Genomic DNA, 55,646 nt, shown 5'->3' with positions numbered 1-55,646 from the left:
TCGCATTTGGAGGTTCTGTGAAGGCGCGTATCGCGGCATCCGCTGCTCTGGCCATGGGTCTCGCACTCGGTGCGAGCGGTTGCTCGATGCTCACCTACCAGGCCACGACCGAGCGGTACGACCCCAGCGACGGCGTCTCGGCGAACCTCGGCGACCTCGACCTCCGCAACGTGCTCGTGATCAGCGACGACGGCGACGACGGCAACCTCATCATGACCGCCGTGAACAGCGGCGACGACGACATCGAGCTCTCCGTCGAGTACGGAGGCCGCGAGGCGCAGACCGTCGACATCGAGGCGGGCACGACGGTGGCGTTCGGTGTCGATGACGTCGAGGGCATCGACGTGCTCGAGCCCGTGCTGCTCGAGGGAATCGATGCCGCCCCGGGCAGCCTGCTTCCCGTCTACTTCCAGTACGGCGACGTCGAGGGCGTCGAGGTCCAGGTTCCCGTGCTCGACAGCCGGCTGCCCGAGTACTCCGACCTCGCACCGTAGCGGCCACCGGCCTCCGCCGCCGCTTCTCGGGCGACGCAGACTCAGGCCTCGAAGCGATACCCGAGACCCCGCACGGTCACGAGCTGCACCGGCTCCGATGGCTCCAGTTCGATCTTCGATCTGATGCGCTTGACGTGCACATCGAGCGTCTTGGTATCGCCGACGTAATCCGAACCCCAGACGCGATCGATGAGCTGACCGCGCGTGAGCACCCGCCCCGAGTTGCGCATGAGCAGCTCGAGCAACTCGAATTCCTTCAGCGGCATGGCCACTTCCTCTCCGTCGACCTCGACGGTATGGCGGTCGAGGTCCATGCGGACCCGGCCACCTTCGAGGATCGACTCGTCGAGGTCCTCGACCTCGATGCGGCGACGGAGCACCGCCCGGATCCGGGCCAGGAGCTCGCGCGTGGAATACGGCTTCGTCACGTAGTCGTCGGCGCCGAGTTCGAGGCCGACCACGATGTCGACCTCGGAGTCCTTCGCCGTCAGCATGATGATGGGCACCGTCGACCTGGCGCGGATCTCGCGGCACACCTCGGTGCCGGGCAGCCCCGGAAGCATGAGATCGAGCAGCACGAGGTCGGCGCCACTCCGGTCGAACGCCGCGACCGCCGTCGGGCCGTCGGCCGCCACCTCCACGTCGTAGCCCTCGCGCTGGAGCAGGAAGCTGAGCGGGTCGCTCAGGGCGATCTCGTCCTCGACGAGCAGGATTCTGGTCACGTCGGTTCTCCTCGGTCCGTGATGCCGACGGCGGGGGTCGTCGCCTCGCGGCGTTCCCGTCCGCGGCGCGACCGGCGCTTCGAGGCGGCCGGCGCGGCATCCCCTGCCGTGTCGACGACGGCGTCGGTGGCATCCGTCGTCGGGGCCGCCTCGGCGATCGGCAGCCGGATCGTGAACGTCGAACCGCGGCCGGGTCGAGACCAGACCCGCACGTCGCCACCGTGATTCTGCACGGTGTGCTTCACGATGCTGAGGCCGAGGCCCGAGCCTCCCGTGTTGCGCGAACGCGCCTGGTCGATCCGGTAGAACCGCTCGAAGATGCGCTCCAGCTCGTCGGCCTCGATGCCGACGCCCTGATCGGTGACGGCGATCTCGACGGTGTGCCGGTCGACCTTCGCGCCGACGCCGACGCGCGCGCCCTGGTTGGAGAAGGCGATCGCGTTCGCGATGAGGTTGTGCACCGCCACGATGAGCAGGGACCGTTCGCCGTACACTTCGGCGCCCGTCGCCGCGCGGACCCGGATCTCGACCTGCTTCGCCGACGCGACGACCCGGTTCTGGTCGACCGCCGCAGCGATCACGTCATCGACGTTCACGAGCACGTCGGGCCGCAGCGCATCACGCGCCTGCAACCGTGAGAGCTCGATCACGTCGCTGGTGATGTGCGCCAGCCTCGCCGCCTCGACGCCGAGACGGCCGGCGAAGCGCCGCACCTGCTCGGGCTCGTCGGCGGCCTGGTCGAGCGCTTCGGAGAGGAGGCTGACCGAGGCGATCGGCGTCTTCAACTCGTGGCTGATGTTGGCGACGAAGTCGCGCCGCACCTCGTCGAGTCGCTTCGCCTCGGTGCGGTCCTCGGCTAGCAGCAGGACGAACCGGGTGCCCAGTCGCGCGACTCTGACGCGGAGCAGGAGCGTCTGCTCCCCGTACGGGCCGCGGCTGACCTCGAGCTCGTCCGCGACGGTCTCCCCCGTGCGGCGGACGGATGCCACGAGCTCCGCGAGCTCGGGATGCGCCAGGCTCCCCTGCCGCACGAGGCCCAAGGCGAGTGCTCCGGGCGAGGCCTTCAGCACGTTGTTCGACGGATCGAGCACGACCCCGGCCGACTCGAGCGCCTCGAGCACCTGGTCGATCCCATCGGGAATGGTCGGCGCGACGACACGCGCGGCGCTCGATCCGCGGCGTTCCGCCACGTACAAGACCACCATGAATGCGGCACCGAGGAAGATGCCCAGGGCCAGTGCCGTGAGCACCAGCCACGTGGAGTCCATGGATTCACCCTAACCAGTCCCGGAACCAGGATTCCCCGGGGTGACCGCCCTTGCGGCGGTAGGTTAACGAGTGTTCAGTCTTCGGGCACTTCCCGTTCACCTCCGGCAGTGAGGATGACGCGGGGCCCAGCGGTCCGACCTTCCCGTGATCGCGGGGCAACCAGCAGACAAGGATCTCGTTCATGCGTGAGGTGTTCCAGCAGGAACTTCGTGAGGTGCAGGACCGCCTCGTCGAGGCGGCCGACCTCGTGGTGGAATCCATCGAGAAGGCGGTGCGCTCCTTCAACACGTCCGACGTTGCGCTCGCCGAGGAGGTGATCGCGGCCGACCGGAGGATCGACCAGCTGACGGTCGAACTCGATGAGCTCGCCATCACGATCCTCGCGCGACAGCAGCCGGTCGCTCGCGACCTGCGCATCGTCGTCAGCGCGCTCCGCGTGAGCGCGTCGCTCGAGCGCATGGGCGACCTGGCGACGCACATCTCCCAGCTCGCGCGGTACCGGTTCCCCGACAAGGTGGCGCCGAAGTCCCTTCGCCCGATCTTCGATGAGATGGGCGAACTCGATATCGACATCGCACGCAAGCTCGCCACGCTGCTCCGTACCGAAGACGTGGAGCTGGCCGAGGAGATCCGCAACGACGACGACCGGGTCGACGCGCTGCACCTGCAGGTCTTCGAGAAGGTGCTGGGCGAGACCTGGAAGGGCGGGCCGGTCGACACCGTCGACTCGACACTCGCGAGCCGGTACCACGAACGCTTCGCCGACCACGCCGTGTCGATCGCGAAGAAGGTGCAGTACCTGGTCACCGGCGACTGGGACCAGGAGTAGACCGGGCTCCGAGCCTACTGGCGACCCTGGGCCGCGACGGCCGCGGCGCCGGCGGCAGCTGCCTCGGGGTCGAGGTACTGCCCCGGGCCGAGCGGCATGAAGTCGTCGCCGAGCCGGTACACGAGCGGGATGCCCGTCGGGATGTTGAGCTCGGCGATGTCGTCGTCGGAGATCTGGTCGAGGTGCTTCACGAGCGCGCGCAGCGAGTTGCCGTGCGCCGCCACGAGCACGGTCTTCCCGGCCCGCAGGTCGGGGATGATCTCGGATTCCCAGTACGGCAGCATGCGCGCGATCACGTCTTTCAGGCACTCCGTGCGCGGCATCTCGTCGTCGCTCAGGTCTGCGTACCTGGGGTCGCCCACCTGCGAGAACTCGGCGTCGTCGTCGAGGGGCGGCGGAGGCACGTCGAACGAACGGCGCCACAACTGGAACTGCTCGGGACCGTACTTCTCGAGGGTGTCGGCCTTGTCGAGCCCCTGCAGTGCGCCGTAGTGACGTTCGTTGAGCCGCCACGAGCGACGCACGGGAATCCAGAGACGGTCGGCCGCCTCGAGCGCGATGTCGGCGGTCTGGATCGCCCGCGTGAGCACCGACGTGTGCACCACGTCGGGGAGCAGGTCGTGCTCGACGAGCAGCTCACCACCGCGCTTCGCCTCGGAACGGCCGAGGTCGCTGAGCGGTACGTCGACCCACCCGGTGAACAGGTTCTTCTGGTTCCATTCGCTCTGGCCGTGGCGCAGCAGCACGAGGGTGTGTGGCATGTCGACCAGCCTAACGGGGTCGCCGATCGCTCACTTGCGGATGCCGAGCCGCGGCAACCGGGGCACGTCGACGGCCGCCCCGGCATCGGCCGGCACGATCTCGACCTGCGCCGCCGCGATGTCGATCCCGTGACTGTGGACGACAAGCGGCAGTTCGGCGGGGACCGCGCGCTTGAGCAGGGCGAGCGCGACGGGACCGAGTTCGTGATGCATCGCGGATGTCGTGATGTGGCCGACCACCTTGCGCTCGGGCTGCTCACCGGGAGCCGGCTCGGGTCGCGCCTTCTCGCCGCTCACCTCGTCACCGGGCGCGGGCAGCACGGTGTCGCTGCCGTCGAGGTGCAGCAGCACGAGCCGCCGTGGCGGACGTCCGAGGTTCAGCACCTTCGCGACCGTCTCCTGCCCCTTGTAACAGCCCTTGCCGAGATCGACCGCGCTGCGCAGCCAATCGAGCTCGTGCGGGATCGTGCGCTCGTCGACCTCCGTTGCGAACCGAGGGCGCCAGGCCGCGACGCGAAGCGCCTCGACGGCCATCGAGCCCGCCACGGCGACGCGCCCGGCTCGGATCGCTTCGGCGGCATCCGACAGCGAGGCGCGCGGCACGATCCGCTCGATCCAGCGCCACTCGGATGCCGGGTGAGCGGTGTGGTCGGCGTACTGATGTCCTCCGGGACGCGGCTGTGCCCACGGGTCGACCCAGTCGAGGGCGACGCCCGACGGAGCGTACGCCGCGACCGCGGCATCCAGGGCCGTCGTCGACATCGAGCCGAGCACGCCCACGTCGGCGCTCACGTCGGCGACCTCGACCCGGAGCATGAACCGCATTCGGTCGAGGGCGGCGGCGAGCGACGCGGCCTCGTCGCCCTCGACGACGAGCCAGGTGGTCTCGCCGTCGTCGACCACGTGCGTCGCATGCTCGATGCGGCCGGAAGCGTCGAGGAACAGCGCCTCGGCGCCCTGCCCCGGCGCGAGCTGGTCGAGGGCCTGAGTCGCCATCGAGTGCAGCCACGAGAGCCGGTCTGGTCCGGTGACCGTGACGACTCCGCGGTTGGAGAGATCGGCGATCGCGTCGCCGCGTTCGAGGTGGCGCTGCTCGATGATGGGGTTGCCGTAGTGCCCGGGGACCCCGGCGTCGACCCCCTCCGCGGCGACCGCACCGGGGAGCGTGAGGAACGGAGAACCGGTCATCAGTCGACCTTCGCGAGGCGAGCCGAGGCGTGCGTCCGGAGATCCTGTCCGAGGGCGGCGATGTCCCACGCCCAGAGCAGGTGCCCTTCGACGAGTCCGTACAGGCGGGTGGCGGCCGCGTAGTCCTTCGCGCCGGCGGTGCGCATCACCGCGTCCGTGGCGAGGTCGACGCGCGGGCCCTTCACCTGCCCCAGGTACAGCTCGGCGACGCCGCCTGGATGCACCAGCGAGACCTCGATGTCGAATCCGCCGTCGGCGTTGCGCAGCGTCTCGACCGATTCCGCGTCGGCGAACCGAGACTCGCCCACCGCGGGCAGCAGGGCCGGGCCGGCATCCCCCTCGCCGAGCGCCCGTTCGATGCGCCAATAGCCCGTCTCGGTGGCCAACGGGGTGGGATCGCCGCCCGGCTCGTCGGGGAAGAGCCAGGTGTACGAGGTGTAGTTGAGGTGGGGCAGCCCGTCGTGGCTGAAGCTCACCCGCTGGCCGAACTCGTGTGTCACCGAGTCGTCGCCGATCTTGTAGTCGATGACCCCCGAGCCCTCCCACACCCCGATCAGCCACGAGAGTGGGACGAGTTCGGCCGGAAGGCCGACGGGCAGTTCGATCATGCGCCTAGCGCTGCCCCTTGAACAGCTTGTAGACGACGACACCGCTGATGTAGGCGATGGCGAGGCTCGCGAGCCCGAGCAGGCCGATGAAGAGGAGTTCGAGGGCGAGCAACTGCGACATGCCCCCGAGTCTACCCGCTCGAACCGAGCGCGATCGGCGCGACGAGAGCGGCCGCGACCAGCATGACGAGGGCGGCGCCGGCGACGCTCCAGCTCACCCTCGTGACGAGTCCCTCGGTGCGGCGCACCATGAGCTGCACGACCATCGCTGCGATGACGGATGCCGCGAACACCATGCCGAGCGCGGCGTACGCGCCCAGCGGGGCGCTCTCGCCTGTCCACTCGGCGCCACGCGAATAGGCCAGCGCGACCACCACGACGGCGCCGACGACGGCGAGTGCCCAGACGAGCACGATGCCCGGCCATCCGACACGCGTGTCCGAGCCTGCCTGCATGCGCTCCCCCGCCTGTACCGAACTCGCCGGGAACCCGGCGTCACGTAGTATTGACCGCACCTTACTACTGGACGCCAGTGACCGCGGAGGAGGTACTGCCGTGGCGCAGTTGCTGATCCTCTCGCCGGCGGCCCACGACGATGTGCTTCCGGCGCTGTCACTCCTGTCTCACCGAGTGCGCGTCATCCCCGCCTCGCCCGAGCAGCTGGTGAGAGCGCCCGAATCCGACCTCATCCTCCTCGACGCGCGATCCAATCTCGCGGCGGCGAAGAGCCTCTGCCAGATCCTCCGCACGACGGGCCTGTCCGTACCACTCGTGCTCATCGTCACCGAGGGCGGCCTGACCGCCGTCACGCCCGACTGGGGCGTCGACGACGTCGTCCTCGTCGACGCCGGTCCTGCGGAGGTCGACGCCCGCATCCGGCTCGCGATCGGCCGCACCCAGTCGACGCAACCGGCCGAGCGCATCCAGACCTCCGGCGTGATCATCGACGAAGCGAGCTATTCGGCGAAGGTGCGGGGCCGTGCACTCGACCTCACCTACAAGGAGTTCGAGCTCCTGCGCTTCCTCGCGGCACACCCGTCGCGGGTCTTCACCCGCGAGCAGTTGCTCAGCGAGGTGTGGGGGTACGACTACTTCGGCGGAACTCGTACGGTCGACGTGCACGTGCGGCGGTTGCGAGCCAAGCTCGGCGACCTCGACGGGCTCATCGGCACCGTGCGCAATGTGGGATATCGGTTCAACGTGCACGAGGAGGACGACGAGAGCACGCCGATGAACAGCACCTTGAGTTGAGCCACTCCCCCGCGTCGTCACGCATGCCAGTGGCATGATGTTGGGATGACCGCCGACAGCGTCCTCGCCGAAGACCGCACGTCGAGCGATTTCGACGATGACTTCGAGCCCTTCGACATGGAGAACGCGCCCGAGCTCGTCGCCGAGCGCTACCTCGATCGCGAGCTCAGTTGGCTGGCGTTCAACCAGCGCGTGCTGGAGCTCGCCGAAGACCCTCGCATCCCGGTGCTCGAGCGGGCGAACTTCCTGGCGATCTTCGCGTCGAACCTCGACGAGTTCTTCATGGTGCGCGTAGCCGGCCTGAAGCGGCGCATCCTCACCGGGCTCGCCGTGCCCACCAATGTCGGCCGCGCGCCGCATGACGTGCTGAACGACATCTCCCGCAAGGCGAAGGAGCTGCAGGACCGGCACGCCCGCGCATACCAGGAGCTCGTGCGCCCCGCCATGGCCGAGGCCGGCATCCGCGTCGTCGAGTGGAGCGATCTCGGAGACCGCGAAGTCCAGCACCTGCACGACTACTTCTCCCGACAGATCTTCCCCGTGCTCATGCCGCTGGCGGTCGACCCGGCGCACCCCTTCCCGTACATCTCGGGCCTCTCGCTGAACCTGTCGGTGCGGGTCCGCAACAGTCGCACGGGGCGCCAGGAGTTCGCACGAGTCAAGGTGCCGCAGATGCTCCACCGCTTCGTGCGGGTCGATCCCGACGAGTCGATCGAGGACGCCAGGTACATCGCCCTCGAGGATCTCATCGCCAACCACCTGGGCGACCTGTTCCCCGGCATGGAGATCGTCGAGCACCACGTCTTCCGTGTCACCCGCAACGAGGACGTCGAGATCGAGGAAGACGAGACGGAGAACCTCCTGCAGGCGCTCGAGAAGGAGCTGCTGCGTCGCAGGTTCGGGCCTCCGATCCGGCTCGAGATCACCGACGACATGGACGACGTGACGCTCGGACTCCTCTCACGGGAGCTCGACGTTCCCGAGCAGGGGATCTTCCGCCTTTCGGGGCCGCTCGACCTCAGCGGGCTGTTCGACCTCGCCCGCCTCGACCGACCCGAGTTGCACTACCCCACGCACGTTCCCGCGACCGCGCGGCAGCTGATGCCGAGCGAGCCGAACCTGAAGGCCGACATCTTCGCCGCGGTGTCGAAGAAGGACGTGCTCGTGCACCACCCCTACGAGTCCTTCGCGACGAGCGTGCAGGCCTTCATCGAGCAGGCCGCTGCCGACCCCGACGTGCTCGCCATCAAGCAGACGCTCTACCGCACCTCGGGCGACAGCCCGATCGTCGAGGCCCTGATCGACGCCGCCGAGGCCGGCAAGCAGGTGCTGGCCCTGGTCGAGATCAAGGCGCGGTTCGACGAGCAGGCGAACATCACCTGGGCACGCAAGCTGGAGAAGGCCGGTGTGCACGTCGTATACGGCCTCGTCGGGCTGAAGACTCACTGCAAGCTCGCGCTCGTCATCCGCCAGGAGAAGAGCGGCCTGCGCCACTACAGTCACATCGGCACGGGCAACTACAACCCGAAGACGAGCCGCACCTACGAAGATCTCGGCCTGCTCACCGCCGACGACCAGGTCGGCAAGGACCTGACCCGGCTGTTCAACGAGCTTTCGGGTTACGCCATCGAGAAGAAGTTCAAGCGGTTGCTCGTCGCCCCCCTCCACCTCCGGAAAGGGCTGCTGAAGCTCATCGCGGGCGAGGTGCGCAATGCCGAAGAGGGTCGGCCCGCCGGCATCCGGATCAAAGTCAACTCGATGGTCGACGAGGCGATCATCGATGCGCTGTACCGCGCGTCGAACGCGGGCGTCCCGGTCGACATCTGGGTGCGCGGCATCTGCAGCCTGCGTCCCGGGATCCCGGGCCTCAGCGAGAACATCCGAGTCCGGTCGATCCTCGGCCGATATCTCGAGCACTCGAGGATCTTCTCCTTCCTGAACGACGGCGACCCGCAGGTCTACATCGGCTCCGCCGACATGATGCACCGCAACCTCGACCGACGTGTCGAGGCGCTCGTTCGCCTCGTCGATCCCGACCACCTCGCCGAGATCGACGGGCTGTTCGACCTGGCGATGGACGACACGACCAGTTCGTGGTGGCTCGACGGCGACGGCGTGTGGACTCGCCATTCGGTCGACGAGGCGGGCAACCCACTCGTCGACATGCAGGCCCAGCTCATGAAGCAGGTCGGGCAGCGCTCTCGTTCGACCCGGTCCGGGCAGCGACGGTGACCACGGCCGTCTACGCAGCCGGCGCGGTGTGCTGGCGCCTCATCGACGGCAGGGTGCACGTGCTGGTGGTCCACCGCACCGTGCACGGCGACGTCACCATTCCGAAGGGCAAGGTCGACCCGGGCGAGTCGCTCCCCCGCACGGCCGTCCGCGAGATCGCCGAGGAGACCGGCCTGTCGGTCGCGCTCGGAGTCCCGCTCGGCATCTCCCGGTACGAGATGCCGAACCGACGCGAGAAGATCGTGCACTACTGGGCCGCGGAAGTCAGCGAGAAGGCGGTGCAGCGCTCCACGTTCAAGCCGAACGCCGAGATCGCCGCGCTCGAGTGGGTCACGGTCAAGCGCGCACGCGCCTACCTGAGCTACGAGGCCGACGTCGAGATCCTCGACGAATTCGCGAAGCTGCTCGACCAGGGCGTCACCGGCACCTTCGCCCTGCTCCTGGTGCGGCACGGCAAGGCGGTGTCGCGGAACGGCTGGGACCGACCGGATGCCGCGCGGCCGCTCACCGAACGCGGCGTGCAGCAGGCCGCGGCCCTCGTCGACACGGTCACCGCCTGGGCGCCGAAGCGGATCGTCACGAGCCCGGCGGTGCGCTGCACGACGACCGTCGCACCCCTCTCCGCGGCGACCGGCATCCCGATCAAGCGCGAGGCGGGCATCAGCCAGGATGCGTGGGAATCGGGCCACCACGAGGTGCGCCGCGTCATGGGCAAGCGGGTCCGCTCGGGCAAGACGGCGGTCATCTGTGGACACGGTCCCCTGCTGCCCGACATGATCCGCGAGATCGCGCTGGCCACGGGTACACCGCTCGGTTCGTACGTGACGGATGCCGCGGGGCTCGAGCCCGGGGCCTTCAGCGTCGTGCACCTCTCGGCCACGAATCCGGGCTCGGGCATCGTGGCCATCGAGACGCACGCACCGAGGGCCTGAAGCAACGCTTCAGGGCCCTCGGTGAAAGGCGGCAGCCCGGCGATCACCGATCGCCGCAGCCGCGGCAGCCTCGAGCCGTGACCCGCAGGTGCGCCGGAAGCTCGCACGTCCAGCCCATCGTCAGGGGTCGTTCACCTCGCGTTAACCGCCCCGGCGGAAGCTCGTAAGGCGCGCTGCCTATGGTCGCTTGCGGGTCGGCACCGACCCGACACTGCAATCGAAACCCCGGAAGGGAATCACGTGAATCTCAAGCGTTTCGGCGTGCCCGCCGTCGTCGCCGTCACGGCAGCGCTCGCGCTCAGCTCCTGCGCCTCGAACGAGGCCGGCGGATCCGAGCCCGGAGATGCGGCCTCGTCGCTCTCGGGCAACCTCGTCGGCGCAGGCGCGTCCTCGCAGGACGCCGCCCAGCAGGCGTGGATCGCCGGCTTCCAGACCGCGAATCCCGATGTCACCATCGACTACGACCCGTCGGGCTCCGGCGCCGGCCGCGAGACATTCCTCGAGGGCGCCAGCGACTTCGCCGGCTCCGACCGCGCGTTCAAGGACGAGGAACTCGCCGCCGGTGGCTTCGCCAAGTGCGCCCCCGACAGCGACCTCGTCGAGCTGCCGCTCTACATCTCGCCGATCGCCGTGATCTTCAACGTCGAGGGCATCGACTCGCTCAACCTCGACGCCGCGACCATCGCGAACATCTTCGCAGGCACCATCACCAACTGGAACGACCCGGCCATCGCCGCGACGAACGAGGGCGTCACGCTCCCCGACCTCCCGATCACCGCCGTGCACCGCTCCGACGACTCGGGCACCACCGAGAACTTCACCGAGTACCTCGGTGCGGCCGCCCCTGAGGTGTGGACGTACGAGGCCGACGGCGTGTGGCCGATCGAGAGCGGCGAGGCCGCCCAGGGCACCTCGGGTGTCGTCGACGCCGTCAGCAACGGCACCGGCACCATCGGCTACGCCGACGCCTCGCGCGCCGGCGACCTCGGCACCGTCGCGGTGAAGGTCGGTGACGAGTTCGTCGAGTACTCGCCCGAGGCCGCTGCGGCCATCGTGGACGCGTCGCCGCTCGCCGAGGGCCGCGCCGCCGGCGACCTCGCGATCGAGCTGGACCGCAGCTCGAGCGAGGCCGGCGTCTACCCGATCGTGCTCGTGAGCTACCTCATCGCGTGCCAGGAGTACGCCGAGCCCGACAACGTCGAGCTCGTGAAGGGGTACCTCTCGTACATCGCCAGCTCCGAGGGCCAGGACGTCGCCGCTGAGAACGCCGGCTCCGCCCCGATCTCGGACACCCTGCGCGAGCAGGTCACCGCTGCGATCGACTCGATCAAGTAGTAGGTTCGTGCCCGACCCCCGAAGTTCCTCGGAACGCCACGGGGTCGGGCACGGCCACGTATCCCCTTGCCCCCGACCCGAGGATTGCGCCACATGAGCACCGCCACCAACGTGATCAAGGCGAAGCAGCGACCGGGCGATCGGGTCTTCTCGGGCTCGGCGGTGTTCGCCGGTTCGATGATCCTCGTCACGCTCGCCGCCGTGGCGATCTTCCTCATCGTCCAGAGCCTGCCGGCATTCGTCGCCACCAGCGACGACGCCTCGATCCTGCCCGACGACTTCTGGTCGTACGTCGGCCCACTCGTCTTCGGCACCGTCTGGGCATCGCTGCTCGCGCTCCTCATGGCCATCCCGGTCTCGGTCGGCATCGCGCTCTTCATCTCGCACTACGCCCCCCGTCGACTCGCCTCGGTGCTCGGCTACATCGTCGATCTCCTCGCCGCCGTGCCGTCGGTCGTCTTCGGCCTCTGGGGAATCGGCGTGCTGGCGCCGGCGGTGCAACCGATCTACAGCTGGCTCGTCGACAACTTCGGCTGGTTCCCGCTCTTCGCGGGGCCGGTCTCGGGCACCGGACGCACCATCCTCACCGCGGCGATCGTGCTCGCCGTGATGGTGCTGCCGATCATGACGGCGATCTGCCGCGAGGTCTTCCTGCAGACGCCGGTGCTGCACGAGGAGGCCGCCCTCGCCCTCGGTGCGACGCGATGGGAGATGATCCGCACGGCGGTGCTGCCGTTCGGCCGCTCGGGCATCGTCTCGGCGGCCGTGCTCGGACTCGGGCGTGCACTCGGCGAGACGATGGCCGTGGCGATGGTGCTCTCGGCGTCGGGAGCCGTCACCTTCCAGCTGCTCACCTCGGTCAACCCGTCGACCATCGCCGCGAACATCGCGCTCAGCTTTCCCGAGGCATACGGCATCAACGTCAACGTGCTCATCGCGACCGGCCTCATCCTCTTCATCGTGACCTTCGCGGTCAACGCCGTCGCACGCTGGATCGTCAGTCGCCGCAAGGACTTCTCGGGAGCCAACTGATGATGACGATGACCAAGCCCGAGACGCCCGCGACCGGCACGCCGATCGCGAACTCGCTCACTGCGGGTCGCCTCCCGGGCTCCGCCCCCTGGATGATCCTCGGGAGCGCGCTCGCGGTGTCCGCCGCGATCTTCGGTGTGGTCGCGATCGGGGGCGGCACCGGCTTCAACTGGGGTGCCGCAATACTCGTCGGCGCGCTGCTGTACGTGCCGACGGTCTGGCTGTTCTCGACCCTCGTCGAAGGCCGGCGGCGCGCGATGGATCGCCTGGTGACGGCGCTCGTGACCGGCGCATTCGTACTCGCGATGATCCCGCTCGTCTCGCTCACGATCACCGTCGTGACCTACGGGCTCTCGCGCTTCGATGTCGAGTTCTTCACCTTCTCGATGCGCAACGTCACGGGCGAGGGCGGCGGCATCGTCCACGCCATCGTCGGCACGCTGCTGATCACCGGGGCCGCGGCGGTCATCTCGATCCCGATCGGGATCATGACCTCGATCTATCTCGTCGAGTACGGTCGCGGTCGGCTCGCTCGAGGCATCACCTTCCTCGTCGACGTCATGACGGGCATCCCGTCGATCGTCGCCGGCCTCTTCGCCTACGCATTGTTCGCGCTGTTCCTCGGCCCCGGCACCCGCACCGGCATAGCGGGCGCCGTCTCCCTCGCGGTGCTGATGATCCCCGTGGTCGTGCGCTCGAGCGAAGAGATGCTGCGACTCGTTCCGAACGAGCTGCGAGAGGCCGCATACGCCCTCGGCGTGCCGAAGTGGCTCACGATCATGAAGGTCGTGCTCCCCACGTCGATCGCCGGCATCACGACGGGCGTCACGCTCGCGATCGCCCGCGTCATCGGCGAGACCGCCCCGCTGCTCATCGCCGCCGGATTCACGGCGAGCGTCAACTACAACCTGTTCGACGGGCGCATGCAGTCACTGCCCGTCTTCGTGTACACCCAGTACACGAACCAGGGGAACCCGCCCGAGGCCTACCTGGACCGAGCATGGGCCGCGGCGCTCACCCTCATCCTCATCGTCATGGCGCTGAACCTCATCGCCCGACTCGTCGCCCGCTTCTTCGCACCGAAGTTCGGCCGGTGACCTGCACCTTCAGTTAGGAAACCCGTGTCCAAGCGCATCGAAGTCCGAGACCTCAACGTCTACTACAGCAAGTTCCTGGCCGTCGAAGGCGTCAGCCTCGAGATCGAGCCCCGCAGCGTCACCGCCTTCATCGGCCCCTCCGGCTGCGGCAAGTCGACCTTCCTCCGCACCCTGAACCGCATGCACGAGGTCATCCCGGGCGCGCGCGTCGAGGGCGAGGTGCTCATCGACGGGAACAACCTCTACGACCCCGACGTCGACCCCGTTCTCGTGCGGCGCCAGGTGGGCATGGTGTTCCAGCGCCCGAATCCGTTCCCGACGATGTCGATCAGGGAGAACGTGCTCGCGGGGGTGAAGCTCAACAACCGGCGGATCCAGAAGTCGGATGCGGATGACCTGGTCGAGAAGTCACTGCGGGGGGCGAACCTCTGGAACGAGGTGAAGGACCGGCTCGACCGACCAGGTTCCGGGCTGTCGGGCGGCCAGCAGCAGCGGCTCTGCATCGCACGCGCGATCGCGGTGGCTCCCGAGGTCATCCTCATGGACGAGCCGTGCTCGGCGCTCGACCCGATCTCCACGCTCGCGATCGAGGACCTCATCGAGGAGCTGAAGCGCGACTACACGATCGTCATCGTGACGCACAACATGCAGCAGGCATCGCGCGTCTCCGACAAGACCGCCTTCTTCAACATCGCCGGCACCGGAAAGCCCGGCAACCTCATCGAGTACGACGACACGACGACGATCTTCTCGAACCCGTCGGTGAAGGGGACGGAGGACTACGTCTCGGGTCGCTTCGGCTGACGGATGCCGCGGCGCGCCGGGCGGGGACCGGCGCGCGAAAAGAACTCAGTCCCTGGGGCTCAGCAGGTACTCGTTGAGTGCACGGGTCTCGGCAGGATCCGACGGCATGCCGCGCCCATCGAGTTCGGTGATGCTCACGGCGAGCCGAACGCTCGACACCAGCCACGCGGCATCCGCTCGCTCGAGGTCGGCGACCGGGATGTCGCGGTACTCGGTGCTCCGCCCGGTGGAGGCGAGGTGCTCGAAGAGGCTCAGCTGGGTCGTGCCGTGCAGGATCGCGCCACTCGGCGCCGGCGTCGACCAGGTGTCGCCGTGGCGGAGGATCACGCTCGACGTGGGCCCCTCCATCACGTAGCCGTCGCTGGTGACGAAGACGGCGTCGTCGGCACCGCGCCGCTTCGCCTCGCGGAGGGCCGCCATGTTCACGGCGTAGCTGAGCGTCTTGGCGCCCAGCAGGAGCCAGGGTGCCCGTTCGGCCGTGCCGCGGGCGTAGCCGCGGTCGAGCGTCGCGACCCGCACGCCGCGCTCGCGGACCCGCGTGAAGTCGGCGGCGGGAGCGACGTGGAGCCACGCCGTCGGGGCCGGTCCGTGTTCGACGCCACGGCTGAGGACGAGTTTCAGCGCGAACTCGCCCGTCGAGGGGATGCCGTCGACGGCCCGGGCGATCGCGGCCTCCCACTGACGCAGGTTCGGCTCGGGCAGCTCGCAGATGCGCGCGGAATTGCGCAGGCGCTCGAGGTGCGGCCGGGCCTCCTGGGCATGGCCGTCGACGACGCCGATGGTCTCGAAGATGCCGTCTCCGCGCTGCGTCGAGAGCTCACCCACTCGAAGGGCCGGCGCTGAGGCGTCGACCTCGCGGAACGTGCCGTCGACCGGCGTGTCGTAGTCATCGGCGGGCAGCGGCTCGATCAGGAGCGTGACGGTATCGGGCATCCTTCGATGCTACGCGGCACGGTGCAGGCGACCGCACATGGCAGCAGGACATGAATGTACCGGGCCGCAGAACGCCTCTCGGCGCGAGGCCGCTCGAAGCGGCAAATGTTGGAGCCCGGGGTTACTGCGGCCCGGCACACCAAGTCTAAACGAGGCGGACAAGCAGAACATTCCCGCCGGCTCCGGCGGGATTCAATCGAGGCTGTCTCGGCGCCACAGCCTCGCGCAGGAGGCGAACTCGTCGGCAAGCTGCGTCAGGCGCAGTGCGCGCTGCGTCAACTCGGTGGAGCGCCCTGGATGCGCGGCATCCGCGGCATCGGCGTCGTCGGCGAGGCTGGCGGAGCCGGCTGCGACGACCCTCGCGAACGCGGCGGCACGCTCGAGGGCGACCGCGAAGTCACCCGCGAACAGGCCCTGGAGGATGCGGTCCGCGAGATCCTGCACCTCGGCGGGTCCGGCAGGGATCGGCGCACCCGCGACGATCTGGTCGATGGTGTGCGACACCTCCGTGCCCCGCTGGAATCCAAGGCTCACGCCGAACGGATCCTGGCGGATCAGGGCGCGCAGCAGGTACACGCGCCACAGCGCGCCCGGCAGGCTCTTGGCGGACGCCTGCGACCAGAGCTCGGCGATCGCATCGATGCCGTGCTCGTCGGTGTACCGGACGAGTCTTGCGACGACCTCGGGGTCGGGATCGGAACGGACACGGGAGAGGATCGCCGACGCGGTGTCGTGGGCGACACGACTGAGGTGCGCCGGGTCCTCAGCGCCGACGAACCCCTCGAACATGCCGGGAGGGAATCGGGTCGGGCGGTGGTATTCGGAAGCCATCGCGGCAAGGGTACTCCTCGGCGCTGGGCGGCATCTGATCGGCGATGCGCCAGCCCCCGTCGACACCGGATGGGGGCTCCGAACTGGTCCGCGATCAGTCCGCGTCATCCGATCGCTTCATGAGCGCCGACCGCCAGTTCGTCCCCATGCGCTCGTACGTGACTTTCGCGTGACAATTGCGACATCGAACGTCGCACATCGCGATCTCCCTCATGACACGCTCGAGCGAGTAGCCATCTTGGACGAGCTTCATGACCTCGGCGGATTTCTCGACCTCGGGTCGGTGATCGAAGTCGAGCACTCGGAGGTCACCCTCCCCGCAGTCGACGCAGGGATTCACGCTCAAGTACTGTCCGATGGCCTCCAGTGTGGCACGACGAATGACCGCCTTGCGCGCCATGATCACGCGGATGTGAGCCTCGCGGTTCTTCGCGTAGTATCGGCGTGCCTTTGCTCGGTTGCACGCCTTGCAGATGTTCTGGAGTCCATCCCACGAGGCGCGCCGGACGTTGAACTCGACCGTTGGCTTAGACTGCTGGCAGGCGGAGCAATGCTTCGTCGTCATGTTGACGCCCCCGTAGCTCAGAGGCAGAGCAGCTGACTTTTAATCAGCGGGTCGGGATTTCGAAACTCCCCGGGGGCACTGCGTTTCGTCGCCAGGGGGCGTTCTCGCCGGTCGGGTGCCGCCACTTCACGCAACTCCGATTTCTCCTCGTCGTGGGAACGCCGTACGACCAACCTATTTCCGGCCACCGACATTCATGCCATTGGTCGGCGGCGGTCGTCTGCACATTTCGCGCGCGAAGTCAAGGCCCTGTCTGGGCGTCATGGCCACGCGTACAACAGGATGACCGGGTTGAAAGAGACCCGATCGGTGGGCCGGCCTCTCGGAGCAGCGCAATCGACCACGCGCATCCCAGGACGCGACGAGCGGGCCGGCCCCATCTCAGTCCCGGGGTGCCTCCCCCTGTACCCCGGGTACTGCTCTGCCTGGCACCGCCGACGGGGTTCGAGCCGTGACGCCACGCGTCGAGCTCGAACGATCCCGTGTCGGCGGCTCCTCCCCAGGTTCCCCTTCCTGCACACCCTCATGCAGGTGATCTCACGCTAGACCGGGCGGGTCGACCGCACCAGCACCCTTCCGTCCCCCGTTGTGGGGCGAATCGGCCGGCGATGTCCCCCGGGCAGGAGCGACAGGCCTGGCGGCGTCGCTCGCGCGTGCGACCGGAATCAGCCCACCATCGCGCGGAACGCCGACATGAGGGCCACGCGCTCGGCCGAATCACGCGCGAGTGGCGTGACGGTGAGCGTCGAGACCCCGGCGTCGCGGAATGCGGCGATGCGCTCGGCGACCTCGGATGCGGGGCCGATCAGCGAGATCGCACGCACCAACTCATCGGGTACCGCCGCGATCGCCTCCTCCTTGCGTCCGTCGAGGTAGAGGTCCTGGATACGCCGAGCCTCGGACTCGAACCCGTAGCGGCCGATGAGATCGTTGTAGAAGTTCCTGCCGCGCGCGCCCATGCCTCCGACATAGAGCGCGAGCTGGGGCTTCACGAGCGGCATGACCGCCTCAGGCCGGTCGGTGATGGCGAGCGCGGGACTGGCGATGACGTCGAGCGTTCCGAGCTCGGGTGCTCGCTTCGCCGTTCCCGCAGCAAGGGCATCGCCCCACACGGCGGCGGCGCGTTCGGGGTGGAAGAACATCGGCATCCATCCGTCGGCGATCTCCGCTGTCTGCTCGACGGACTTCGGACCGAGCGAGGCGATCGTGATGGGGATGCGTTCCCGCACAGGATGGTTGATGAGCTTGAGCGGCTTGCCGAGCCCCGTGCCCTCCGCTGCCGGCAGCGGGATGCGGTACTGCTTCCCCTGGTGCACGACAGGCTCGCGTCGCCACGTCATGCGGCAGATCTCGACGAGCTCCCGAGTGCGCCCGAGGGGCGCGTCGTAGCGCACCCCGTGAAATCCTTCGATGACCTGCGGCCCGGATGCCCCGATCCCGAGTTCGAAGCGGCCGCCCGACACGTAGTCCAGGCCTGCGGCGGTCATCGCCGTCAGCGAGGGCGTTCGGGTGTACAGCTGCAGGATGCCCGAGGCGAGCGTGATCCTCGACGTTCGCGCGGCGAGGAACCCGAGTTGGCTGACGGCGTCGAACGAGTACGCCTCGGGCACCGCGATGAGGTCCACCCCGGCGCGCTCGAGCTCGGCGACCTCGTCGGCGACCTCACGGAAGCCTCCCGCATAGTTCAGGAACATGCCGACGCGCATCCGTCGCTCCTCATCGTGTGGTGTGGCGCCTCGCCGCCCGCGGGCTCCTCAGACCCTAACCGACCGCCGCGGTACGACTCAGGCGATTGTGCCCCATCGACGAGCGAGTGGCGACTGGAGACCACGGCTTTGGTGCTCGCAGCAGTCTCCGAGCCGGATGCCGCAGTCTGGAGGTTCACCACCCGCGACCCGAGAACGGACGGAGCCGACATGGGATGGAGCCTGCTGCTCGACATCCTCCTCGTGCTCGTCTTCATCGGGGCTCTCGTGAACGGGTACCGGGCGGGACTGCTCCGCACGGCCGCGGGGCTCATCGGGCTCGTGCTCGGCGGCATCGCCTCGTATTTCGTGATGCCCTGGATCGCGGGCCTCATTCCCGTGCCGGGGTGGCGGGCCCCTGCGGCCATCGCCGTGGCCATCGTGCTCCTCTGCCTCGGCGCGTGGCTCGGGGCGATCGTGGGGCGTGCGCTCCGGCGCGGGGCGAACGCCGTCAAGCTGGGTGTCCTCGACCGTGTGCTGGGCGCCATCGGCAACGTCATCGTGACCGCGTTCGTCGTGGCCCTCGTCGCCTCGGGCGTCTCCGCGATGGGCGTACCGGTGCTGTCGCCGGCGGTGGCGGGATCGCGAGTGCTGGGCGCACTGGATGCCGTCACTCCCCCACCCGCCCGAAGCCTCCTCGCCGAGCTCCGTGCCGTCACGCTCGGGCAGGGGATTCCCTGGCTCGTCGAGGTCATCGGAGGCCCGACGGAGGCGCCCGAGCTGCCCGCAGGCGTCGACGGCGAGCGCCTTGCCGCTGCCGCGGCATCCGTCGTTCGCATCACCGGAACGGCATACCAGTGCGGCACGAACCTCTCGGGCAGCGGGTTCGTCGTGGCCGAGGATCGCATCGTGACGAACGCGCACGTCGTGGCCGGCGTCACCGAGCCGATCGTGGAGGCGCCGGGGCAGCCCCCCGTGTCGGGGCAGGTCGTCGCGTTCGATGCGGAGAACGACCTCGCGCTGATCGCGGTCACGGGACTCGAGACACCGCCACTCGCGATCGCGGATGCGACATCCGGTGCCGACGTCGCCGTCGCCGGCTATCCGTTCGGCGGACCGTTCGAGCTGCGGCCCGGACGCGTGATCACGGTCGGGCCCCTCACGATCCAGGAGGGTGGTCGCAGCTCGACCCGCGACGTCATGACCCTCGCCGCCGATGTCGACCACGGCAACTCGGGCGGGCCGGTGCTCACCGGAGACGGCGCGGTCGGCGGGGTCGTGTTCGCGAAGTCCGACTCGGTCGCCAACGTCGGCTACGCCATCCCGATCGCGACGCTGTCACCACTGGCCCAGTCGGCGCCGACATTGGCATCGGCGGTCGACTCGGGGTCGTGCGTCGGATGATGCTCAGTCCGCGCTGAACCCCTCGAAGCGGATGCCCCACGACAGCTCCAACTGCTCGCCCGGGTCGAGCCACCGCAGGCCGCGTCCGTTGTTGAACGCATCGGCCGGCGCGGTCATGGGCTCGACCGCGATCGCCACCTCGCCGTCTTCGCCGGGGAACGTGCGAGTCGTGAACACCTGCACGTACTCGAACTGCTCGTCGGCCCAGATCGACACCGTGCGACCGTCGGGAGCGGTCAGCGTGTGCAGCACCCGCCCGTCGCTGCTCGCGATCTCGCCGAATGCGTCGTCGAGCTCGAGGTCACCGACGCGGCGCCCCTCGCGGAAGTCCCATTCGGTGCCGTCCACGGGTACCTCGCCGGTGGGCAGCATGCGTTCGTCGACCTCGATGTGGCTCGCGGCGTCGAGCCGCAGCGTCAGGTCGGCGGTCGGGACGTCGCCGATCTTCAGGAAGGGGTGCGCACCGATCGCCACCGGAGCAGCTTCGGCGCCGAGGGTCTCGACGAAGTGCGTGACCTGCAGCCCGTCGGAGACGAGTTCGTAGTGCACCGCGGTGCCCAGGAGGAACGGATACCCCAGCTGCGGGTAGATCGTTGCCGAGAGGGTGACCGAGTCGCGCTCCCGACTCGTCGGCGTGTACTCGGTGTAGCGCAGCAGGCCGTGGATCGCGGTGTTCCGCGACGGCTCCGTGATGGCCAGCTGGCGCTCGACGTCGTCGTGGAGCCAGACGCCGTCGCGGATGCGGTTGGGCCACGGCACGAGCACGATGCCGGCGGCGCTCGGCTGCGGCTGGTCCTCGGGGTAGACCGGAACGAGGTCGATGCCGTTGATGCTGAGGGTGCGGATGCCGGCGGCCACCGCCGTGATCGTCGCCGTGAGGTCGCCGCTGGCCGTCGACGTCTCCAAGACGAAGTGCTCGCCCGTCGGATGAGTCATGGATCCCACTCTAGGGTCTCGGGTGACCCGCATCCCGGGCCCTGCATGCGTGTGGAACCGCGTATCGTGGCGGCGTGCACGTCATCGACCCGCGCATCGCCGTTCGTGCCGGCCGGCTGGCCGACGGTCGAGAGCTGATCTACTTCGACGATGTCGACACGATGCTGACGGCGGAACGCCGCGTGGACGCTCGTACGCTCGACCCGCGACCGCCGACCGCGGAGATGCGGCAGGATCCCCTCACCCGCGACTGGATCTCGATCGCCACCGCCCGGCAGCACCGCGTGCACCTGCCTCCGGCCGATCGCGACCCCCTCGCGCCGCAGGGCCCCGACAACCCGTCGGAGGTCCCGAGCGACTACGACGTGGTCGTGTTCGAGAACCGCTCCCCGTCGTTCGGTCCGGGGCTCGCAGGTCCGGATGCCGCGAACGGCGACGAGTCGGGGTCGGTTCACCGAGTCGGACTGGAGCGGGTCCGGCCGTCGATCGGCAGGTGCGAGGTCGTCTGCTTCAGTCCCGAGCACGAGGGCTCGTTCGGCACCCTGACCCCCTCGCGCGCCCGCACCGTCATCGAGGCGTGGGCGCAACGCACGGCGGCCCTGTCGGAGCTGCCGGGGGTGGAGCAGGTGTTCCCCTTCGAGAATCGCGGCGCCGAGATCGGGGTGACGCTCCACCACCCGCACGGCCAGATCTACGCCTATCCCTACGTCACGCCGCGCACGCAGCGCCTGCTCGCCTCGATCGACGACTACGGACCGTCGCTCATGGCCGACATCCTCGAGAACGAGCGCCACGGACCACGCGTCCTGGTCGTGGGTGAGCACTGGACCGCGTTCGTCCCCTTCGCCGCTCGGTGGCCGATCGAGGTGCACGTGCTCCCTCATCGGCAGGTACCCGACTTCGCCGAGACGACCCTCGCCGAGCGCGACGAACTCGCCTCCCTGTACCTGCGACTCCTGCGCGCAGTCGACCGGCTGTACGAGACTCCCACTCCGTACATCGCGGCGTGGCACCAGGCGCCCGTGCACGAACGGCGCGACGACGTGCGGCTCATGCTGCAGCTCATGAGTCCCCGCCGGTCTGCAGGCAGGCTCAAGTACCTCGCCGGATCGGAGGCCGGGATGGGGGCGTGGATCGGTGACGTCGCTCCCGAAGCGCAAGCCGAAGCCTTGCGCGCCGCACTCGAGGAGGTCACGGTGTGAGCGAGATCGATGACGCGTCGGGTGGGTTCGCCGAACGCTACGGTTCCCGAGCAGAGGGAGTGTGGTCGGCGCCCGGTCGCGTGAACCTCATCGGGGAGCACACCGACTACAACGACGGGTTCGTGTTGCCCTTCGCGATCGACCGCCGCACGGCGGTGGCCCTCGGCGACCGTGACGACCGCGTCATCCGTGTCGCATCGACCATCGAGTCGGATGCCGCGGAGGTCGCGCTGGACGCGCTCACGCCCGACGCGGTCGACGGCTGGGCGGCGTACCCGCTGGGTGTCGCGTGGGCGCCCGGCGAGTTCGGCGCCGGCCTGTCGGGCGTCGGCGGCGTCGACCTGGCCATCGCGAGCACGGTGCCCATCGGCGCGGGGTTGTCGTCGTCAGCGGCGATCGTGTGCGCCGTCGCCCTCGCTCTCGACGAGCACTGGCGACTCGGCTTCGACCGGCCGACGCTCGCCAAGGTCGGGCGGCTCGCGGAGAATCGCGCGGCGGGTGCGCCGACCGGCATCATGGACCAGATGGCGGCGTTGTCGGGTGAAGCAGAACACGCGGTGTTCCTCGACTGCAGGAGGCTCGAGGCCGACCTCGTCCCGCTGGGCTTCGAGGCCGCCGGGCTGTCGCTCCTGGTCATCGACACGCGCGTCGCGCACGAGCACGCGGCGAACGGATATGCCGAGCGGCGGGCGTCGTGCGAGGCCGGCGCCCGGACCCTCGGGGTCGAGTCGCTCCGCGAGGTGCGCGTCGACGACCTGCCGCGCGCGCAGGCGCTCCTCGACGACGAGAGCTTCCGGCGGGTGCGTCACGTGGTGACCGAGAACCGGCGAGTACTCGACACCGTGCGGGCACTCCGCGAGCACGGTCCGAGCGCGATCGGGCCCTTCCTCGACGCCTCGCACGCATCGCTGCGCGACGACTTCGAGGTGTCCGTCCCCGAGCTCGATCTGGCTGTCGCCACCGCGCAGGCGAATGGTGCGATCGGCGCCCGCATGACCGGAGGCGGCTTCGGCGGCGCGGCGATCGCGCTGATGATCGACCCATTGGTGCCGGTGGTGGCGCGTGAGGTCGCGGCCGCGTTCGCCGAGCAGGGCTACCGCGAGCCGACCGTCTTCACCGTCAGGCCGAGCGAGGGCGCCCGGCGCGATCTCTGATCACGCGGGCTGCTTCGGTTCGACCGGGCGGGGCGTGCCGCCGGTGATGCGCACCAGCTCATCGAACGTGGTCGGGAAGACCGTCTTCGCGTGTCCGGCCGCAGCCCACACCTCGTCGTAGGCGGCGAGGTCGACATCGACGATGGTGCGCACCGGTGCGGTATGTCCGACCGGGGCGACGCCGCCGATGACCTGCCCGGTCGCCTGCTTCACGGTCTCCTTCGACGCCCGACGGATGACGCCGCCGAGCTCGGCGCCGAGCCACTCCGTGTCGACGCGGTGCGCGCCCGACGTGAGCACGAGGATCGGCTCGTCGTCGAGCGTGAACACGAGCGAGTTCGCGATCTGCCCGACCTCGACGCCGAGCGCTTCGGCCGCGAGCTGGGCCGTCGTGACGGCGTCGTCGAACCAGACGATCCGCGGCGTGAGCCCCTGCTCAGCGAGGGCGGCGGCGACGCGGTCGACCGAGGGGTGGGAGAGCGAGGAACGAGGGGTCGAGGTCATCCTCCGATCCTACGGACACCGCAGATCCCGCGAATCGCGCTGCTGCGACATCCGGACACGTCGACGACCCCCGCGTGGCGTAGGGTGCGACCGTGACCGACGACTCCGTGCCACCCCCTCCGGGTCGCCTCGCGAGACGACTGAACCTCGGCGACGCCGTGGCGATCGGGCTCGCCGCGATGGTGGGAGCCGGCGTCTTCGCCGTGTGGGCGCCGGCCGCGCAGGCGGCCGGCGCCGGACTGCTCATCGGCCTCGCCGTCGCCGCATTCGTCGCCTTCGCGAATGCCGGCTCGACCGCGCAGCTGGCGGTGCAGCATCCCGAATCGGGCGGCGCCTACCGCTACGGCCGCGAGCGGCTCGGCCCGTGGCCGGGCTTCCTCGCGGGCTGGTCGTTCGTCATCGGCAAGACGGCGAGCTGCGCCGCGATGGCCCTCACCGCGGCCGCCTACCTCGTGCCGGCCGATTGGCAGCGGCCGGTCGCGATCGCCGCCGTGATCGTACTCGTGGGCGTGAACCTGCTCGGCGTCACGCGCACCGCTCGCGTCGGTGCCGCGCTGGTCACCGCCGTGATCGTGGTGCTCGGGATCGTGGTGGTCGCCGGCCTCGTCGCCGCGTCCGGCGGCGGCAGTGCCGCTCTCGGCACGACGACCGGCGATTCCCCGGTGGCGCCGTACACGGCCGGCATCCCGGAAATCCTCTACGGCATCCTGCAGTCCGCCGGGCTGCTGTTCTTCGCGTTCGCCGGCTATGCGCGCATCGCGACCCTCGGCGAGGAGGTGCGGCATCCGGCGCGGACGATCCCACGGGCGATCGGCCTGGCCTTCCTCATCGTCGTGGTGATCTACGCGGCGGTCGGCTCCGCGGCACTCGTCACGCTCGGGCCGAGTCTGCTCGCGGCATCCGTCGCACCGCTCGTCGAGGTCGTCTCCGCCGCGGGATGGGGCTGGGCCGAGCCGGTCGTGCGCATCGCCGCGGGCGTGGCGGCGCTCGGGTCGCTGCTCGTGCTCATCGCCGGCATCGCCCGCACGGCGCTCGCGATGGCGCGTGACGACGAACTCCCCCGACGGCTGGCGTCGGTGCATCCGCGGTCGCAGGTCCCGCATGTCGCCGAGATCGCAGCCGGCGCGGCGATCATCGTGCTCGTGCTCGTCGCCGACCTGCGGGGAGCGATCGGGTTCTCGTCGTTCGGCGTGCTGCTCTACTACTTCGTGGCGAACTCGGCGGCGGTGACGCAGCCGCAGGCCGAGCGGCGAGTTCCGAGATGGCTGTCGATCGCCGGCGCGGTCGGATGCCTCGTGCTGGTGGTGACCCTGCCGCCGCAGTCGATCGTGGCCGGCGTCATCGTGCTCGCCGCCGGGGCGGTGTACCGACTGGTGAACATCGCCGTGCATCGTAGGCTGACGTCATGAGCGCAGATCCCTCGGCCCGCATCATCACCATCGCCGGAATCCCGGCCCCGGTCGTCGACGACGATGCGTTCGTCGCAGCAGGCGCCGTCATCGTCGGCGACGTGCGGCTCTCGCCCCGGTCGAGCGTCTGGTACAACGCGGTGCTTCGTGCCGAGGCCGAGCCGATCGTGCTCGGCGAGGAGTCCAACCTGCAGGACACGGTGGTGTGCCACGTCGATGGCGGGTATCCGCTCACGGTCGGCCGGCGGGTCTCGGTGGGCCATGGCGCGGTGCTGCACGGCTGCACCGTCGAGGACGACTGCCTCATCGGCATGGGCGCGAGGGTGCTGAACGGCGCCGTGATCGGCGCGGGCTCGCTCGTCGCCGCCGGAGCCGTCGTGCTCGAGGGCACGGTCGTGCCGCCGGGCTCGCTCGTCGCCGGGGTCCCGGGCAAGGTGCGACGCGAGCTCAGCGACGACGAGCGGGCGGGCATCCGCCGCAACGCCGACGCGTACCTCAGGCACGTCGAGGAGCACACCGCGCCGGTCGATTGACGCGGGTGCCCGATCGACGCGTTCGGCGGCATTCGCTTCCCCACGCCGGGCGCACGGAGCGCCGGACGGGTCTCAGCGGTCGCCGAGCGTCAGCTCCGCCGCCTTCACCACGTTGGCCAGCAGCATCGCCCTGGTCATCGGGCCGACGCCGCCGGGGTTCGGCGACAGGTGACCGGCGACCTCCGCGACCCGCGGGTCGACGTCACCCGTGAGCCGCCCCTTGCCAGAGTCCTCGTCTTCGACGCGCGTGATGCCCACGTCGAGCACGGCGGCCCCGGGCTTGATCCAATCGTGCCGCACCAGGTGCGGCACGCCCACGGCCGCGACGACGATGTCTGCGCGGCGCACCTCGGCGGCGAGGTCCTCGGTACGCGAGTGCGTGAGCGTCACCGTGGCATCCAGTCCCTTGCGGGTGAAGAGCAGCCCGAGCGGGCGGCCCACCGTGAGCCCGCGCCCGATCACCGTCACGTGACGTCCGCGGATGGGCACCTCGTAGCGGCGGAGCATCTCGACGATCCCCGCGGGCGTGCACGGCAGGGGCGAGTGCAGCTCGCCCTCGATGCCGAGCACGAGGCGGCCGAGGTTCGTCGGATGCAGGCCGTCGGCGTCTTTATCGGGATCGATGAGCTCGAGCATCGCGTTCTCGTCGTGCCCGGGCGGCAGCGGCAGCTGCACGATGTACCCGGTGACCTCTGGTGCCGCGTTGAGGTCGCGGATCGCGGCGCGCACGTCATGCGTCGTCGCCGAAGCGGGCAGGTCGACGCGGATCGACTCGATGCCCACCTCGGCGCAGTCGCGGTGCTTGCCGGCCACGTACGACTGCGAGCCCGGGTCGTCGCCCACGAGCAACGTGCCGAGGCCGGGAACCACGCCGTGCGCCCGGAGGTGCGCGATGCGCGAGGCGAGCTCCTGCTTCACGGCCGACGCGGTGGCGACGCCGTCGAGCGTGATCGCAGCCATCGAGCGGGCCCTACTGCTCGAGGCCCGGGTAGAGCGGGAACGCCGCCGTCAGAGCTTCGACACGCGAGCGGAGCGCCGCGACATCCGCACGCCCTTGCAGCGCGAGCGCGATGATGTCGGCGACCTCGGTGAACTCGTCGTCGCCGAAGCCGCGAGTGGCGAGCGCCGGCGTGCCGATGCGCAGGCCCGACGTGACCATCGGCGGGCGCGGGTCGAACGGCACCGCGTTGCGGTTCACGGTGATGAGGGCGTCGTGCAGCAGGTCTTCGGCCTGCTGGCCGTCGATCGCCGAGTTGCGCAGGTCGGCGAGCACGAGGTGCACGTCGGTGCCGCCCGTCAGCACGTCGACGCCGGCCGCGCGCGAATCGTCGGCGTGCAGGCGCTCGGCGAGGATCTTCGCCCCGCGCAGCGTGCGCTCCTGACGATCCTTGAATTCGTCGGATGCCGCGATCTTGAACGCCGTGGCCTTGGCGGCGATGACGTGCATCAGCGGGCCGCCCTGCTGGCCCGGGAACACGTTCGAGTTGAGCTTCTTCGCGAGCTCGGAGTCGCGGGAGAGGATGAAGCCCGAACGCGGACCACCGATGGTCTTGTGCACGGTCGAGCTCACGACGTCGGCGTGCGGAACCGGATTGGGGTGGACCCCGGCTGCGACGAGACCCGCGAAGTGCGCCATGTCGACCCAGAGTTTCGCCCCGACCTCATCGGCGATCGCGCGGAATGCCGCGAAGTCGAGCTGCCGGGCGTATGCCGACCAGCCCGCGATGATGACCTGCGGCTTGTGCTCGAGCGCCTTGTCGCGCACGAGGTCCATGTCGACGAGGAAGCTCTCGGGGTTCACGCCGTAGGAGACGGCGTTGTAGAGCTTGCCCGAGAAGTTGAGCCGCATGCCATGCGTGAGGTGGCCGCCGTGTGCGAGCTCGAGGCCGAGGATGGTGTCGCCGGGGACCGCGATCGCCGAGAGCACGGCCGCATTGGCGGTGGCGCCCGAGTGCGGCTGCACGTTCGCGTACTCGGCGCCGAAGAGCGACTTCGCGCGCTCGATCGCGAGCGATTCGGCGATGTCGACGTACTCGCACCCGCCGTAGTAGCGACGGCCCGGGTAGCCCTCGGCGTACTTGTTCGTGAGCACGGAACCCTGCGACTGCAGCACCGAGACGGGAACGAAGTTCTCGCTCGCGATCATCTCGAGGTAGTCGCGCTGGCGCCCGAGCTCCTTCTCGAGCACTTCGGCGACCTCGGGGTCGACCTCGGAGAGGGGGGCGTTCAGCAACGACTGCTGGGTGGTGACGGACTCGGTCAAGACTGGCTCCTTCATGACTCACTGACCTGCGTGGATGCTGCCTCGCGCTCGTCAGCAGCGAGGTATGCGCACCGGCCCAGGCGAGCGGTCGGTCCGTGCCAGTCGCTCCCCGATGGTGACCATCTGAACGCCAGTCGCGACGATGGCAAGCATAGCAACGGATGCCGCGTGGCTGCGGCATCCGCCCGGCTACTTGACGCTGCCCGCGGTGAGTCCTCCGACGAGGCGCTTCTCGATGATCATGAAGAGCACGACCACGGGGATGATCGCCACGATCGAGACGCCGAACACGTAGTGCCAGCTCGTCTCGTACTGGCCGACGAACTTCGTGAGCGCGACCGAGAGCGGCTGGTTGCCGGCCGTCGACAGGATCACCAGTGACGCGGCGAACTCGTTCCAGCAGGCGACGAACGTGAACACGATCGCCGTCACGATGCCCGGCCACACGAGGGGCAGGTTGATCCGGAACAGCACCGTGAGGCGCCCGGCGCCGTCGATCTGGGCGGCCTCGTCGACCTCCTTCGGCACGCCGGCGAAGAAGGAGTGCATGATCCAGACCGCGAACGAGAGGTTGAACGCCGCGTTCACGAGGATCATCGCCGCCCAGGTGTCGATGATGCCGAAGGCCACGAACTGCCGGAACAGGCCCGACGTCAGCACCGCGGGCTGCAGCATCTGGGTGACGATCACGAGGAACAGGAACACCATGCGCCCGGGGAAGCGGAACCGGGCGGTGTAGTACGCCGCGGGAAGGGCGACGGCCAGCACGAGCAGGGTCGCGAAGACCGAGATGACGATCGTCGAGATGAGGTTCTGCACGAGGGGCGTCTCGGGCGTCGACCACATGTTGACGTAGTTCTCCCAATGCCACTCCGTGGGGAAGTAGGTGGGGTCGACGGAGCGGATCTGCGCCTTCGTCTTCACCGATCCGAAGAACATGATCGTGTACGGGAGGATGAACACGACGAGCACGATGAGGCCGGCGAGCATGCGCAGCAGCAGGCGGCCGACGGGCACCTGGTCCTCGGTGTAGCGACGTCGGCGAGCGGATGCCGCGGGCGGGGCGATCGTCTCGAATGCGGGGGCGGTGACGGCCACGGTTCAGACCTCTCGCATCGGCTTGACGACCTTCACGTACACCGCGACGATCACGATGACGATCAGGAAGGCGACGACCGAGAGCGCGCTCGCGACGTCGACCTTGTGCTGGTTCTGGATGTACTTGAAGATCATCGTCATGATCGTGTCGGCGTCGTAGCCGGGGATCGAGCCGGTCATGATCTTCAGGATCGGCAGCGAGTTGAACACGTTGATGATGTTGATGAGCACCGCGACGGAGAGCGCGCCGCGCAGCTGCGGGAGCACGACGCCGAAGTACGTTCGTGCGGGCCCGGCGCCGTCCATCTTCGCGGCCTCGAGCACGTCGGCCGGAACGGTCTGCAGGCCGGCGAGGATCGTGTACGTCGTGAACGGCAGCGAGACGAAGATCGCGATGACGATCGACCACGCGAACGCGGTCTCGGGGTTGCGGGTCCACCCGTAGCCCTCGGGCGTCTGGATGAGCCCCACGTCGACGAGGAACGTGTTGATGATGCCGAAGTAGGGCTCGAGGCCGTAGTAGACGACCATCGTCGTCATCACGACGGATGCCGCCCAGGGGATGATCACCGCGAGGCGCACGATGCGCCGGCCGGGGAACGCCTTGTTCAGGATCTGCGCGAGGCCGAGCGAGATGACGACGGTCACGCCGACGACCGCGACCACCCACACGATCGTGCGCAGGAAGATCGGCCAGAAATACGGGAACGTGAACACCTCGACGTAGTTGTCGAAGCCGACCGAGCCCTGGTCGAGGCCCGAGATCGAGATGTCGCGGGTCGAGTTGTAGAACATGAAGCCCGCCGGGAAGAGCACGATCGCGAAGATCAGCAGGACGGCGGGGGCGACCCAGGGAAGAGCGGCGACGAGGTCGCGTCCGCCGGGCTTGCGCTGGCGGACGGACGGCCCATCGGGGCGGGGGCGGCCCTCGGCCGCCCCCGCCCGGGTCGATGACGTATCGATCGTGGTGCTCATGGTGCGATGGTCACCGATCCCTCCGATGGTGCGTGCGTTCGGATGCCGCGAGACTAGCTCGCGTCGACCTGAGCCTGGATCTCGGTCAGGACCTCCTGCGCAGGCTTCGTCTGCAGCTGGCCGAACAGCGCCTTGAACGCGCCATCCGTCGCCTGCCACTTCGGGTTGGTGCTCGGGTAGAACTGCGCGTCGGGGAGCACCTCGAGGAAGGGCGCGAGCGCCTCCTCGTCGGACAGCTCCTCGGCACCCGACTTCGTGACGGGCAGGAAGCCCTCGGCCTGGACCCACGGCACGTACACGTCGGCCGAGTAGTAGTAGTCGAAGAACTTCGTGATCGCGTCCTGCTTGTCGCCGTCGTTCTGGAACGCCATGAGCTGGTCCATCACGCCGAGCGTGAAGGGGCTGCCGTCCTGCGTGGGGATCGGCACGATCGAGTAGTCCAGCTCGGGGTTGTTCTCCTCGATCTGCCCGACGGTTGGCGGAAGGCCCACCTGCATGCCGATCTTGCCCTGCACGAAGATGTCCATGAGCGGCGACCGGTCGGTGGAGCCCGCGTCGGCCTGGGTGGCGCCGGCGTCGATCATCTTCTTGATCTGCTCGGCACCCGGCAGGTTCGACGGGTCATCGACCGTGATGGCGTCGGCGTCGCCGAAGGTGCCGCCACCGCCCCACAGCCACACGGCCGCCTCGGCCTGCGCCTCCTCGGAGCCGAGCGGCATGCCGTAGCCGGCGACACCGCCGCCCAGCGCCGAGACCTTGGTCGCGGCGTCGAGCAGCTCATCCCACGTGGTGGGAGGGGCAGCGACGCCGGCCTGCTCGAGCAGGGCGTTGTTCACGAACAGCGCACGCGCGGAGGCGATGAGCGGCAGCGCGAACGCCGTGCCGTCGACCTCGGCATTCGCGATGAACGAATCCTGGAAGTCGCTGAAGGTCTCGGGCGAGGTGACCTCTTCGGCGGCGTAGAGCAGGCCGTCGGAGGCGAATCCGGCGAACGGTCCGCCGTTGTAGATGTCGGGGGCCTCGCCACCCTGGATCTTGGTCGTGATGACGGACTCGAGGTTGTCCCACGACTGCACCTCGAGGTTCACCTTGATGTCGGGGTTCTCCTCCTCGAAGCCGGCGATGACGTCCTCCCAGAGACCCTGGGTGTTGTCGGAGTAGCTCGGCACGAGCAGGTCGAGGGTGGTGCCGGATGCGTCGTCGCCACCGGACCCGCCGCCTCCGAAGCCGCAGGAGGCGAGCGTCAGCGAGGCGGTTGCCGCGAGGGCGACCGCGGCGCTGAGGCGCAGGGACTTCTTCATGAATGCTTCCTCACTCTGGGTGGATGGTGCACCGGGCGATGAGAAGCCTCGCGCGACGGTGCGTGCGATCGGGCCGCAGCGATCTTGACCGAGGTCAGAGTGCTGCTTCCTGACCGTTTCGCCGGATAAACGATCATCATCGTTCAGTCGACGCAGGAAATCTATGACGGATGCCCCGCGACCGTCAAGCTCGGATGAAGATCGTTATGCGAAGGTGCTCACCGCCGGAACCGCGCGGCACGAACGCCGATGAGCAATCGCCCGGGTGATTGTTCGACACACCAACGGATCATCTGCAATCATGTATCCGTCATCAGTTCGCGCCGTCGGTGCGAGCGCCATGCATGAGCGTCTGGAGAGCCATGACCGACCCGTCCACACCAGCCCTCGGCGTGCACATGGAGGCGGAGCTCGTCTCCCAGCCCGAAACCTGGCGTCGCACGGCGGCGCTCACGGCCGAGCGTGACCTGCTGCCCGCCCGCGGCGCGCGCGTTGCCGTCGTCGGCTGCGGGACCTCCTGGTTCATCGCCCAATCGTACGCCTGGCTCCGCGAGGCGGGCGGCCACGGCGAGACCGACGCGTTCGCGGCATCCGAGGCCTTCATGGATCGTGGCTACGATGCCGTCGTCGCCCTGACGCGGTCGGGAACGACCACCGAGGTGCTGCAACTGGTCGAAGGCCTCCGCGGCCGCGTGCCGACGATCGGCGTCATCGGCGACGCCTCCTCACCGCTCGTCGACCTGGTCGACGAAGCTGTGACGCTTCCGTTCGCCGATGAGCAGTCGGTCGTGCAGACCCGCTTCGCGACGACCGCGCTCGCCCTGTTCCGCACCTCGCTGGGAGAGGATCTCGACGCAGCGATCGACGACGCCCAGCGGGCACTCGCCGAAGAGCTCGATTCCGCGCTCATCGACGCCGAGCAGTTCACGTTCGTCGGCCGGGGCTGGTCGGTCGGACTCGCCCACGAGGCGGCGCTCAAGATGCGCGAAGCCTCGCAGTCGTGGACGGAGTCGTACCCGGCGATGGAGTACCGGCACGGGCCGATCGCGATCGCCGCGCCAGGTCGGGTGACCTGGAGCCTCGGCGAAGCACCGTCGGGCCTCGCCGAACAGGTCGGCGCGACGGGCGGCCGGTTCGAGGCCGGCGCCCTCGACCCGATGGCCGAGCTCGTGCGAGCGCAGCGCGTCGCCCTCGCCCGCGCCCGCGCCAAGGGTCTCGACCCCGACGCGCCACGCAACCTCAGCCGTTCGGTCGTGCTCGACGCCTGATGGACGAGACGGACCTGGGCCCGGGCGAGGCGGTGCTGGCGTTCGACGTCGGCGGCACCGACACGAAGACGGCACTCATCGACGGGCACGGTCGAGTGCTCGGACTCCGCCGGACCCCCACACCGCACGGCGACGAGCCGGCGGAGGCGGTCGTGGCCCGGCCCGCCGAGCTCGCCGCCGAACTGCATGACGCGCCCCCCGACGTGCGTCCGGTCGCGGCCGGGCTCCTCGTCCCGGGCATCGTCGACGCCGAGCGCGGCGTCGGCGTCTTCGCGAGCAACCTCGGCTGGCGCGATGCGCCGATCCGCGACCTCGCCGAGCGCGCCCTGGGGCTCCCGATCGCGTTCCATCATGACGTCACGGCAGCGAGCTGGGCCGAGCACCGTCTGGGCGCGGCCCGTGCGTACGACGACGTGGTCGTGCTCGTCATCGGCACGGGCATCGCGGGTTCGCTCATCCTCGGCGGCCGGCCGCACCTCGGCGGCGGCTACGCGGGCGAGATCGGGCACTCCCCAGTGGCAGAGGGCCCCACGTGCGCTTGCGGTGCGCGCGGGTGCCTCGAGGCCATCGCCTCGGCCGGCGCCATCGCCCGGCGCTACGCGGAACGCAGCGGGAGCCCGGTCGGCGGGGCACGTGAGGTGCTCGTCCGTGCCGAGGCAGGCGACGGCGACGCGCGAGAGGTCTGGCAGGCCGCGATCGATGCGCTGGCGTTCGCCGTCTCCCAGTTGTCGGCGACGGTCGCGCCCGACGCGATCGTCATCGGCGGCGGGCTCTCACGCGCGGGGGACGCACTGTTCGCACCCCTCACCGCGCGCGTGAACGCGCGGCTCAGCTTCCACCGGCGGCCATTGCTCGTGCCGGCGCAGCTCGGCGACGACGCGGGCCTGCTCGGTGCCGCCCTCATCGCACGCGAGAGCGTCGGCGCATGATCCTGACCATCACGCCGAATCCGGCCGTCGATCTCACGTGGCACGTCGACCGGTTCGAACCGGGTGCCACGCACCGTGTCGCCACGGGCGCATCCCGCGCCGGCGGCAAGGGCCTGAACGCGGCGCGGGTGCTGCAGGCGACCGGGCACCGGGTGCTGGCGCTCGCGACCGCGGGCGGAGCCACCGGCGACGAACTGCGCGCCGACCTCGAGGCATCCGGCCTGCCGCATCGGCTCATCACGATGTCCGCGGCGACGCGCCGCACCGTCGCGATCGTCGACGATCGCACGGGCGAGGCCTCGCTGCTCAACGAGGCCGGAGCTCCGCTCCTCCCGACGGAGGCGGTCGCCCTGGCCGACGCTGCCGAGGAGCTCGGGCGTACGGCTCGCGCCGTGGCCATCTGCGGCAGCCTTCCCCCGGGATTCGGTGCAGACGAGCTCGGCGGCCTCGTCGAACGGCTCGCCGCGGCGCACGTGCCCACCGTGGTCGACACGAGCGGTTCGGGCATCCTCGCGGCGGCATCCGCGGGGGCCCGGGCACTCAAGCCGAATCGCGAGGAGCTCGAAGCCGCGACGGGCCACGACGAACCACTCGCCGGCGCCCGATCACTGCTCGATCGCGGTGCGCGGCTCGTGGTCGTGTCGCTCGGCGCCGACGGGCTGCTCGTCGTGCCCCGCGACGGCGTGCCCGTGCGCGCACGGCTGCCGCGAGTCCTGCACGGGAACGCGACGGGCGCCGGCGACGCCGTGGTCGCCGCGATCGCTTCCTCGCTCGCCGACGGCGACGAGCCCTGGGCCGCAACGGATGCCGCGGCTCACGCCAGGGCGCGCCTCGCCCGCCGCGCGACGGCGTGGTCGGCGAGCGCCGTGCTCATGCCGCTCGCGGGCGAGCTCTCGCCCGACCATGCAGAGCTCGCCGACGAGGTCCGCATCACCACCATCGACGAGGACGACCGATGACCCTCACGCACACCCGCACCCTGCTCGACGCGGCGCGCGCCGCGGCCCGTGGCATCGGCGCCTTCAACGTCGTGCATCTCGAGACGGCGGAGGCGCTCGCCGGCGCCGCCGAGGACGCGGGGCTCCCCGTCATCCTGCAGATCTCGGAGAATTGCGTGCGCTACCACGGCGCCTTCGAGCCGATCGCGGCGGCGACGCTCGCCGTCGCCGAGGCGTCGACCGCCGACGTCGCGGTGCACCTCGACCACGCCGAGGATCCCGAGCTCGCGCTGCGCGCGATCGACCGGGGCTTCGGCTCGGTCATGTACGACGGGTCGAAGCTGCCGTTCGCCGACAACGTCGCCACGACGCGGCGGGTCGTCGCACGCGCCGAAGCGGCCGGCGTGCTGGTCGAGGCCGAGCTCGGCGAGATCGGCGGCAAGGACGGGGCGCACGCGCCTGGCGTCCGCACCGATCCGAGCGAGGCCGCTCGCTTCGTGGACGAGACCGGTGTGGGCGCGCTGGCGGTCGCGGTCGGTTCGTCGCACGCGATGACGGAGCGAACCGCGTCGATCGACCTCGAACTCGTCACCCGGCTCGCGCAGGCCGTGTCGGTGCCCCTCGTGCTGCACGGGTCCTCGGGTGTCCCCGACGCGACGCTCGTCCGCGGCATCCGTTCGGGGCTCACGAAGGTGAACGTGTCCACGCACCTGAACGCGGGTTTCACGGGTGCCGTTCGCGCCTTCCTCGCAGCGCATCCCGATGTCGTGGACTCACGCAGGTACATCGCCGAGGGCCGCACTGCCGTGCGCGCTGAGGCCGCACGCCTGCTCGAACTCTTCGCAACCGGGGAGGGCGCATGAATCGCGCAGAACGCCTGAGTGCCGTGCTGGACCTGCTCGCCGAGAACGGCCAGGTCGAGGTGGACACGATCGTCGACCGCCTGGGAGTGTCGCCCGCGACCGCGCGCCGCGACCTCGACGCGCTCGCGGAGCAGCAGCTGCTCACGCGCACGCGCGGAGGTGCCGTCGCCCACTCGGTCGCGTACGACCTCCCCATCCGCTACAAGAACCAGCAGAACCCGACGGCCAAGGCGTCGATCGCCCGGGCCGCCAGCTCACTCGTCCCCCGTGGGGCCGTGATCGGGCTCTGCGGCGGCACCACCGCGACCGCGATCGCCGACGCGCTCATGTCGCGGGCCGACATCATGGAGCCCTCGCACGAGCCCAGCCTCACGGTCGTCACGAACGCCATCAACATCGCGATGCAGCTGGCGATGCGGCCGCAGATCAAGACCGTGGTCACCGGGGGCGTCGTGCATGCGCGCTCGTACGAGCTCGTGGGCGCGTACACCGATGCGGTGCTCGGCAGCATCACCCTTGATCTCGCGTTCATCGGCGTGAACGGCGTCGATCCCGAGGTCGGCCCGACGTCGCACGACGAGCGCGAGGCGGCCGTGAACGCCCTCATGGCCTCACGCGCGACGCATCCGGTGATCGTGGCCGACGCGTCGAAGATCGACAAGCGGGCCTTCGCGGCGATCGGGCACCGACGGCTGTTCCCGACCGTCATCACGGACGCGGGCGCCACCAACGACCAGCGGCGGCGCCTGACGGACGCGGGCTACGACGTTATCGTGGCGGAGTGAGCACCTCGGCGACGACCGTCATCCATTCGGCCCGGCTCGTCAGCGGCCGCGAGGTGGTCGCCGATGCATGGGTGCGGTTCGCCGGCGACCGGGTCGCCGCTCGCGGCGTCGGCGAAGCCTGGCGCTCCGACCTGCCGGCCGATGCCGCGGTCACGGATGCCGCGAACCGCCACCTCGTGCCGGGGTTCATCGACCTCCACTGCCACGGTGCCGGCGGTGCGTCGGTCGACGACGGCGAGGACGCCATCGGCACGGCGCTCTCGGTGCATGTCGCCCACGGCACCACCCGCTCGGTGCTCTCGCTCGTGACCGCCCCCGTCGATGTGCTCGCGCGGCGCCTCGAGGTGATCGCGGGCGTCGCCGCGTCCGACCCCCGGGTGCTCGGCGCCCATCTCGAGGGGCCGTTCCTCGACCAGGAGTTCCGCGGCGCGCACGACCCCGCCCTGCTCCGAACGGCCGATGCGGCATCCGTCGACCGTCTGCTCGACGCGTCGGGCGGCACGCTCAGGCAGATCACCATCGCACCCGAGCACCCGGGAGCAGCCGAGGCGACCGCGCGATTCGTCGAGGCCGGCGTGGCCGTCGCGGTCGGACACACGGGCGCCGACTTCGCGACCGCGCTCGCCGCGTTCGATGCCGGAGCCTCGATCCTCACGCACGCGTTCAACGGCATGCGGGGCATCCATCACCGCGCTCCCGGACCCGTGGTCGCGGCCATGCACGCCCGCCATGTGACGCTCGAGATCATCAACGACGGCGTCCATGTGCATCCCGACGTGGTGCGGCTCGCCTTCGCGGGCGCGCCGGGCCGCGTCGCCCTCGTCACCGATGCCATGGCGGCGGCCGGCGCCGCCGACGGCCGGTACCTGCTGGGCTCGCTCGACGTGCTCGTGGCGGGCGGCGTCGCCCGGCTCGTCGAGGGCGGCTCCATCGCCGGCTCGACGCGCACGCAGGACGGGGCGCTGCGACGTGCCGGCGTCGAGTGCGGCATCGCGCTCGAGGACGCCGTGCGCGCGCTCCCCGTGGCGCCCGCCGCGGCGGTCGGCCGGGCGCAGGACCTCGGACGACTCGAGCCCGGCTACGCGGCCGACGCCGTGGTGCTCTCGCCCGACCTCACCGTCGACGCCGTGTGGGCCGCGGGCGCGCAGCTCGCCTGACCCGCGTGCGCACTACACCGACTGCGTCTGCACCGAACCGGTCGACGCGGTCGCGGGTGACGTGCGCGGCTGGGTCGGGGCGGCGGCAACGCCGAACGCCGGCCTGGCCAGCGCGACCGCCACCAGGGCGAGCACCGCGGCGTACGCGAACGGCAGGCTCTGCACGCCGATCCACTCGTACGCCAGCGCGCCCACGAGCGCTCCCCCGCCGATGCCGATGTTGAACCCCGTCGTATAGAGGGCGCTCGCCGCATCCCGATGGGCCGGCGGCGCCGCCTGGAGCAGCCGGATCTGCAGCAGCGGCGGGATGGCGCCGAACGCGAGCCCCCACACGGCGAACGCGGCGATCGACCCGGCGGCGCCCGGGGCGGCGCCGAGCACGGCGAGCGCAACCGCCGCGATCACCATCGCCACGACCAGGGCGCGAATCGGGTTCCGGCCGAGGCGAGACCCCGCGACGACCAGCCCGATCGCGCCGGTCGCGCCGTACACGAACAGCAGCGGTCCGACGGCAGTCGGCGGCAGCCCGACGACGTCGGTGATGATCGGAGCGACGAACGTGAAGACGGCGTACTGCCCGAGCATGACCGCGGCGGTCACGGCGCACACGACGAGGACGGGACCGAGCGACACGTCGCCGCGCCGCAACCGAGCCACGGTGCGCTCGGCCGTCACCGCGACGGGAGGCAGCAGGCGCCAGACGAGCCCTGCGCCCGCGAGGGTCAGCGCCCCGACGATCGCGAACGCCCACCGCCAGCCGACGGCCTGCCCGAACACGGTCGTGGCCGGCACCCCCGCGACGAGCGCGAGCGTTCCGCCGGCGAGCGTGACCGAGACCGCGCGGCCGATCTGGTCGCGGGGCACGAGCCGCGACGCGTACGCCGCGACGATGGCCCAGAACACGCCGTGCGCGAGGCCTCCGACGATCCGGATGGCGATGAGCATCCAGTACTCGGGCACCACCGCGGACGCAAGCGTCGTGACGCCGAGCACGGCGAGCACGGCGACGAGCAACGCGTGCCGCGGCATCCGTGCGGTGAGGGCGGTGAGCGGGGTCGACGTGATGACGACGGTGAAGGCGAAGACCGAGACGAGGAGGCCGACGAGCGGCTCGGCGACGCCGAGGCCCTCGCTCATCTCGGGCAGCAGCCCGGTGGGCATCATCTCGACGGTGATGGACAGGAAGACTGCCGCGGCGAGCACGATGAGTGCAGGCCACGGCAGGCGGGGTCCGCGCAGGCGCGCGGGTTCGGTGACGGACATTGGGATGTCTCTCCGACGGCGTTCCCCGCTCGGGCATCTTCACCGTGCGGGTCGACTACGCGCTCATGTGCGCGCCCAGGGCCGTGGGGGGCGCCACGACCGGGACCATTCTACCCGACGCACGCCGACGTCACGGGTAGGCTGGAACACCGTGAGCAACGCAGTCCCGGGCGAGTCCGACCCGAACATGCCGAAGGTCGGGCCCAACGACATCCTCCGGTTCTTCCTCGAGCTCTTCGCCTTCGTCTCGCTCGGCATCTGGGGCTTCCTCGCCTTCCCGCTGCCGTGGCCCGGCGTGCTCATCGGCCTCGGTGCACCCGCCCTCGCCATCCTGCTGTGGGCGCTGTTCGTCTCGCCCAAGGCGGTGTTCCGGGTCGACCCGTTCGGCAAGGCGCTCGTCGAGATCGCCGTCTTCACGGCCGCCGCCATCGGGTGGTGGATGCTCGGCCAGCCCATCGTCGCGGTCGTGTTCGCCGTCGTGGCGGCGATCAGCGGCATCCTGAACGGGCGCAAGCAGCTGGCGGGCTGACCCGGGCGCACTCAGGCGGTGACGAGCGGTTCGGAGTGCGTCTCCGTGTCGATCGCCGCCTCAGCATCGGGCTCCGCGCCGGCCTCGCGGAAGTGGCCGACGAGCGACAGCACGGTGCCGCCGAGCGCCCATGCGGCCAGCACCAGCCAGGGGAACAGCATGTCGGCGGCCGGGAAGTACGACAGCTCGCGAACGAGCGTCGCCGCGGCACCCGGCGGGAACCACTGCCCGATGGCGCCCCACGGAACCGGGTAGAACTCCTTCGGCACGGCCGCCGCCGAGATCGGATTCGCGACGAGCAGCATCACGATCGGCCCGACGGCGATGCCGACTCGCCCGAAGAGCGCGACGAATCCGGTGATCGGGGCGGCGATCGCCGCGAGTGCGAGCGCGATGGCGGCCGAATTCACCCAGTAGTCGCCCTGGAGCGCCCCGAACCAGCCCTGGAGGATGCCGGTCAGCACGAGGCCGCCGGCGACGGAGTACACGAGCCCCGCGAGCACTCGTCGCATCGCACCGATGATGGCCAGCGAGATGGCGATGCCGCCCAGCATGCCGCCGAGCACGAGCGGGAACATCGCCGCTGTGAGCCCCGTGCCGCGTGGATCGGTATCGGCGAGCGGGACGACATCGGTGACGGCGACCTCGATGCGTGGTGGCGAACTCGGAGCACCCGCCGCAGCGGCCGCGGCGGCAGCCTGCTCGTTCACCCCGTTCTCGAGTTGGGCGGCGACGCCGGTGAGCAGCTGGCTGACCGCCAGGCTCGACGCCGACGACGTGAGCACCTCGGGCTCGGGGCCGAGCACGATGGCTCCGTAGACGTCGCGTGATTCGATCGCAGCGACGGCTGCGTTGCGGTCGTCGACCTCGGTGAAGGCGACGGCGTCCTCGGCCTGGGTGTCGACCGCCTGCTCGGCTGCAGTCACGGCCTGCGCGGGCCCGGCAATGGCGATCGGCAGGTCCTTGGGCTCGCTCGTGATCGACGGCCACGCGAAGGCGATCACGATGACCGCCACGATGGCCGCCAGGGCGAGTGCCAAGGCGAGCACGCGGCCCCACGGGGTTCGGCCCTGCGGGACATCCGGATGTGACATCAGATCCTCCATATAAAAAGAATGTTCGTTCTTTTATGGTTCTCCTCTCGCGTAAGCTTGTCAAGAACGTTCGTTCGGTTTCTCGAGAGGAGTGCCGATGCCGAAGGTGACCGAGGCGTACCGCGCAGCGCGGCGCGACGAGATCATCGCCGCCGCCCTGCGGCGCGTGACCGTGCAGGGAATCCAGCGCACCTCGATGGCCGACATCATCGCCGAGTCCGGCCTGTCGGCCGGCGCCATCTACGGCCACTTCGCGGGCAAGCGCGAGCTGCTCTCCGCGATGGCGGCGCGCGTGCTCGACGCCCGGGTCACCGAGCTCGACGCTCGCCGTGACGCGGTCGGCGGTCCCCTCTCACCGGGTCAGGTGATGGCGACCCTCATCGACGGCATGCGGCACGAGCCGTTCGGCGGGGTGCTCGTGCAGATCTGGGCCGAGGCGGTCGTCGACGACGAGATCCGCGACCTCGTGCGCTCGGTCTTCGTGCGGGTTCGTGAGACGGTACGCCGGGCATTCGCCGAATGGGCGGCCGCGGAGCCGGGTCGCGTCGATGGCGATCCCGACGAGTGGGCCGCCCGGGTCACGCCGATCGCGCTGGCCGTGCTGCCGGGCTTCATGGTGCAGCGCGCCGTCGCGCCCGACTTCGACGAAGACGGCTACCTCGCCATGCTCCCCGAGGTGCTCCCCCACTGAACCCGGCCCGCCGAACCCGGCCGCCGCCGTTCCACCGAGCCGCCAGGATCTCGCCACAATCGGGCGACTCGAGGAGCGGTGCAGCGGCGCTTCGCGCTCGCGCGATCAGATGCGCTGCCAGTCGGGCTTGTGCGCCCAGGCATGCCGGTAGTAGTCGAGGTTCGCGAGGCCCGATGCCGCAGCGTCGTCGACGATCACCGTCGTGTGCGGGTGCAGCTGGATCGCCGATCCGGGCTGGCTCGCAGAGACCGGACCCTCGACCGCGGCCGCGACCGCGCGCGCCTTCGCCTCGCCGAACGCGAGCAGCACGAGGTGGCGCGCGCGCAGGATCGTGCCGATGCCCTGGGTGATGCAGTGCATGGGCACGTCGTCGGGCGAATTGAAGAACCGCGCGTTGTCTTCGCGCGTGTGCTCGGTCAGCGTCTTCACCCGGGTGAGCGACGCGAGCGACGACCCGGGCTCGTTGAACCCGATGTGCCCGGTGCGCCCGATGCCGAGGATCTGGAGGTCCACGCCGCCCGCCGCGAGGAGCGACGCCTCGTAGTCGGCGCCCGCGGTGCGGATGCTCGCCGGATCGCCGTTCGGCACGCGCACGAGCTCGGGCGTGAGCCCGAGCGGCTCGACGACCTCACGGGTGATGACCGAGCGGTAGCTCTCGGGGTGCCCTGCCGGGAGCCCCACGTACTCGTCGAGGGCGAACCCGCGCACGCCGCGCACGTCGATGCGCTCGTCGGCGATGCGCGAGGCCAGCGCCCGGTAGCTCGCGAGCGGCGTGGATCCGGTCGCGAGGCCGAGCACGGCGTCGGGCTTCCGACGGATGAGGGCGACGATCGCGTCGGCGACGAGCGCGCCCGCGGCCTCCTCGTCATCGACGATCACGACTTCGGCCATGTGGAGATCTCCTAGGAAACGACGCTGGCGGTGACTGCGGGGGATCCGGTCCGGTTCAGGATACCCAGCAGACGCAGGAGCGCCTGGCCCACGAGGCGCGATGCACCGAACGTGGCGATGTCGGCGTACGACCGGTCGTGCGAGGGCCAGCCCATGTCGATGACGACGACGTCGTCGCGGACGGATCGCAGCGCATCGACCGCTGCGACGGCGAACGGATGCCGGTGCAGGTCCCTGCCCACGACGAGCACGGGGCCCGCGAGCGACGCCGCGTCGGGAATCGCGCGGCCCTCCTCGAGCACGACGATCGCGCCGAGGGCGGCGCTCACGTCCGGCGAGTGGACCGCAGCCGCGAACGGCCCCCACGGAGCGCTGCCGACCGCGATGCTGGCCTCGGTGTCCACCCGCACGATGGTGCCGTGCCCGGATGCCGCGGAGAGACGCGCGCGCGCGACATCCGACACCTCGAAGGCCGCGGCGAGCCGATCGAGCAACTCGGCCTCCGTCGCGGCAGACGCCTCTCCCTCCGCGGTTCGGCCGGAGACGTCGAGCGGGAACGTCGCGAGCGCCCGCACCCGGGCCGCGGCGTCGCGCACGCGGCCCGCGGGCAGCCGACCCGATGCGACCGCGACCTCGACGGCGGCGACGATCTCGTCGAGTTGCCGCTCGGTGTTGTCGGAGCCGATGCACAGCAGATCGCATCCGGCGACGAGCGCCTGCACGGCCGCCTCGGGGATGCCGCGCTCGCCGCTCGCGCCGGCCATGTCGAGTGCATCCGTCACGATGACCCCGTCGAACGCCAGCTCCTCACGGAGCAGCCCGCGCACGAGACGGGGCGACAGGGTCGCGGGATGTTCCCGGTCGATCCGCGACAGCAGCAGGTGCGAGGTCATGATGGTGCGTGCGCCGGCAGCGATCGCGGCACGGAAGGGCACCAGCTCACGCGCGCGGAGCTCGTCGAGCGACACGTCGACGACCGGCAGCGCGAGGTGGGAGTCCTCTGCGGTGTCACCGTGACCGGGAAAGTGCTTCGCGCTCGCAGCGATGCCCGTCTGCTGCAGCCCGCGCACCCACGCGGCAGCGTGTCGGGCGACGAGCGCGGCGTCGGCGCCGAAGCTCCGGACGCCGATGACGGGGTTGTCGGCATTCGAGTTCACGTCCACGTCGGGAGCGAAGGTGACGGTGCAGCCGGTCGCGGCGAGGGCCTCGCCCACCGATCGTGCGACCGACGCGGTCAGCTCGAGGTCGTCGATGCGGCCCAGCAGGGCATTGCCCGGGTACGGGGCACCCCTGTCGTAGAAGAGCCGGGTGACGTCGCCGCCCTCCTCGTCGATCGCGATCACCGCGAGCGGGTTGGCCGACCGCAGCGAGGCGTTCAGGGTGCGGAGCTGTGCGGCATCCGCGATGTTCTGCCCGAAGATGCAGACTCCGCCGAGGCCGTCCTCGAGCATCCCGAGCAGCCATTCGGGCGCCTCGGTGCCGTCGAACCCCGGGAGCAGCGTGGTGAGGATGTCCCGGCGCAGGTCGTGCCCCGCGCCGGCGTCACTGCGCTCGCTCATCCCTTGACGGCTCCCGCGACCAGGCCGCTCGTCATGCGGCCCTGCACGATGAGGAAGAACACGATCACCGGAATCGCCATGAGGGTCGAACCGGCCATGAGCCCGGCCCAGTTCGTCGTGCCCGTGGCCACGAGGAACGTGCGCAGCCAGACGGGCAGGGTCATCATCTCGGGCCGCGCGTTCAGCACGAGCGCCATGATGAACTCGTTCCACGCCTGGATGAAGCCGAACACTCCCGTCGCGATGAGGCCGGGCGCGAGGAGGGGGAACGTCACGCGCCAGAACGCACCGGCTCTGGAGCATCCGTCGATCATCGCGGCCTCCTCGAGCTCGGCCGGTACGCCGTTCACGAAGCCGCGAAGGGTCCAGATCGTGAACGGCAGCACGGTCGCGATGTACACGAGTGTGAGACCGAGGATCGTGTTCAGCAGCTGCCAGCCGTCGATGACTCGGAAGACCGAGACGATCATCGCCTCACCCGGGATCATCTGGATGACGAGGATCGCGATGATGAACGTGCGCCGGCTCTTGAACCTGAAGCGGGTGACGGCGACCGCGGCGAGGAACGCGAAGACCAGGGCGATGACGACGGTGAGGATGGTGATGACCAGCGAGTTGCCGGCAGCCGGCAGGAACGGAGTCCGGCCGGGGTCGAAGAGCACCGTCTCGTAGTTGCGCAGGGTGAAGTTGTCGGGCCAGAAGTGGAGCTCCGAACCGCGGATCTCGTTGTTCGGCTGGAACGACGTGTTGACCATCCAGTAGACGGGGAACACGAAGAACGCGAAGAGCACCACGGACGCTCCGCTCAGCACCCAGGTCGTGACGCGGCGGCTCACAGCTCCTCCTCCTTCGTGACCTGGCGTACGTAGTAGATCGAGATCGACATGAGCAGCACCGCCGTGATCACGGCGATCGCTCCGCCCTGGCCGAAGTCGCCGCCCGCGATCGAGGTCTGGTAGATGTACACGCCGAGCGTGTTGGTGAGTGCGCGGATGCCGCCGATGTCCTGGAGCGCGAAGACCTGCGTGAAGACGCGCAGGTCCCAGATGAGTTGCAGGATCGTCACGATCAGGAAGATCGGCTTCAGGAAGGGGAAGACGATCAGCCGGAACCGCTTGAACCCGCCTGCCCCGTCGAGCTGTGCCGCCTCGAGCACCTCGTCGGGCACCTGCGTGAGGCCCGCGTACAGCGTGAAGGCGACGAACGGGATCGCGCCCCAGACGATGATGATGCCGGCGACGAAGAAGAAGCTCAGCGGGTCGATGAGCCAGGAGTGTTGGAAGTACTGCTCCAGGCCGAACCAGTTGACGAGCACGTGGTTGACCACACCGTAGGCGGTGTCGAACATCCAGCCCCAGACGACCGTCGCCGTGAGTGCCGGCATCGCCCAGGCGAGCAGCATGCCGACCGACAACAGCAGGCGGAACCCCTTGGGGAGCCGCATCATCATGAGCGCGATGAGCGTGCCGAGGAGCATGGTGACCACGACGCAGACGCCCGAGAAGATCAGCGTGCGCGCCAGCACGCCGTAGAAGACCGGGTCGCTGAGCACGTCCGCGTAGTTCTCGAACCAGACCCATTCGGGCGGAGCCCCGAACACTTGGGCCCGGCCGAACCGCTGGAAGGAGGTGACGATGAGCTGCAGGAGCGGCCAGCCGACGATCAAGGCGAGCACGATCATGGCCGGGGTGAGCAGCGTGTAGGGGGTGAGACCGCCCCGGCGTCGGCGAGCGCGCGAGGCGTCCGGTCCCGGCGGGGCCGTCAGCCGCTCGCCCTCGACCGCGCTCGGCGCCGTCTCGAGGGCGGGTTCGACGGTGGTCATGGTGGCACTCCTGTCGGTCGAGGGATGCGGTGCGACGGCGGTCGGGGACTCCGCCGCCGCACCGCGCAGCAGGATGACTCCGGCTAGTCGTTGAGGATCGCCTCGATCTCCTCATCGGCCGCCGCGGCGAGGGCCGCGACGTCGCCACCCTGCGCGATCTTGACGAAGAGGTCCTGCAGGATCCCGGCGGCCTCGACGTCGGCCCAGTTCGGCGAGGCCGGCGTCAGCTTCGCATTCCCGGCGGCAGCGGCGATGGCCTTGGCGACGTCGTCGGTGCCGAGCGTGTCGGCGAGCGACAGCTTGGCCGGCACGAGGCCGTTCTCACCGTAGATCGTCTGGAACTCGTCGGAGAGGATGATCTCGAGGGCGTCGATCGCGAGCTCGGGGTGAGCCGACTTGGCCGAAACGCCGATGTTCGAGCCGCCGGCGAAGACCTGCGCGGCGCCGCCGTCCATGCCCGGCAGGGCGTACACGCCGAGGTTCTCCTCCTGGTCGGGGCAACCCGGCGCCTCGGCATCCGCCGGGGCGAGGATCGACCACTTCACCCAGCTCGGCGCCGACAGCTGAAGGGTGGTGCCATCGCAGAAGCCGACCTCGGGGCTCGTCTCATTGCCGTCCTTCGGTGCGGCCGACGCGTTCGTCATGACCTGCTGGACCTGCTCGAGCCCGGCGATCGACTCGGCCGACGAGAGCTGCGCGTCCCATGCGTCACCGTCGGGAACCGCCACCTCGCCACCGTTCTCCCAGATGTACGGGAGGGCGTTGTACCAGTCCTGGCCCGGCCACCAGATGCCCGACTTCCCGGGGTTCGCGGCCGCCAGCGCCTCGCCGTTCGCGATGTACTCGTCGAGCGTGGTCGGGACCGACAGGCCGGCCGACGCGAGAGCGTCCTTCTTGTAGAAGACGAGACGCGAGCCGGCGTAGAGGGGTGCGGCATAGAACCTGCCGTCGTACGAGCCCGCCTCGACGAAGCCGGGCAGCAGGTCGTCGCCGCCGAGCTCGTCGAAGTGCTCGGTGAGGTCGAGGAATGCTCCGGCCGAGGTGAATGCCGACGCCTGGGTGTTGCCGACCTCCACCACGTCGGGGCTGTCGGACCCGGAGAGGCTCGTGGTGAGACGGTCGACGAGGCCGTCCCACGACTGCTCCTCGATCACGAGCGTCGCGTCGGGGTGTTCCTCCTCGAACGTCGCCTTCAAGTAGTCGCGCGCCTCGTCGGGCGTGTCGGTGCCGACGAGCCAGACGCGGATCTCCGCGCCCTCCTCGGAGGCGCCGGTGCCTCCCGAGGCACAACCGGCGAGCGTGATCGCAGCAGCGGCGCCGAGCGCCACGATGCCGAGTTTCCTCATTTCGTCGTTTCCTTTCATCGGAGAAGGGCCAGCGGAGTGCTGGTTCCCCTGGTGGTGCAGTGCGATCGTTAGTAAACATTACGAACGAAGTCGACGCAAGCAGGAACGCGACGTCATCCGGAGCCGTTACCGAGTCGTGACGACGGCGGCCCCTCAGCGTAGGGCCGAGACCCTCGCGGTGGCGCTGCGAGCAGGCTGCCTCCCGTCGCGTCGCCCTCCGATCGCGCGCAGGGCCGCGAGGATCGTGACGAGGTCGACCACCTCCTGCAGCAGTGCACCCGCGGTGGCCGGGATGACGCCGAAGGCGGCCACGATCATGAGGCCGACGCTGACGATGATGCCGAGCCAGATGCTCTGCAGGGCGATGCGCACGGTGTCGCGGCCGATCTCGACCGCCTTCGCCGCTCCTGAGATGTCGTCGACGAGGATGACCGCGTCCGCGGACTCGCTCGCGGCGGTCGCCCCCTTCGCACCCATCGCGATGCCGACGTCCGCGGCTGCGAGCACCGGCGCATCGTTCACCCCGTCGCCGACCATGATCACCGGCCGGGACGTGATCGAGGCGACCTCGTGCACCTTGTCGGCGGGCAGCGCCTCGGCCCGGACGCGTGTGATCCCGAGCTCCGCCGCGATGTGGTCGGCGGTGGCCTGCGCGTCACCCGTGAGCATCATCGTGTCCCGGACTCCGAGCCCGCGAAGCCGTTCGAGCGTCGCCGCGGCGTTGTCGCGCACCTGGTCGCTGGCGAGCAACGCGCCGGCGAACCGGCCGTCGATCCCGACGTACACCGCGAGCTCGCCCGGACCGATCGCCGTTCGCGCCGCATCCCGCGCATGCTCGGCGACGAAGCCGAACTTGCCGACCACGACGTCGCGGCCCCCGATGGTCGCACGCTCGCCGTTCGTCGCGTGCTCGCTCGCCCGGTCCGCCTCGGAAGGTCGCAGCCCACGGGATCTCGCCGCCTCGATCATCGACGTGGCGAGCACGTGCGACGAGTACTGCTCGGCGGATGCCACGAGCTGCAGCACCTCGTCCTCGCTGAACCCGGGCTCGGTCCTGATCTCGATGAGCTCGGGGTGGCCGCGCGTGAGCGTGCCGGTCTTGTCGAACACGGCGGTCTTGGCCGCGGAGAGCTGCTCGAGCACCCCTCCGCCCTTCACGATGAAGCCGTTCCTCGCCGCCCGGCTCATGCCGCCGATGAAGGCCACGGGTGCGGCGATGAGCAGGGGGCACGGCGTTGCGAGCACCAGGACCTCGGCGAACCGCACCGGGTCTCCCGAGAGCCACCACGCGATGCCCGCCAGCGCCAGCGAGAACACCGTGAACGGTACGGCGTACCGATCGGCCAGGCGCACGACGGGCGCCTTCGATTCGGCGGCCTCGGCGACGAGGGCGACGATCTGCTGGTACTGGCTCTCGGCCGCGGGCGCCGTCGCCCTCACCTCCACGGCGACCGGCCCGTTCACGGAGCCGCTCAGCACCTCGTCGCCGGTGCGCTTCTCGACCGGCACGCTCTCACCGGTGATGGATGACTCGTCGAACGCGCCCTCGTCGGAGCTGAGGATCGCATCGACCGGCACGATCTCGCTCGGACGGACGAGCAGCACATCGCCCGGGCGAACCTCGTCGGCGCGCACGTCGACGATCTCGTCGCCGTCGATGCGGTGCGCCGACTGAGGAGCTCGGGTGAGCAGCGCATCGAGCTCGCGCTTCGCGCGGCGGCTGGCGTAGTCCTCGAGGGCCTCGCCGCCCGTGAGCATGAGCACGACGATGAGCGCGGCGACGTACTCGCCGACGAGCACGGTGGCGACGATCGCCGTCACGGCCAGCACGTCGAGCCCCCAGTGCCCGCGGATGATGTCGCGGACCATGCCGACCGCCTGCCAGGCCGCCACGGCGAGCGCGTACCCGCTGAAGATCCACTGCACCGCCGGCTCGGCGCCCGCGAGCCACAGCACGATTCCGAGCAGCCCCAGCCCCAGGGTCAGCGCGACGACCCGGTACCGGCGAACGAGGTGGAGAACCCGCATGCCCCCATCCTGCACCGCGGGTCGCCGGAGCACGGAAACGCCGAAGGGTCGGATGCCGCGGCATCCGACCCTCCGCAACGGGGACTACGCGGCGATGCGCGCCTTCAGGTTGTCGCTGAGCGTCGAGAGGAACTCCTCGGTCGTCTGGTACGCCTGGTCGGGACCGACGAGGAGCGCGAGGTCCTTCGTCATGGCGCCCGACTCGACGGTCTTCACGACGACGTCCTCGAGGGTGTGCGAGAAGTCGATGAGCTCCTGGTTGCCGTCGAGCTTGCCGCGGTGCGCGAGGCCGCGCGTCCAGGCGTAGATCGAGGCGATCGGGTTGGTCGACGTGGGCTTGCCCTGCTGGTGCTGGCGGTAGTGGCGCGTGACCGTGCCGTGCGCCGCCTCGGCCTCGACGACCTTGCCGTCGGGCGTTGCCAGCACCGAGGTCATGAGGCCCAGCGACCCGAAGCCCTGGGCGACGGTGTCGGACTGCACGTCGCCGTCGTAGTTCTTGCACGCCCAGACGTAGCCGCCCTCCCACTTGAGGCTCGCGGCGACCATGTCGTCGATGAGGCGGTGCTCGTACGTGAGGCCGGCCTCGTCGAACCGCTCCTTGAACTCGGTGTCGAACACCTCCTGGAACAGGTCCTTGAAGCGGCCGTCATAGGCCTTCAGGATCGTGTTCTTCGTCGAGAGGTAGACGGGGTAGTTGCGGTCGAGCCCGTAGTTGAGCGAGGCCCGGGCGAAGTCCTTGATCGACTCGTCGAGGTTGTACATGCCCATTGCCACGCCGGCACCCGGGGCCTGGAACACCTCGAACGACTGCGGCTCGGAGCCGTCTTTCGGCGTGAACGTCATCGTGAGGGTGCCTTCGCCCTCGAAGCGGAAGTCGGTGGCGCGGTACTGGTCGCCGAACGCGTGGCGGCCGACGACGATCGGCTTGTTCCAGCCGGGAACGAGGCGCGGGATGTTCGAGATGATGATCGGCTCGCGGAAGATGACGCCGCCGAGGATGTTGCGGATGGTGCCGTTCGGCGAGCGCCACATCTTCTTCAGGCCGAACTCCTCGACGCGAGCCTCGTCGGGCGTGATGGTCGCGCACTTCACGCCGACGCCGTGCCGCTTGATGGCGTTCGCGGCGTCGATGGTGATCTGGTCGTCGGTCTCGTCGCGCTTCTGGATCGAGAGGTCGTAGTACTCGAGGTTCACGTCGAGGTACGGGTGGATGAGCTGGTCCTTGATGGCCTGCCAGATGATGCGCGTCATCTCGTCGCCGTCGAGCTCGACGACGGTGCCTTCAACCTTGATCTTTGACAAGTGGAGTTCTCCTTGGATTTCTCGAGGCGATGAGGAAAGTCTCGGACGGCGGAGCGGACACGCCGCCTGCCAGCTTACCGCCTCGTCCGACTGTCTCGACATCGAGACAAATCGCGGCGACGTCGCCGACCGGCCCTCACCGGGTCCCACGCACGGCTTCCGACCGCGCGGGGCCACCATATAGCCTTGGCGCATGGCTGACCTGCGACTGGAAGAACTGAACGCGTCGAACATCGTGGCCGCGAACTCGCTGTCGCTGAAGCCCGGCCAGGAGCAGTTCATCGCGCCGGTCACCTACGCCGCCGAGGCATCCGTCGTGAACCCCGCGACCTCGTGGCAGCGCGTCGCGCTCAACGACGACAAGGTCGTCGGTTTCATCCACGGCAACTTCGACCCCGAGAACGAGCACGAGGAGTTCCGCGCCTGCATCTGGCGCATCAACGTCGACGCCGAGGCACAGGGCAGGGGCGTCGGCCGGTTCCTGGCACACGCACTCGCCGAGGAGGCCAAGCGTCGCGGGTTCGACCACATCAACGTGCTCTGGGAGCCGGGCGAAGAGGGCCCCGAGGCCTTCTTCCTGCGCATCGGCTTCGTCGACGTCGGCGAGACGCAGTACGGCGACCGCATCGGCAAGCTCCAGCTCTGACCCGGGTGCCGTGACCGTCGCTGCATCGGCGGACTTCACCGAGGCGGTGCTCTCGGTCGTCGCCGACATCCCGCCCGGGCACGTCGCGACCTACGGCGACGTCGCGGCCCTACTCGGTTCGCGCGGAGCCCGCGCGGTCGGCCGGGTGATGGCGAAGAGCGGGGCGGAGGTCCCGTGGTGGCGGGTGATCCGCGCCGGCGGGCGACCCCCGGTCGGCAAGGGCGACCGCGCTCGCCGTCACTACGAGGCCGAGGGCACACCCCTCCTTCCGACGACCGACGACGAGGGCTACCGGATCGACCTGGCCGCGTGTCGCTGGCGTCCGTGACGGGCGCTACTCGGAAGGCGCCTCGTGCAGCGGAATCCGCATCGTCACGGTGGTCCCGGCGCCGGGCGGGCTCTCGAGCTCGAGCGAGCCGTCGACGGCGTCGATCCGGTCGCTGATGCCCAGCATGCCGGTGCCGGCCTCGAGTGACGCGCCGCCGACCCCGTTGTCGCGCACCACGAGCCGCAGCTCGTGGTCGAAGACGTGCGCTCGCACCCACGCCCGCGACGCCCCCGAGTGCTTGGCCACGTTCGCCAGGCATTCCGCGAGCACGAAGTACGCGGTCGACTCGATGAGCTCGGGGAGCCGCCCCTCGGCCTGCACGTCGACCTCGACCGGCACGGGACAGCGTCCGGCCAGCTCGGGGACGGCGAGCGCCAGTCCGCCCGACGACAGCAGGCTCGGGTGGATGCCGTGGGCGAGCTCCCGCAGTTCGCGCAGCGCCTGGTTCAGCATGGTGATCGTGTCCTCGAGGGCGGACGTCAGCGGCTCGTCCCCATGCTCGCGCGCCGTGTTGGCGGCGAGCCGCAGACTCATCCCCAGCGACACGAGGTGCTGCTGGGCGCCGTCGTGCAGGTCGCGCTCGATGCGACGTCGCGCCTCGACCCCCGCCTCGACGATGCGCTGGCGCGACTGCCGCACCTGCTCGAGGGTTCGCTCGATCTCGGATCGCAGCCGGCCGTTGTCGACCGAGAGCCGCAGTGCGCTCGACACGCCGTCGAGGAGTCGCGAGTTCGTGGTGAGCACCCGGTCGTGGCGGATCAGCGCGATCGGCATGCCGGTCGGCGACGAGACCGGCAGGAGGCTGTGGTCGCCGTTGCGGTCGGCGGGGTCGTGCTCGATGGGCTCCCCCGCGGCATCCGCATATCGGCCGTTCTCCTCGTCCCACCAGTAGACGCGCACCGAGGCGTCACGGAGCGTGCGCGCGAGCGACTCGGCCCAGAGCCCGCGGTCGGCGCCCTCCCGGGTGATGCGCATGAGGTCGGCCACGCGGGCGCGCATGTTCCGGGTGTGCGCGATGCCTGCGACGTAGCTGACCGGGATCGACGCGATGGCGATGAGCGAGACCGTGTCGATGACCTGGAGGCTCGTCGCCGACATGGCGTAGCTGACGACCAGGGCCAGCACGGTGAGGACCCAGGCGAGCAGTGCGACCGGCATGAGGAACGCCACCGCGCGCGCGGGCACGCTCCCTCGCACCCACCGCACGAGGAGTCGGCCCGCGATCACGAGGGCGAGGCCGGCGCCGACGACCCGGAAGCCGATGTCGACGAACGCGAACAGCGCGGGCGCCTCGGTGATCTGGTAGACGTTGGGCGCACAGTCGCAGGGGGCGGCGTCGGGCGAGGCGAACAGCACGACCACGATGAGGTTCACGAGCGAGGCGGCCACGGCGATGCGTGCGATCACACGGTCGGTGCGGTCGCCGAGCCACCCGCGTGGATACACCAGCACGAGGATGCCGGTGAGCACGGCCCACCACAGGTCGATGCCGCGCACGACCGGCCACAGCCAGCCGAGCCCGCCGATCACGGCGTAGAACGTCTGCGGAATCCACAGGATCGGGAAGATCACCATGAGCCGCGCCGGCACCCGCGACGGGCCGATCGCCCAGGCGATGCCGGCGCACGCCGCGAACACGAGCGGCACGACCGCGTGCAGCGTGACCCACGCCACCTCGGGGCGCTCGGCGTCGGGGGTCGCGAGGAATCCCGACACCTCCATCGCGAGGCTCACGGCGACGACGGCCGCGATGGCGATGCTTCGTCTGACGATCCGGCCCTTACGGCCGGGCGCCATCACCGCTCGCCGAGGAGCGTGAGCACGGCGAGCACCCGCCGGTGATGCTCGGGCGACTCCTCGAGGTCGAGCTTCTGGAGGATGCTGCGCACGTGCGTCTCGACGGTCTTCAGGCCGAGGAACAGGGTCTGCGCGATGCCGCCGTTCGAGTAGCCCTGCGCCATCAGCTCGAGCACCGAGCGCTCCCGTTCGGTCAGGCGCGAGAGCGGGTCATCCGCCCGGGTGCGCTTCACCAACTGCTCGACGACCTCGGGATCGACGACGGAACCGCCCGACGCGACCGTCTCCACCGCCCGCACGAGCGTCTGGGGTTCCGAGACCCGCTCCTTCAGCAGGTAGCCCGTGCCGCTGCCCGCGCCCATGACGCGAAGGGCGTACTCGGGCGTCGCGTACATCGAGAGCAGCAGGACGCCGACCGTCGAGCCGTTGGCGCGGATCGATTCGAGCGCGACGATGCCCTCGTCGCGGTAGCTCGGCGGCATCCGGATGTCGAGCACCGCCGCATCGACGTCACCTGCCTGCAGCACCTCGAGGAGTTCGTCGCCGGTTCCGACGGATGCGACCACGTCGAGCCCACCGCCCTCCAGCACCTTGGCGATCCCCTCGCGGAGCAGCAGTGCGTCGTCGGCGATCGCGACGCGCAGGGGGCGAGCGTCGTTCATCTTCCTCCGTTCACGGGCAGCGTCGACCTTCGGGGTCTCCTCCACCCTGGGGCGAGGCTATCGCGTCGCGCATGGTCGCCGTTCCTCCCAGTTCGAGGGGTAAGCAGGCGTCGGGCTCCTCGACCAGTGTCAGCACGCACGGATCTCGCGGGGCCGCCCGGATCCGGCGCCTCGCGCGCGCGAGAAGGATCGCCGCATGCTGTCGATCGATCGCGTGCGAGTGCGCGGGTGGGTGATGCGGTACCTCCCGTTGGAGGTGTTCGGCACGATCTCCGCCGTCGCAAGCGCGTGGCTCGGCTACGAGCTGAGCGGTTCGCTCGTGGTCGCTGCGATCGCCGGCACGCTCGGTGAGAGCGCCGGGTACTACGCGCTCGTCGTCGCGCGCGCCGCTCGCGGGCACGCACGGTCGGATCGAGTGCGGCGGATGCCGCGGCGCGCGCAGCGCGTCTGGGCCACGACCTGGCTCACCGCCCGGGCCGTCGCCGCCGAGTTCGGACCGGCCGAACTGGTCGACACGTTCGCGGTGCGACCCGCCCTGCTCCTCGCCGCGACCGCGGCCTTCGGCGGCCACGTCGGCGGTTGGCTCGTGGGCAAGCTCGCCGCCGACGCCGTGTTCTACGCCGTGGCGATCGTCTCGTTCGAGCTCGGCCGCCGCGCGATCCTCCCCGACGGCGGGCACCCGCCCGGCCGGACGCGTGCGTCCGGGGCATCCGCCCGCCCCATCGTCTCCGCAACCCGACATGAGGGAGCACTCCGATGAGCACCACACTCGCGGCACGATCGCGGCGCTTCGCCGACCGCGTCGCTCGCGCATCCCGGGCGGGCTCCGCCGAGCCGGCGGAACCCCCGGCCGAGCAGCCGCCGCACCGCGAACTCGTTCGGCGGGAGCTGGCCGCATACGCCGCCCGCATCCGTCTCGATGCGCTGCTACGCACGCACGGCACCCCGCTCTTCGTGCTCGACGTCGACCGGGTGACGACGCAGCTCCTCGCGCTGCGGCAGGAGCTGCCTGACGTCCAGATCCACTTCGCGACGAAGTCGCTCCCCCACCCCGCCGTCGTCCATGCCGTCGACGCCTTCGGGGCGAGCTTCGAGGTCGCGTCCCGTGGCGAGATCGACCTGCTCGAGCGGGAGGGCGTCGCGATCGGCCGCTGCCTGCACACGCACCCCGTGAAGACGGTCGCCGACATCACGGGGTCATACCTTCGCGGCATCCGGACGTTCGTGGTCGACAGCCATGGCGAGGTTTCGAAGTTCCACGGCCTGCCGTCGGATGTCGCGGTGCTGGTGCGACTCTCGTTCCCGAATCCCGAGGTGCGATGCGACCTGTCGTCGAAGTTCGGGGTCGCTCCCGAGCGGGCCGCCGCGCTCGTCGAGCACTGCCTTCGGGCCGGCCTTCGCGTCGCCGGGTTCACCTTCCACGTCGGAAGCCAGACGGTGTCGGTCGGACCGTGGATGCGTGCCATCCATCGCACGCTCGCCCTGATGCGCCGCCTCGAACGGGCCCACGGCATCCGATTCGACACGCTCGACATCGGCGGCGGATTCCCGGTGCCCTACGACGAGCCCGTGCCCGAATTCTCGGCGCTGGCCCGCGACATTCGTGCCGCCCTCGCCGAGGCGCCCTCGCGATACCGCGTGCTCGTCGAGCCCGGTCGGTTCCTCTCGGCGCCCGCCATGACGCTCGCAACCCGGGTCGTCGGCACCACGGAGCGCGCCGACGGCTGCTGAGCGTACCTCGACGACGGGGTCTACGGTGCGTTCTCGAACATCCCGTCGGAGGCGACGCATCCGCTCGTCTTCGCCGCCGCGGAACTCGACCAGCACGCCGGCGACCTCGAACCCGACCGGGATCGCGCGGTGCGCCGGCTGCGCGCCCGCGCCCACCAGCCCGTCACGCTCGCCGGCCCGACGTGCGACAGCCTCGACGTCATGGCGCGGGCCCTCCGCCTGCCACCGCTCCGAGCCGGCGACGTGCTCGTGAGCCCGATGATGGGTGCGTACACCGCCGCGACCGCGACCGGGTTCAACGGCTTCGGTCCGACCCCCATCGTGGTGCTGCCCGGGTGACCGGCTGCGGCATCCGACACTGAACGGATGCCGCGGCCGGCCTCACACGAGCGAGTCGCGCCACGCCGCGTGGAGCGCCGCGAAGCGGCCGGTGCCGCCGATGAGCTCGGCGGGCGAGCCGTCCTCCACGATGCGGCCGTGCTCCATCACGAGGACCCGGTCGGCGATCGCGACCGTCGAGAGGCGGTGCGCGATGATGATCGCCGTGCGGTCGGCGAGGAGGGACGTGAGCCCCTCCTGGACCGCGCGCTCGCTCGGGATGTCGAGCGAGGAGGTCGCCTCGTCGAGGATCAGCACGGCGGGGTTCGCGATGAAGGCCCGCGCGAACGAG

55 protein-coding genes, 1 tRNA gene and 1 pseudogene (1 of these 57 only partly in view) are annotated in these 55,646 nt (G+C 70.1%); 28 read left to right on the top strand and 29 right to left on the bottom strand.

Annotation, left to right across the window (positions count from 1 at the left end):
- The first annotated feature begins 17 nt into the window (after positions 1 to 17).
- Positions 18 to 494, top strand: coding sequence for a hypothetical protein (locus HUS56_RS12205; RefSeq protein ID WP_173923676.1), 477 nt, complete (start codon positions 18 to 20; stop codon positions 492 to 494).
- A 41-nt stretch (positions 495 to 535) separates the two neighbouring features.
- On the opposite strand, the gene HUS56_RS12200 is transcribed toward HUS56_RS12205, so the two are convergent.
- Together HUS56_RS12200 and HUS56_RS12195 are read right to left on the bottom strand one after the other, a co-directional pair.
- Entirely contained in the window at positions 536 to 1,216 is a 681-nt protein-coding gene (locus HUS56_RS12200) for a response regulator transcription factor (RefSeq protein ID WP_173923675.1), read from the bottom strand.
- Positions 1,213 to 2,484, bottom strand: coding sequence for a cell wall metabolism sensor histidine kinase WalK (locus HUS56_RS12195; RefSeq protein WP_173923674.1), 1,272 nt, complete (start codon positions 2,482 to 2,484; stop codon positions 1,213 to 1,215). Before HUS56_RS12195 ends, HUS56_RS12200 begins: the two co-directional genes overlap by 4 nt.
- Before the next feature lie 182 nt (positions 2,485 to 2,666).
- Here HUS56_RS12195 and phoU point away from each other — a divergent pair, with 182 nt between their 5' ends.
- Entirely contained in the window at positions 2,667 to 3,314 is a 648-nt protein-coding gene (gene phoU, locus HUS56_RS12190; RefSeq protein ID WP_173923673.1) for a phosphate signaling complex protein PhoU, read from the top strand.
- A gap of 14 nt (positions 3,315 to 3,328) precedes the next feature.
- Here the strand turns inward: phoU and HUS56_RS12185 are convergent, their stop codons facing one another.
- The 4 genes from HUS56_RS12185 to HUS56_RS12170 all read right to left on the bottom strand — a co-directional run bounded on the left by HUS56_RS12185 (position 3,329) and on the right by HUS56_RS12170 (position 6,326).
- Complete coding sequence (locus tag HUS56_RS12185) at positions 3,329 to 4,075, bottom strand: phosphoglyceromutase (RefSeq protein WP_173923672.1); 747 nt, start codon at positions 4,073 to 4,075, stop codon at positions 3,329 to 3,331.
- A gap of 30 nt (positions 4,076 to 4,105) precedes the next feature.
- Positions 4,106 to 5,263 carry a folate-binding protein YgfZ gene (locus HUS56_RS12180; protein ID WP_173923671.1) on the bottom strand — a complete coding sequence of 386 codons (1,158 nt, stop codon included), beginning with the start codon at positions 5,261 to 5,263 and terminating at the stop codon, positions 4,106 to 4,108.
- A complete protein-coding gene (locus HUS56_RS12175) occupies positions 5,263 to 5,871 on the bottom strand; it encodes an FABP family protein (RefSeq protein WP_173923670.1) in 609 nt (202 codons plus the stop codon). Before HUS56_RS12175 ends, HUS56_RS12180 begins: the two co-directional genes overlap by 1 nt.
- Positions 5,872 to 6,002: 131 nt before the next feature.
- Complete coding sequence (locus HUS56_RS12170; RefSeq protein ID WP_173923669.1) at positions 6,003 to 6,326, bottom strand: hypothetical protein; 324 nt, start codon at positions 6,324 to 6,326, stop codon at positions 6,003 to 6,005.
- Between the two features lie 100 nt (positions 6,327 to 6,426).
- On the opposite strand from HUS56_RS12170, the gene HUS56_RS12165 reads away from it, so the two are divergent.
- The 7 genes from HUS56_RS12165 to pstB all read left to right on the top strand — a co-directional run bounded on the left by HUS56_RS12165 (position 6,427) and on the right by pstB (position 14,554).
- Positions 6,427 to 7,122, top strand: a complete 696-nt coding sequence (locus tag HUS56_RS12165; RefSeq protein ID WP_173923668.1) for a response regulator transcription factor — start codon at positions 6,427 to 6,429, stop codon at positions 7,120 to 7,122.
- Positions 7,123 to 7,167: 45 nt separating this feature from the next.
- A complete protein-coding gene (locus HUS56_RS12160; RefSeq protein WP_173923667.1) occupies positions 7,168 to 9,354 on the top strand; it encodes an RNA degradosome polyphosphate kinase in 2,187 nt (728 codons plus the stop codon).
- A complete protein-coding gene (locus tag HUS56_RS12155; RefSeq protein ID WP_173923666.1) occupies positions 9,351 to 10,286 on the top strand; it encodes an NUDIX hydrolase in 936 nt (311 codons plus the stop codon). Before HUS56_RS12160 ends, HUS56_RS12155 begins: the two co-directional genes overlap by 4 nt.
- Positions 10,287 to 10,526: 240 nt before the next feature.
- A complete protein-coding gene (locus tag HUS56_RS12150; protein WP_173923665.1) occupies positions 10,527 to 11,621 on the top strand; it encodes a phosphate ABC transporter substrate-binding protein PstS in 1,095 nt (364 codons plus the stop codon).
- Between the two features lie 93 nt (positions 11,622 to 11,714).
- Positions 11,715 to 12,653, top strand: a complete 939-nt coding sequence (pstC, locus tag HUS56_RS12145; protein ID WP_173923664.1) for a phosphate ABC transporter permease subunit PstC — start codon at positions 11,715 to 11,717, stop codon at positions 12,651 to 12,653.
- Between the two features lie 2 nt (positions 12,654 to 12,655).
- The gene (gene pstA, locus HUS56_RS12140; RefSeq protein ID WP_173923663.1) at positions 12,656 to 13,750 is read left to right on the top strand and encodes a phosphate ABC transporter permease PstA; all 1,095 of its coding nucleotides are present in this window, start codon (positions 12,656 to 12,658) and stop codon (positions 13,748 to 13,750) included.
- Positions 13,751 to 13,774: 24 nt separating this feature from the next.
- Entirely contained in the window at positions 13,775 to 14,554 is a 780-nt protein-coding gene (gene pstB / locus HUS56_RS12135; RefSeq protein WP_173923662.1) for a phosphate ABC transporter ATP-binding protein PstB, read from the top strand.
- A 45-nt stretch (positions 14,555 to 14,599) separates the two neighbouring features.
- Here the strand turns inward: pstB and HUS56_RS12130 are convergent, their stop codons facing one another.
- The 3 genes from HUS56_RS12130 to HUS56_RS12120 all read right to left on the bottom strand — a co-directional run bounded on the left by HUS56_RS12130 (position 14,600) and on the right by HUS56_RS12120 (position 16,883).
- Positions 14,600 to 15,487 carry an aminodeoxychorismate lyase gene (locus HUS56_RS12130; protein ID WP_173923661.1) on the bottom strand — a complete coding sequence of 296 codons (888 nt, stop codon included), beginning with the start codon at positions 15,485 to 15,487 and terminating at the stop codon, positions 14,600 to 14,602.
- Positions 15,488 to 15,679: 192 nt separating this feature from the next.
- Entirely contained in the window at positions 15,680 to 16,318 is a 639-nt protein-coding gene (locus HUS56_RS12125) for a DNA-directed RNA polymerase subunit beta (RefSeq protein ID WP_173923660.1), read from the bottom strand.
- A 94-nt stretch (positions 16,319 to 16,412) separates the two neighbouring features.
- Complete coding sequence (locus HUS56_RS12120) at positions 16,413 to 16,883, bottom strand: hypothetical protein (protein ID WP_173923659.1); 471 nt, start codon at positions 16,881 to 16,883, stop codon at positions 16,413 to 16,415.
- Positions 16,884 to 16,889: 6 nt separating this feature from the next.
- On the opposite strand from HUS56_RS12120, the gene HUS56_RS12115 reads away from it, so the two are divergent.
- Positions 16,890 to 16,961, top strand: a tRNA-Lys gene (locus tag HUS56_RS12115).
- A 587-nt stretch (positions 16,962 to 17,548) separates the two neighbouring features.
- On the opposite strand, the gene HUS56_RS12110 is transcribed toward HUS56_RS12115, so the two are convergent.
- On the bottom strand, positions 17,549 to 18,589 hold the full coding sequence (locus HUS56_RS12110; RefSeq protein ID WP_173923658.1) for an LLM class F420-dependent oxidoreductase: 1,041 nt from the start codon (positions 18,587 to 18,589) through the stop codon (positions 17,549 to 17,551).
- 210 nt (positions 18,590 to 18,799) lie between these two features.
- Between HUS56_RS12110 and HUS56_RS12105 the strand changes: the two genes are divergently transcribed.
- Positions 18,800 to 19,972 (top strand): MarP family serine protease, encoded by a 1,173-nt coding sequence (locus HUS56_RS12105; RefSeq protein WP_173923657.1) that lies wholly within the window; start codon positions 18,800 to 18,802, stop codon positions 19,970 to 19,972.
- Positions 19,973 to 19,975: 3 nt separating this feature from the next.
- Here the strand turns inward: HUS56_RS12105 and HUS56_RS12100 are convergent, their stop codons facing one another.
- Positions 19,976 to 20,908 (bottom strand): aldose 1-epimerase family protein, encoded by a 933-nt coding sequence (locus tag HUS56_RS12100; RefSeq protein ID WP_173923656.1) that lies wholly within the window; start codon positions 20,906 to 20,908, stop codon positions 19,976 to 19,978.
- 83 nt (positions 20,909 to 20,991) lie between these two features.
- Between HUS56_RS12100 and galT the strand changes: the two genes are divergently transcribed.
- Both galT and galK read left to right on the top strand, forming a co-directional pair.
- Positions 20,992 to 22,110: a galactose-1-phosphate uridylyltransferase gene (gene galT / locus HUS56_RS12095; RefSeq protein WP_371808311.1), complete on the top strand. Its 1,119-nt coding sequence runs from the start codon at positions 20,992 to 20,994 to the stop codon at positions 22,108 to 22,110.
- Positions 22,107 to 23,264 (top strand): galactokinase, encoded by a 1,158-nt coding sequence (gene galK / locus HUS56_RS12090; protein WP_173923655.1) that lies wholly within the window; start codon positions 22,107 to 22,109, stop codon positions 23,262 to 23,264. Before galT ends, galK begins: the two co-directional genes overlap by 4 nt.
- On the opposite strand, the gene HUS56_RS12085 is transcribed toward galK, so the two are convergent.
- Entirely contained in the window at positions 23,265 to 23,768 is a 504-nt protein-coding gene (locus HUS56_RS12085) for a YbaK/EbsC family protein (protein ID WP_173923654.1), read from the bottom strand.
- A 92-nt stretch (positions 23,769 to 23,860) separates the two neighbouring features.
- On the opposite strand from HUS56_RS12085, the gene HUS56_RS12080 reads away from it, so the two are divergent.
- Together HUS56_RS12080 and HUS56_RS12075 are read left to right on the top strand one after the other, a co-directional pair.
- Complete coding sequence (locus HUS56_RS12080; RefSeq protein WP_254431421.1) at positions 23,861 to 25,177, top strand: APC family permease; 1,317 nt, start codon at positions 23,861 to 23,863, stop codon at positions 25,175 to 25,177.
- Complete coding sequence (locus HUS56_RS12075) at positions 25,174 to 25,710, top strand: gamma carbonic anhydrase family protein (protein ID WP_173923653.1); 537 nt, start codon at positions 25,174 to 25,176, stop codon at positions 25,708 to 25,710. Before HUS56_RS12080 ends, HUS56_RS12075 begins: the two co-directional genes overlap by 4 nt.
- Positions 25,711 to 25,782: 72 nt before the next feature.
- On the opposite strand, the gene HUS56_RS12070 is transcribed toward HUS56_RS12075, so the two are convergent.
- The 5 genes from HUS56_RS12070 to HUS56_RS12050 form a co-directional block, all read right to left on the bottom strand.
- A complete protein-coding gene (locus tag HUS56_RS12070) occupies positions 25,783 to 26,670 on the bottom strand; it encodes a bifunctional methylenetetrahydrofolate dehydrogenase/methenyltetrahydrofolate cyclohydrolase (protein WP_173923652.1) in 888 nt (295 codons plus the stop codon).
- A gap of 10 nt (positions 26,671 to 26,680) precedes the next feature.
- Positions 26,681 to 27,973 (bottom strand): serine hydroxymethyltransferase, encoded by a 1,293-nt coding sequence (glyA, locus tag HUS56_RS12065; RefSeq protein ID WP_305792491.1) that lies wholly within the window; start codon positions 27,971 to 27,973, stop codon positions 26,681 to 26,683.
- A 189-nt stretch (positions 27,974 to 28,162) separates the two neighbouring features.
- Complete coding sequence (locus tag HUS56_RS12060) at positions 28,163 to 29,071, bottom strand: carbohydrate ABC transporter permease (RefSeq protein WP_254431420.1); 909 nt, start codon at positions 29,069 to 29,071, stop codon at positions 28,163 to 28,165.
- Positions 29,072 to 29,074: 3 nt separating this feature from the next.
- Positions 29,075 to 30,046, bottom strand: a complete 972-nt coding sequence (locus HUS56_RS12055; protein WP_173923650.1) for a carbohydrate ABC transporter permease — start codon at positions 30,044 to 30,046, stop codon at positions 29,075 to 29,077.
- Between the two features lie 53 nt (positions 30,047 to 30,099).
- A complete protein-coding gene (locus tag HUS56_RS12050; protein WP_173923649.1) occupies positions 30,100 to 31,347 on the bottom strand; it encodes an extracellular solute-binding protein in 1,248 nt (415 codons plus the stop codon).
- Positions 31,348 to 31,709: 362 nt separating this feature from the next.
- Here HUS56_RS12050 and HUS56_RS12045 point away from each other — a divergent pair, with 362 nt between their 5' ends.
- The 6 genes from HUS56_RS12045 to nagA are packed head-to-tail and all read left to right on the top strand — an operon-like array spanning position 31,710 to position 37,287.
- Positions 31,710 to 32,615, top strand: coding sequence for an SIS domain-containing protein (locus HUS56_RS12045; protein WP_173923792.1), 906 nt, complete (start codon positions 31,710 to 31,712; stop codon positions 32,613 to 32,615).
- Complete coding sequence (locus HUS56_RS12040; RefSeq protein ID WP_173923648.1) at positions 32,615 to 33,544, top strand: ROK family protein; 930 nt, start codon at positions 32,615 to 32,617, stop codon at positions 33,542 to 33,544. Before HUS56_RS12045 ends, HUS56_RS12040 begins: the two co-directional genes overlap by 1 nt.
- A complete protein-coding gene (locus HUS56_RS12035) occupies positions 33,541 to 34,503 on the top strand; it encodes a 1-phosphofructokinase family hexose kinase (RefSeq protein WP_173923647.1) in 963 nt (320 codons plus the stop codon). The genes HUS56_RS12040 and HUS56_RS12035 overlap by 4 nt, the downstream gene beginning before the upstream one ends.
- Entirely contained in the window at positions 34,500 to 35,345 is an 846-nt protein-coding gene (locus HUS56_RS12030) for a class II fructose-bisphosphate aldolase (protein ID WP_173923646.1), read from the top strand. The genes HUS56_RS12035 and HUS56_RS12030 overlap by 4 nt, the downstream gene beginning before the upstream one ends.
- Positions 35,342 to 36,130 (top strand): DeoR/GlpR family DNA-binding transcription regulator, encoded by a 789-nt coding sequence (locus tag HUS56_RS12025; RefSeq protein ID WP_173923645.1) that lies wholly within the window; start codon positions 35,342 to 35,344, stop codon positions 36,128 to 36,130. The genes HUS56_RS12030 and HUS56_RS12025 overlap by 4 nt, the downstream gene beginning before the upstream one ends.
- Positions 36,127 to 37,287 carry an N-acetylglucosamine-6-phosphate deacetylase gene (nagA, locus tag HUS56_RS12020; protein ID WP_173923644.1) on the top strand — a complete coding sequence of 387 codons (1,161 nt, stop codon included), beginning with the start codon at positions 36,127 to 36,129 and terminating at the stop codon, positions 37,285 to 37,287. Before HUS56_RS12025 ends, nagA begins: the two co-directional genes overlap by 4 nt.
- A 12-nt stretch (positions 37,288 to 37,299) precedes the next feature.
- Here nagA and HUS56_RS12015 read toward each other — a convergent pair whose 3' ends face one another.
- On the bottom strand, positions 37,300 to 38,550 hold the full coding sequence (locus HUS56_RS12015) for an MFS transporter (protein WP_254431419.1): 1,251 nt from the start codon (positions 38,548 to 38,550) through the stop codon (positions 37,300 to 37,302).
- A 151-nt stretch (positions 38,551 to 38,701) separates the two neighbouring features.
- On the opposite strand from HUS56_RS12015, the gene HUS56_RS12010 reads away from it, so the two are divergent.
- Positions 38,702 to 39,079, top strand: coding sequence for a YrdB family protein (locus HUS56_RS12010; RefSeq protein WP_254431418.1), 378 nt, complete (start codon positions 38,702 to 38,704; stop codon positions 39,077 to 39,079).
- Positions 39,080 to 39,090: 11 nt separating this feature from the next.
- Here HUS56_RS12010 and HUS56_RS12005 read toward each other — a convergent pair whose 3' ends face one another.
- Positions 39,091 to 40,173, bottom strand: a complete 1,083-nt coding sequence (locus HUS56_RS12005) for a hypothetical protein (protein WP_173923643.1) — start codon at positions 40,171 to 40,173, stop codon at positions 39,091 to 39,093.
- A 97-nt stretch (positions 40,174 to 40,270) separates the two neighbouring features.
- Between HUS56_RS12005 and HUS56_RS12000 the strand changes: the two genes are divergently transcribed.
- Complete coding sequence (locus tag HUS56_RS12000) at positions 40,271 to 40,864, top strand: TetR/AcrR family transcriptional regulator (protein WP_173923642.1); 594 nt, start codon at positions 40,271 to 40,273, stop codon at positions 40,862 to 40,864.
- Between the two features lie 105 nt (positions 40,865 to 40,969).
- Here HUS56_RS12000 and HUS56_RS11995 read toward each other — a convergent pair whose 3' ends face one another.
- From HUS56_RS11995 to HUS56_RS11970, 7 genes are all read right to left on the bottom strand, one after another.
- Positions 40,970 to 41,755 carry a glucosamine-6-phosphate deaminase gene (locus tag HUS56_RS11995; RefSeq protein WP_173923641.1) on the bottom strand — a complete coding sequence of 262 codons (786 nt, stop codon included), beginning with the start codon at positions 41,753 to 41,755 and terminating at the stop codon, positions 40,970 to 40,972.
- A gap of 11 nt (positions 41,756 to 41,766) precedes the next feature.
- On the bottom strand, positions 41,767 to 43,314 hold the full coding sequence (locus tag HUS56_RS11990; protein ID WP_173923640.1) for a glycoside hydrolase family 3 protein: 1,548 nt from the start codon (positions 43,312 to 43,314) through the stop codon (positions 41,767 to 41,769).
- Entirely contained in the window at positions 43,311 to 44,150 is an 840-nt protein-coding gene (locus tag HUS56_RS17355) for a carbohydrate ABC transporter permease (protein ID WP_254431417.1), read from the bottom strand. Before HUS56_RS17355 ends, HUS56_RS11990 begins: the two co-directional genes overlap by 4 nt.
- A complete protein-coding gene (locus tag HUS56_RS17350) occupies positions 44,147 to 45,136 on the bottom strand; it encodes a carbohydrate ABC transporter permease (protein WP_254431416.1) in 990 nt (329 codons plus the stop codon). Before HUS56_RS17350 ends, HUS56_RS17355 begins: the two co-directional genes overlap by 4 nt.
- 83 nt (positions 45,137 to 45,219) lie before the next feature.
- Positions 45,220 to 46,482, bottom strand: a complete 1,263-nt coding sequence (locus HUS56_RS11980; RefSeq protein WP_173923639.1) for an extracellular solute-binding protein — start codon at positions 46,480 to 46,482, stop codon at positions 45,220 to 45,222.
- 153 nt (positions 46,483 to 46,635) lie between these two features.
- Positions 46,636 to 48,510 (bottom strand): heavy metal translocating P-type ATPase, encoded by a 1,875-nt coding sequence (locus HUS56_RS11975; RefSeq protein WP_173923638.1) that lies wholly within the window; start codon positions 48,508 to 48,510, stop codon positions 46,636 to 46,638.
- An 84-nt stretch (positions 48,511 to 48,594) separates the two neighbouring features.
- A complete protein-coding gene (locus HUS56_RS11970) occupies positions 48,595 to 49,812 on the bottom strand; it encodes an NADP-dependent isocitrate dehydrogenase (RefSeq protein ID WP_173923637.1) in 1,218 nt (405 codons plus the stop codon).
- 193 nt (positions 49,813 to 50,005) lie between these two features.
- Between HUS56_RS11970 and HUS56_RS11965 the strand changes: the two genes are divergently transcribed.
- Both HUS56_RS11965 and HUS56_RS11960 read left to right on the top strand, forming a co-directional pair.
- Positions 50,006 to 50,458: a GNAT family N-acetyltransferase gene (locus tag HUS56_RS11965; RefSeq protein ID WP_173923636.1), complete on the top strand. Its 453-nt coding sequence runs from the start codon at positions 50,006 to 50,008 to the stop codon at positions 50,456 to 50,458.
- A 10-nt stretch (positions 50,459 to 50,468) separates the two neighbouring features.
- The gene (locus tag HUS56_RS11960; RefSeq protein WP_173923635.1) at positions 50,469 to 50,786 is read left to right on the top strand and encodes an MGMT family protein; all 318 of its coding nucleotides are present in this window, start codon (positions 50,469 to 50,471) and stop codon (positions 50,784 to 50,786) included.
- A 6-nt stretch (positions 50,787 to 50,792) separates the two neighbouring features.
- Here HUS56_RS11960 and HUS56_RS11955 read toward each other — a convergent pair whose 3' ends face one another.
- Both HUS56_RS11955 and HUS56_RS11950 read right to left on the bottom strand, forming a co-directional pair.
- A complete protein-coding gene (locus HUS56_RS11955) occupies positions 50,793 to 52,583 on the bottom strand; it encodes a sensor histidine kinase (protein WP_173923634.1) in 1,791 nt (596 codons plus the stop codon).
- Positions 52,583 to 53,245, bottom strand: a complete 663-nt coding sequence (locus tag HUS56_RS11950; protein WP_173923788.1) for a response regulator transcription factor — start codon at positions 53,243 to 53,245, stop codon at positions 52,583 to 52,585. Before HUS56_RS11950 ends, HUS56_RS11955 begins: the two co-directional genes overlap by 1 nt.
- A gap of 196 nt (positions 53,246 to 53,441) precedes the next feature.
- Here HUS56_RS11950 and HUS56_RS11945 point away from each other — a divergent pair, with 196 nt between their 5' ends.
- From HUS56_RS11945 to HUS56_RS11935, 3 genes and pseudogenes are all read left to right on the top strand, one after another.
- The gene (locus tag HUS56_RS11945) at positions 53,442 to 54,005 is read left to right on the top strand and encodes a hypothetical protein (RefSeq protein ID WP_173923633.1); all 564 of its coding nucleotides are present in this window, start codon (positions 53,442 to 53,444) and stop codon (positions 54,003 to 54,005) included.
- Positions 54,002 to 54,976, top strand: coding sequence for a type III PLP-dependent enzyme (locus HUS56_RS11940; RefSeq protein ID WP_173923632.1), 975 nt, complete (start codon positions 54,002 to 54,004; stop codon positions 54,974 to 54,976). The genes HUS56_RS11945 and HUS56_RS11940 overlap by 4 nt, the downstream gene beginning before the upstream one ends.
- A gap of 12 nt (positions 54,977 to 54,988) precedes the next feature.
- A pseudogene (locus HUS56_RS11935) lies at positions 54,989 to 55,315 on the top strand (hypothetical protein); the annotation flags it as partial.
- 42 nt (positions 55,316 to 55,357) lie between these two features.
- Here the strand turns inward: HUS56_RS11935 and HUS56_RS11930 are convergent.
- Positions 55,358 to 55,646, bottom strand: the end of a protein-coding gene (locus HUS56_RS11930; protein ID WP_173923631.1) for an ABC transporter ATP-binding protein. It continues 1,520 nt past the right edge of the window; 289 of the gene's 1,809 nt are visible here — the last part of the coding sequence; its start codon lies beyond the right edge, outside the window — the gene reads right to left on this strand; it ends in the stop codon at positions 55,358 to 55,360.

Origin of the sequence: Agromyces sp. Marseille-P2726 (genome assembly GCF_902809835.1) — a bacterium.
Classification (GTDB): domain Bacteria; phylum Actinomycetota; class Actinomycetes; order Actinomycetales; family Microbacteriaceae; genus Agromyces.
This window is presented reverse-complemented; position numbering and strand designations above follow the sequence as displayed.

Excerpts from the sequence above, each read along its gene's own strand:
- HUS56_RS12195 (WP_173923674.1), bottom strand. The coding sequence starts at position 2,484 with ATGGACTCCACGTGGCTGGTGCTCACGGCACTGGCCCTGGGCATCTTC.
- phoU (WP_173923673.1), top strand. The coding sequence starts at position 2,667 with ATGCGTGAGGTGTTCCAGCAGGAACTTCGTGAGGTGCAGGACCGCCTC.
- HUS56_RS12185 (WP_173923672.1), bottom strand. The coding sequence starts at position 4,075 with ATGCCACACACCCTCGTGCTGCTGCGCCACGGCCAGAGCGAATGGAAC.
- HUS56_RS12180 (WP_173923671.1), bottom strand. The coding sequence starts at position 5,263 with ATGACCGGTTCTCCGTTCCTCACGCTCCCCGGTGCGGTCGCCGCGGAG.
- HUS56_RS12175 (WP_173923670.1), bottom strand. The coding sequence starts at position 5,871 with ATGATCGAACTGCCCGTCGGCCTTCCGGCCGAACTCGTCCCACTCTCG.
- HUS56_RS12170 (WP_173923669.1), bottom strand. The coding sequence starts at position 6,326 with ATGCAGGCAGGCTCGGACACGCGTGTCGGATGGCCGGGCATCGTGCTC.
- HUS56_RS12160 (WP_173923667.1), top strand. The coding sequence starts at position 7,168 with ATGACCGCCGACAGCGTCCTCGCCGAAGACCGCACGTCGAGCGATTTC.
- pstC (WP_173923664.1), top strand. The coding sequence starts at position 11,715 with ATGAGCACCGCCACCAACGTGATCAAGGCGAAGCAGCGACCGGGCGAT.
- pstA (WP_173923663.1), top strand. The coding sequence starts at position 12,656 with ATGACGATGACCAAGCCCGAGACGCCCGCGACCGGCACGCCGATCGCG.
- HUS56_RS12130 (WP_173923661.1), bottom strand. The coding sequence starts at position 15,487 with ATGCCCGATACCGTCACGCTCCTGATCGAGCCGCTGCCCGCCGATGAC.
- HUS56_RS12125 (WP_173923660.1), bottom strand. The coding sequence starts at position 16,318 with ATGGCTTCCGAATACCACCGCCCGACCCGATTCCCTCCCGGCATGTTC.
- HUS56_RS12120 (WP_173923659.1), bottom strand. The coding sequence starts at position 16,883 with ATGACGACGAAGCATTGCTCCGCCTGCCAGCAGTCTAAGCCAACGGTC.
- HUS56_RS12110 (WP_173923658.1), bottom strand. The coding sequence starts at position 18,589 with ATGCGCGTCGGCATGTTCCTGAACTATGCGGGAGGCTTCCGTGAGGTC.
- HUS56_RS12105 (WP_173923657.1), top strand. The coding sequence starts at position 18,800 with ATGGGATGGAGCCTGCTGCTCGACATCCTCCTCGTGCTCGTCTTCATC.
- HUS56_RS12100 (WP_173923656.1), bottom strand. The coding sequence starts at position 20,908 with ATGACTCATCCGACGGGCGAGCACTTCGTCTTGGAGACGTCGACGGCC.
- HUS56_RS12085 (WP_173923654.1), bottom strand. The coding sequence starts at position 23,768 with ATGACCTCGACCCCTCGTTCCTCGCTCTCCCACCCCTCGGTCGACCGC.
- HUS56_RS12075 (WP_173923653.1), top strand. The coding sequence starts at position 25,174 with ATGAGCGCAGATCCCTCGGCCCGCATCATCACCATCGCCGGAATCCCG.
- HUS56_RS12070 (WP_173923652.1), bottom strand. The coding sequence starts at position 26,670 with ATGGCTGCGATCACGCTCGACGGCGTCGCCACCGCGTCGGCCGTGAAG.
- HUS56_RS12055 (WP_173923650.1), bottom strand. The coding sequence starts at position 30,046 with ATGAGCACCACGATCGATACGTCATCGACCCGGGCGGGGGCGGCCGAG.
- HUS56_RS12050 (WP_173923649.1), bottom strand. The coding sequence starts at position 31,347 with ATGAAGAAGTCCCTGCGCCTCAGCGCCGCGGTCGCCCTCGCGGCAACC.
- HUS56_RS12045 (WP_173923792.1), top strand. The coding sequence starts at position 31,710 with ATGACCGACCCGTCCACACCAGCCCTCGGCGTGCACATGGAGGCGGAG.
- HUS56_RS12040 (WP_173923648.1), top strand. The coding sequence starts at position 32,615 with ATGGACGAGACGGACCTGGGCCCGGGCGAGGCGGTGCTGGCGTTCGAC.
- HUS56_RS12035 (WP_173923647.1), top strand. The coding sequence starts at position 33,541 with ATGATCCTGACCATCACGCCGAATCCGGCCGTCGATCTCACGTGGCAC.
- HUS56_RS12030 (WP_173923646.1), top strand. The coding sequence starts at position 34,500 with ATGACCCTCACGCACACCCGCACCCTGCTCGACGCGGCGCGCGCCGCG.
- HUS56_RS12025 (WP_173923645.1), top strand. The coding sequence starts at position 35,342 with ATGAATCGCGCAGAACGCCTGAGTGCCGTGCTGGACCTGCTCGCCGAG.
- HUS56_RS12015 (WP_254431419.1), bottom strand. The coding sequence starts at position 38,550 with ATGTCCGTCACCGAACCCGCGCGCCTGCGCGGACCCCGCCTGCCGTGG.
- HUS56_RS12005 (WP_173923643.1), bottom strand. The coding sequence starts at position 40,173 with ATGTCACATCCGGATGTCCCGCAGGGCCGAACCCCGTGGGGCCGCGTG.
- HUS56_RS12000 (WP_173923642.1), top strand. The coding sequence starts at position 40,271 with ATGCCGAAGGTGACCGAGGCGTACCGCGCAGCGCGGCGCGACGAGATC.
- HUS56_RS11995 (WP_173923641.1), bottom strand. The coding sequence starts at position 41,755 with ATGGCCGAAGTCGTGATCGTCGATGACGAGGAGGCCGCGGGCGCGCTC.
- HUS56_RS11990 (WP_173923640.1), bottom strand. The coding sequence starts at position 43,314 with ATGAGCGAGCGCAGTGACGCCGGCGCGGGGCACGACCTGCGCCGGGAC.
- HUS56_RS17350 (WP_254431416.1), bottom strand. The coding sequence starts at position 45,136 with ATGACCACCGTCGAACCCGCCCTCGAGACGGCGCCGAGCGCGGTCGAG.
- HUS56_RS11980 (WP_173923639.1), bottom strand. The coding sequence starts at position 46,482 with ATGAGGAAACTCGGCATCGTGGCGCTCGGCGCCGCTGCTGCGATCACG.
- HUS56_RS11975 (WP_173923638.1), bottom strand. The coding sequence starts at position 48,510 with ATGCGGGTTCTCCACCTCGTTCGCCGGTACCGGGTCGTCGCGCTGACC.
- HUS56_RS11965 (WP_173923636.1), top strand. The coding sequence starts at position 50,006 with ATGGCTGACCTGCGACTGGAAGAACTGAACGCGTCGAACATCGTGGCC.
- HUS56_RS11955 (WP_173923634.1), bottom strand. The coding sequence starts at position 52,583 with ATGGCGCCCGGCCGTAAGGGCCGGATCGTCAGACGAAGCATCGCCATC.
- HUS56_RS11950 (WP_173923788.1), bottom strand. The coding sequence starts at position 53,245 with ATGAACGACGCTCGCCCCCTGCGCGTCGCGATCGCCGACGACGCACTG.
- HUS56_RS11945 (WP_173923633.1), top strand. The coding sequence starts at position 53,442 with ATGCTGTCGATCGATCGCGTGCGAGTGCGCGGGTGGGTGATGCGGTAC.
- HUS56_RS11940 (WP_173923632.1), top strand. The coding sequence starts at position 54,002 with ATGAGCACCACACTCGCGGCACGATCGCGGCGCTTCGCCGACCGCGTC.